Source organism: Ruegeria profundi (assembly GCF_049800715.1).
In the GTDB taxonomy this organism is placed as follows: domain Bacteria; phylum Pseudomonadota; class Alphaproteobacteria; order Rhodobacterales; family Rhodobacteraceae; genus Ruegeria; species Ruegeria profundi_A.
The window spans coordinates 171,066-226,492 of the sequence record NZ_JBNAFO010000009.1; the positions used below are offsets into that span (position 1 = coordinate 171,066).

At 59.8% G+C, this 55,427-nt stretch carries 57 protein-coding genes (2 of these 57 cut by a window edge); 32 read left to right on the top strand and 25 right to left on the bottom strand.

The genetic code is table 11. The features are described from left to right. Positions 1-1,104: the 5' portion of an FAD-dependent oxidoreductase gene (locus ACP15L_RS15495; RefSeq protein ID WP_425084868.1), read on the bottom strand. Its footprint begins 924 nt before the window's first position; only the first 1,104 of its 2,028 coding nucleotides appear in the window; the start codon lies at positions 1,102-1,104; its stop codon lies beyond the left edge, outside the window. A gap of 137 nt (positions 1,105-1,241) precedes the next feature. Here ACP15L_RS15495 and ACP15L_RS15500 point away from each other — a divergent pair, with 137 nt between their 5' ends. The 4 genes from ACP15L_RS15500 to ACP15L_RS15515 all read left to right on the top strand — a co-directional run bounded on the left by ACP15L_RS15500 (position 1,242) and on the right by ACP15L_RS15515 (position 5,065). After that, on the top strand, positions 1,242-1,724 hold the full coding sequence (locus tag ACP15L_RS15500) for an RNA pyrophosphohydrolase (protein ID WP_425084869.1): 483 nt from the start codon (positions 1,242-1,244) through the stop codon (positions 1,722-1,724). Positions 1,725-1,814: 90 nt separating this feature from the next. After that, positions 1,815-2,765 carry a glycosyltransferase family 2 protein gene (locus tag ACP15L_RS15505; protein WP_425084870.1) on the top strand — a complete coding sequence of 317 codons (951 nt, stop codon included), beginning with the start codon at positions 1,815-1,817 and terminating at the stop codon, positions 2,763-2,765. Positions 2,766-2,855: 90 nt separating this feature from the next. After that, entirely contained in the window at positions 2,856-4,229 is a 1,374-nt protein-coding gene (locus ACP15L_RS15510; protein WP_425084871.1) for a radical SAM protein, read from the top strand. Further along, positions 4,226-5,065 (top strand): DUF547 domain-containing protein, encoded by an 840-nt coding sequence (locus ACP15L_RS15515; RefSeq protein WP_425084872.1) that lies wholly within the window; start codon positions 4,226-4,228, stop codon positions 5,063-5,065. The genes ACP15L_RS15510 and ACP15L_RS15515 overlap by 4 nt, the downstream gene beginning before the upstream one ends. Before the next feature lie 35 nt (positions 5,066-5,100). On the opposite strand, the gene ACP15L_RS15520 is transcribed toward ACP15L_RS15515, so the two are convergent. Both ACP15L_RS15520 and nth read right to left on the bottom strand, forming a co-directional pair. Beyond that, the gene (locus tag ACP15L_RS15520) at positions 5,101-6,090 is read right to left on the bottom strand and encodes an adenosine kinase (RefSeq protein WP_170667384.1); all 990 of its coding nucleotides are present in this window, start codon (positions 6,088-6,090) and stop codon (positions 5,101-5,103) included. Continuing rightward, entirely contained in the window at positions 6,087-6,731 is a 645-nt protein-coding gene (gene nth, locus ACP15L_RS15525) for an endonuclease III (RefSeq protein ID WP_425084873.1), read from the bottom strand. Before nth ends, ACP15L_RS15520 begins: the two co-directional genes overlap by 4 nt. A gap of 118 nt (positions 6,732-6,849) precedes the next feature. Between nth and ACP15L_RS15530 the strand changes: the two genes are divergently transcribed. Beyond that, entirely contained in the window at positions 6,850-7,692 is an 843-nt protein-coding gene (locus ACP15L_RS15530) for a bifunctional helix-turn-helix domain-containing protein/methylated-DNA--[protein]-cysteine S-methyltransferase (RefSeq protein ID WP_425084874.1), read from the top strand. A gap of 177 nt (positions 7,693-7,869) precedes the next feature. Next, positions 7,870-8,304, top strand: a complete 435-nt coding sequence (locus ACP15L_RS15535) for a glyoxalase superfamily protein (RefSeq protein WP_170643663.1) — start codon at positions 7,870-7,872, stop codon at positions 8,302-8,304. A 55-nt stretch (positions 8,305-8,359) separates the two neighbouring features. Here the strand turns inward: ACP15L_RS15535 and ACP15L_RS15540 are convergent, their stop codons facing one another. Next, positions 8,360-9,799, bottom strand: a complete 1,440-nt coding sequence (locus tag ACP15L_RS15540; RefSeq protein WP_425084875.1) for an aldehyde dehydrogenase family protein — start codon at positions 9,797-9,799, stop codon at positions 8,360-8,362. A 203-nt stretch (positions 9,800-10,002) separates the two neighbouring features. Here ACP15L_RS15540 and ACP15L_RS15545 point away from each other — a divergent pair, with 203 nt between their 5' ends. After that, complete coding sequence (locus ACP15L_RS15545; protein WP_170459651.1) at positions 10,003-10,653, top strand: peroxiredoxin; 651 nt, start codon at positions 10,003-10,005, stop codon at positions 10,651-10,653. A gap of 68 nt (positions 10,654-10,721) precedes the next feature. Here ACP15L_RS15545 and ACP15L_RS15550 read toward each other — a convergent pair whose 3' ends face one another. Continuing rightward, positions 10,722-11,516: a glycosyltransferase family 25 protein gene (locus ACP15L_RS15550; protein WP_425084876.1), complete on the bottom strand. Its 795-nt coding sequence runs from the start codon at positions 11,514-11,516 to the stop codon at positions 10,722-10,724. A 136-nt stretch (positions 11,517-11,652) separates the two neighbouring features. On the opposite strand from ACP15L_RS15550, the gene ACP15L_RS15555 reads away from it, so the two are divergent. Continuing rightward, a complete protein-coding gene (locus tag ACP15L_RS15555; RefSeq protein ID WP_425084877.1) occupies positions 11,653-12,288 on the top strand; it encodes a DUF1326 domain-containing protein in 636 nt (211 codons plus the stop codon). A gap of 3 nt (positions 12,289-12,291) precedes the next feature. Here the strand turns inward: ACP15L_RS15555 and ACP15L_RS15560 are convergent, their stop codons facing one another. Together ACP15L_RS15560 and pnp are read right to left on the bottom strand one after the other, a co-directional pair. Then, on the bottom strand, positions 12,292-12,681 hold the full coding sequence (locus tag ACP15L_RS15560) for a nuclear transport factor 2 family protein (protein WP_425084878.1): 390 nt from the start codon (positions 12,679-12,681) through the stop codon (positions 12,292-12,294). Positions 12,682-12,768: 87 nt separating this feature from the next. Continuing rightward, positions 12,769-14,916, bottom strand: coding sequence for a polyribonucleotide nucleotidyltransferase (gene pnp / locus ACP15L_RS15565; protein ID WP_425084879.1), 2,148 nt, complete (start codon positions 14,914-14,916; stop codon positions 12,769-12,771). 427 nt (positions 14,917-15,343) lie between these two features. On the opposite strand from pnp, the gene ACP15L_RS15570 reads away from it, so the two are divergent. Beyond that, positions 15,344-16,945: a BCCT family transporter gene (locus ACP15L_RS15570; protein ID WP_170473108.1), complete on the top strand. Its 1,602-nt coding sequence runs from the start codon at positions 15,344-15,346 to the stop codon at positions 16,943-16,945. Between the two features lie 241 nt (positions 16,946-17,186). Continuing rightward, entirely contained in the window at positions 17,187-18,200 is a 1,014-nt protein-coding gene (locus ACP15L_RS15575) for an ATP-grasp fold amidoligase family protein (protein ID WP_425084880.1), read from the top strand. A gap of 184 nt (positions 18,201-18,384) precedes the next feature. Here the strand turns inward: ACP15L_RS15575 and rpsO are convergent, their stop codons facing one another. From rpsO to rbfA, 6 genes are all read right to left on the bottom strand, one after another. Beyond that, complete coding sequence (rpsO, locus tag ACP15L_RS15580) at positions 18,385-18,654, bottom strand: 30S ribosomal protein S15 (RefSeq protein WP_170379357.1); 270 nt, start codon at positions 18,652-18,654, stop codon at positions 18,385-18,387. A gap of 143 nt (positions 18,655-18,797) precedes the next feature. Next, positions 18,798-19,805: a calcium-binding protein gene (locus tag ACP15L_RS15585; RefSeq protein WP_425084881.1), complete on the bottom strand. Its 1,008-nt coding sequence runs from the start codon at positions 19,803-19,805 to the stop codon at positions 18,798-18,800. A 97-nt stretch (positions 19,806-19,902) separates the two neighbouring features. Beyond that, complete coding sequence (locus ACP15L_RS15590; protein WP_425084882.1) at positions 19,903-20,406, bottom strand: DUF1643 domain-containing protein; 504 nt, start codon at positions 20,404-20,406, stop codon at positions 19,903-19,905. A gap of 21 nt (positions 20,407-20,427) precedes the next feature. Beyond that, positions 20,428-21,333 carry a tRNA pseudouridine(55) synthase TruB gene (gene truB / locus ACP15L_RS15595; RefSeq protein WP_425084883.1) on the bottom strand — a complete coding sequence of 302 codons (906 nt, stop codon included), beginning with the start codon at positions 21,331-21,333 and terminating at the stop codon, positions 20,428-20,430. Positions 21,334-21,393: 60 nt separating this feature from the next. Continuing rightward, positions 21,394-22,128, bottom strand: coding sequence for a phosphodiester glycosidase family protein (locus ACP15L_RS15600; RefSeq protein WP_425084884.1), 735 nt, complete (start codon positions 22,126-22,128; stop codon positions 21,394-21,396). Then, entirely contained in the window at positions 22,125-22,520 is a 396-nt protein-coding gene (rbfA, locus tag ACP15L_RS15605) for a 30S ribosome-binding factor RbfA (protein ID WP_170379347.1), read from the bottom strand. Before rbfA ends, ACP15L_RS15600 begins: the two co-directional genes overlap by 4 nt. 91 nt (positions 22,521-22,611) lie before the next feature. Between rbfA and dapB the strand changes: the two genes are divergently transcribed. Then, complete coding sequence (gene dapB / locus ACP15L_RS15610) at positions 22,612-23,421, top strand: 4-hydroxy-tetrahydrodipicolinate reductase (protein WP_425084885.1); 810 nt, start codon at positions 22,612-22,614, stop codon at positions 23,419-23,421. Between the two features lie 94 nt (positions 23,422-23,515). Next, the gene (locus tag ACP15L_RS15615; protein WP_425084886.1) at positions 23,516-24,625 is read left to right on the top strand and encodes an NADase-type glycan-binding domain-containing protein; all 1,110 of its coding nucleotides are present in this window, start codon (positions 23,516-23,518) and stop codon (positions 24,623-24,625) included. A 3-nt stretch (positions 24,626-24,628) separates the two neighbouring features. Here the strand turns inward: ACP15L_RS15615 and ACP15L_RS15620 are convergent, their stop codons facing one another. Genes ACP15L_RS15620 through tmpA form a run of 3 tightly spaced genes read right to left on the bottom strand, consistent with a single transcriptional unit; the run spans position 24,629 to position 27,017 of the window. After that, on the bottom strand, positions 24,629-25,297 hold the full coding sequence (locus ACP15L_RS15620; protein WP_425084887.1) for an ureidoglycolate lyase: 669 nt from the start codon (positions 25,295-25,297) through the stop codon (positions 24,629-24,631). Further along, the gene (gene tmpB, locus ACP15L_RS15625) at positions 25,294-25,884 is read right to left on the bottom strand and encodes a (R)-1-hydroxy-2-trimethylaminoethylphosphonate oxygenase (RefSeq protein ID WP_425084888.1); all 591 of its coding nucleotides are present in this window, start codon (positions 25,882-25,884) and stop codon (positions 25,294-25,296) included. Before tmpB ends, ACP15L_RS15620 begins: the two co-directional genes overlap by 4 nt. Continuing rightward, a complete protein-coding gene (gene tmpA / locus ACP15L_RS15630) occupies positions 25,881-27,017 on the bottom strand; it encodes a 2-trimethylaminoethylphosphonate dioxygenase (protein WP_425084889.1) in 1,137 nt (378 codons plus the stop codon). The genes tmpB and tmpA overlap by 4 nt, the downstream gene beginning before the upstream one ends. A gap of 100 nt (positions 27,018-27,117) precedes the next feature. Between tmpA and ACP15L_RS15635 the strand changes: the two genes are divergently transcribed. Next, entirely contained in the window at positions 27,118-27,972 is an 855-nt protein-coding gene (locus ACP15L_RS15635) for a LysR family transcriptional regulator (RefSeq protein WP_425084890.1), read from the top strand. Positions 27,973-27,976: 4 nt separating this feature from the next. Here the strand turns inward: ACP15L_RS15635 and ACP15L_RS15640 are convergent, their stop codons facing one another. Further along, positions 27,977-28,159, bottom strand: coding sequence for a DUF1674 domain-containing protein (locus ACP15L_RS15640; protein WP_170661960.1), 183 nt, complete (start codon positions 28,157-28,159; stop codon positions 27,977-27,979). Positions 28,160-28,249: 90 nt separating this feature from the next. Between ACP15L_RS15640 and ACP15L_RS15645 the strand changes: the two genes are divergently transcribed. The 8 genes from ACP15L_RS15645 to ACP15L_RS15680 all read left to right on the top strand — a co-directional run bounded on the left by ACP15L_RS15645 (position 28,250) and on the right by ACP15L_RS15680 (position 37,082). Then, positions 28,250-29,506, top strand: a complete 1,257-nt coding sequence (locus ACP15L_RS15645) for an RsmB/NOP family class I SAM-dependent RNA methyltransferase (RefSeq protein ID WP_425084891.1) — start codon at positions 28,250-28,252, stop codon at positions 29,504-29,506. A gap of 90 nt (positions 29,507-29,596) precedes the next feature. Further along, entirely contained in the window at positions 29,597-31,336 is a 1,740-nt protein-coding gene (locus ACP15L_RS15650; RefSeq protein ID WP_425084892.1) for a heparinase II/III family protein, read from the top strand. A 22-nt stretch (positions 31,337-31,358) separates the two neighbouring features. Further along, positions 31,359-32,948, top strand: a complete 1,590-nt coding sequence (purH, locus tag ACP15L_RS15655; RefSeq protein WP_425084893.1) for a bifunctional phosphoribosylaminoimidazolecarboxamide formyltransferase/IMP cyclohydrolase — start codon at positions 31,359-31,361, stop codon at positions 32,946-32,948. Continuing rightward, positions 32,948-33,418 (top strand): signal peptidase II, encoded by a 471-nt coding sequence (gene lspA, locus ACP15L_RS15660; RefSeq protein WP_170701020.1) that lies wholly within the window; start codon positions 32,948-32,950, stop codon positions 33,416-33,418. The genes purH and lspA overlap by 1 nt, the downstream gene beginning before the upstream one ends. Before the next feature lie 50 nt (positions 33,419-33,468). Next, positions 33,469-33,984: a DUF3035 domain-containing protein gene (locus tag ACP15L_RS15665; RefSeq protein WP_425084894.1), complete on the top strand. Its 516-nt coding sequence runs from the start codon at positions 33,469-33,471 to the stop codon at positions 33,982-33,984. Positions 33,985-34,066: 82 nt separating this feature from the next. Next, entirely contained in the window at positions 34,067-35,407 is a 1,341-nt protein-coding gene (locus tag ACP15L_RS15670; RefSeq protein ID WP_425084895.1) for a M16 family metallopeptidase, read from the top strand. Continuing rightward, positions 35,404-36,708 carry a M16 family metallopeptidase gene (locus ACP15L_RS15675; RefSeq protein WP_425084896.1) on the top strand — a complete coding sequence of 435 codons (1,305 nt, stop codon included), beginning with the start codon at positions 35,404-35,406 and terminating at the stop codon, positions 36,706-36,708. Before ACP15L_RS15670 ends, ACP15L_RS15675 begins: the two co-directional genes overlap by 4 nt. A 209-nt stretch (positions 36,709-36,917) precedes the next feature. After that, positions 36,918-37,082, top strand: coding sequence for a hypothetical protein (locus tag ACP15L_RS15680; protein WP_170379318.1), 165 nt, complete (start codon positions 36,918-36,920; stop codon positions 37,080-37,082). Between the two features lie 52 nt (positions 37,083-37,134). Here ACP15L_RS15680 and ACP15L_RS15685 read toward each other — a convergent pair whose 3' ends face one another. The 3 genes from ACP15L_RS15685 to deoC are packed head-to-tail and all read right to left on the bottom strand — an operon-like array spanning position 37,135 to position 41,313. After that, complete coding sequence (locus tag ACP15L_RS15685; protein ID WP_425084897.1) at positions 37,135-37,944, bottom strand: SDR family oxidoreductase; 810 nt, start codon at positions 37,942-37,944, stop codon at positions 37,135-37,137. A 25-nt stretch (positions 37,945-37,969) separates the two neighbouring features. Beyond that, positions 37,970-40,303 carry an aldehyde dehydrogenase family protein gene (locus ACP15L_RS15690; protein ID WP_425084898.1) on the bottom strand — a complete coding sequence of 778 codons (2,334 nt, stop codon included), beginning with the start codon at positions 40,301-40,303 and terminating at the stop codon, positions 37,970-37,972. 11 nt (positions 40,304-40,314) lie between these two features. After that, a complete protein-coding gene (deoC, locus tag ACP15L_RS15695; RefSeq protein ID WP_170459705.1) occupies positions 40,315-41,313 on the bottom strand; it encodes a deoxyribose-phosphate aldolase in 999 nt (332 codons plus the stop codon). Between the two features lie 202 nt (positions 41,314-41,515). Here deoC and ACP15L_RS15700 point away from each other — a divergent pair, with 202 nt between their 5' ends. The 7 genes from ACP15L_RS15700 to ACP15L_RS15730 all read left to right on the top strand — a co-directional run bounded on the left by ACP15L_RS15700 (position 41,516) and on the right by ACP15L_RS15730 (position 50,204). Then, a complete protein-coding gene (locus ACP15L_RS15700) occupies positions 41,516-42,469 on the top strand; it encodes a metal ABC transporter solute-binding protein, Zn/Mn family (RefSeq protein ID WP_425084899.1) in 954 nt (317 codons plus the stop codon). Between the two features lie 3 nt (positions 42,470-42,472). Beyond that, positions 42,473-43,276, top strand: coding sequence for a metal ABC transporter ATP-binding protein (locus ACP15L_RS15705; RefSeq protein WP_170528763.1), 804 nt, complete (start codon positions 42,473-42,475; stop codon positions 43,274-43,276). 3 nt (positions 43,277-43,279) lie between these two features. Further along, on the top strand, positions 43,280-44,485 hold the full coding sequence (locus ACP15L_RS15710) for a metal ABC transporter permease (protein WP_425084900.1): 1,206 nt from the start codon (positions 43,280-43,282) through the stop codon (positions 44,483-44,485). Then, positions 44,482-45,411 (top strand): metal ABC transporter permease, encoded by a 930-nt coding sequence (locus tag ACP15L_RS15715; protein WP_425084901.1) that lies wholly within the window; start codon positions 44,482-44,484, stop codon positions 45,409-45,411. The genes ACP15L_RS15710 and ACP15L_RS15715 overlap by 4 nt, the downstream gene beginning before the upstream one ends. 288 nt (positions 45,412-45,699) lie before the next feature. Beyond that, positions 45,700-47,562, top strand: a complete 1,863-nt coding sequence (gene mutL / locus ACP15L_RS15720) for a DNA mismatch repair endonuclease MutL (protein ID WP_425084902.1) — start codon at positions 45,700-45,702, stop codon at positions 47,560-47,562. 58 nt (positions 47,563-47,620) lie between these two features. Then, a complete protein-coding gene (locus tag ACP15L_RS15725) occupies positions 47,621-48,850 on the top strand; it encodes a DNA recombination protein RmuC (protein WP_425084903.1) in 1,230 nt (409 codons plus the stop codon). Between the two features lie 28 nt (positions 48,851-48,878). Continuing rightward, a complete protein-coding gene (locus ACP15L_RS15730) occupies positions 48,879-50,204 on the top strand; it encodes an adenylate/guanylate cyclase domain-containing protein (protein ID WP_425084904.1) in 1,326 nt (441 codons plus the stop codon). A gap of 4 nt (positions 50,205-50,208) precedes the next feature. On the opposite strand, the gene ACP15L_RS15735 is transcribed toward ACP15L_RS15730, so the two are convergent. The 3 genes from ACP15L_RS15735 to ACP15L_RS15745 are packed head-to-tail and all read right to left on the bottom strand — an operon-like array spanning position 50,209 to position 51,835. Beyond that, positions 50,209-50,613 carry a hypothetical protein gene (locus ACP15L_RS15735; protein ID WP_425084905.1) on the bottom strand — a complete coding sequence of 135 codons (405 nt, stop codon included), beginning with the start codon at positions 50,611-50,613 and terminating at the stop codon, positions 50,209-50,211. A gap of 45 nt (positions 50,614-50,658) precedes the next feature. Continuing rightward, a complete protein-coding gene (locus tag ACP15L_RS15740; RefSeq protein ID WP_425084906.1) occupies positions 50,659-51,309 on the bottom strand; it encodes a ChrR family anti-sigma-E factor in 651 nt (216 codons plus the stop codon). Between the two features lie 10 nt (positions 51,310-51,319). Further along, positions 51,320-51,835: a sigma-70 family RNA polymerase sigma factor gene (locus ACP15L_RS15745; RefSeq protein ID WP_425084919.1), complete on the bottom strand. Its 516-nt coding sequence runs from the start codon at positions 51,833-51,835 to the stop codon at positions 51,320-51,322. 291 nt (positions 51,836-52,126) lie between these two features. Here ACP15L_RS15745 and ACP15L_RS15750 point away from each other — a divergent pair, with 291 nt between their 5' ends. The 4 genes from ACP15L_RS15750 to ACP15L_RS15765 all read left to right on the top strand — a co-directional run bounded on the left by ACP15L_RS15750 (position 52,127) and on the right by ACP15L_RS15765 (position 53,929). Next, positions 52,127-52,897: a DUF1365 domain-containing protein gene (locus ACP15L_RS15750; protein WP_425084907.1), complete on the top strand. Its 771-nt coding sequence runs from the start codon at positions 52,127-52,129 to the stop codon at positions 52,895-52,897. A gap of 87 nt (positions 52,898-52,984) precedes the next feature. Continuing rightward, positions 52,985-53,302 (top strand): DUF3775 domain-containing protein, encoded by a 318-nt coding sequence (locus ACP15L_RS15755; RefSeq protein ID WP_170473213.1) that lies wholly within the window; start codon positions 52,985-52,987, stop codon positions 53,300-53,302. 139 nt (positions 53,303-53,441) lie between these two features. Further along, positions 53,442-53,669: a DUF1127 domain-containing protein gene (locus tag ACP15L_RS15760; protein ID WP_170473216.1), complete on the top strand. Its 228-nt coding sequence runs from the start codon at positions 53,442-53,444 to the stop codon at positions 53,667-53,669. A gap of 56 nt (positions 53,670-53,725) precedes the next feature. Continuing rightward, the gene (locus ACP15L_RS15765) at positions 53,726-53,929 is read left to right on the top strand and encodes a DUF1127 domain-containing protein (protein ID WP_170473219.1); all 204 of its coding nucleotides are present in this window, start codon (positions 53,726-53,728) and stop codon (positions 53,927-53,929) included. Positions 53,930-54,032: 103 nt separating this feature from the next. Here the strand turns inward: ACP15L_RS15765 and ACP15L_RS15770 are convergent, their stop codons facing one another. Together ACP15L_RS15770 and ACP15L_RS15775 are read right to left on the bottom strand one after the other, a co-directional pair. Further along, positions 54,033-55,175, bottom strand: a complete 1,143-nt coding sequence (locus tag ACP15L_RS15770; protein WP_425084908.1) for a saccharopine dehydrogenase family protein — start codon at positions 55,173-55,175, stop codon at positions 54,033-54,035. 3 nt (positions 55,176-55,178) lie between these two features. Then, positions 55,179-55,427: the 3' end of a saccharopine dehydrogenase gene (locus ACP15L_RS15775; protein ID WP_425084909.1), read on the bottom strand. It continues 807 nt past the right edge of the window; 249 of the gene's 1,056 nt are visible here — the last part of the coding sequence; its start codon lies off the right edge, out of view; it ends in the stop codon at positions 55,179-55,181.

Here is a 55,427-nt window from a genome sequence, read left to right on the forward strand (position 1 = left end):
AATGACAAGTTCGGTCTCATGGCAGGCACGGGGATTGACCAGGCAAGAGGTCAGCTTTCCGCCGAACGTGTGGTCCAGGCAGGCCTGGTTGCAGGCGATACACGGCGCGATCTGCGCGGACTGACCAGCAATCGCCTTGTTGACAAAATCCGCATCCGCCAGCATCGGACGCGCCAGCGAAACCATGTCGGCGCAGCCGGTCGACAGAACCTCTTCTGCGACCTCGGGCGTATTGATCCGGTTCGAGGTGATCACCGGGATGCCAACCTTACCCATCAGCTTTTTGGTCACCCAGGCAAAGGCGGCACGCGGAACGCTGGTTGCGATGGTGGGAATCCGCGCCTCATGCCAGCCGATGCCGGTATTGATGATCGTGGCGCCGGCTTGTTCGATCCGCTGAGCAAGCTCGACCACCTCTTCGTGGGTCGAGCCATTCGGGACCAGATCGATCATCGACAGGCGATAGATGATGATGAAATCAGTGCCCACAGCCTCACGCGTGCGCCGCACAACCTCGATCGGCAGGCGCATCCGGTTTTCATAGGAGCCGCCCCAGCGATCTTCACGTTTGTTGGTGTGGGTCACGAGGAACTGGTTTAGGAAATACCCCTCGGACCCCATGATCTCGACCCCGTCATATCCCGCCTTCTGGGCGAGAACAGCCGCGTTCACAATGTCGCTGATCTGCTTCTCGATCCCGTCTTCGTCCAGTTCACTGGGCGGGAACGGAGAAATCGGGGATTTCACCGGGCTTGGCGCTACGCATTTGGGACCATAGGCATAACGTCCGGCGTGCAGAATCTGCATCGCGATCTTGCCGCCCGCCTCATGCACGCGGTCGGTCACGACCGAGTGGTTCGCCACGTCCTTGTCGGTGGTCATCATCGCCGCGCCCGGCAGGACAGACCCTTCGAGGTTCGGGCCGATCCCGCCCGTCACCATCAGCGCCACGCCCCCGCGGGCACGATCCGCATAGAACTCAGCCACGCGGTTCCAGTCGCCGGTCTCTTCCAACCCGGTATGCATCGAGCCCATCAGCACGCGGTTCTTCAACGTGGTAAAGCCCAGGTCCAGCGGGGCCAGCATGTTTGGGTACGCAGTCATGGCGAACTCTCCCTTCCGAAGTTGAGAAATAGATTGACGTTCGCGTAAACATTGTCACGCGAAACCTAACGTCATCCCCTTTGCGCCTGCCGCGCGGCTTGATAGAGAGGTCGCAAAGCATGTCCAAGAGGCCTCGCATGACCCCGGAAGAGATCGCCAAACTGCCCTATCGCCCCTGTGTCGGGCTGATGCTGATGAATGCCGAGGGCAAGATCTTTGTCGGCCAGCGCAATGACCGCCACAAGGATGCGTGGCAGATGCCTCAGGGCGGGGTGGACAAGGGCGAGGACCCGCGTGACGCTGCGCTGCGCGAATTGTGGGAAGAAACCGGCGTGACGGCTGATCTGGTCGAGGTGGTGGCCGAGACTGATGGCTGGCTGCCCTATGATCTGCCCCACGATATCGTTCCGAAAATCTGGAAAGGCCGCTATCGCGGGCAAGAGCAGAAGTGGTTTCTGTTGCGCTTCACCGGCCATGACGACCAGATCAATATTGCAACGGACCATCCGGAATTCACCAGCTGGAAATGGCAGGCCCCGGATCAACTGGTCAAAGAAATCGTGCCGTTCAAGCGCGCGGTCTACGAACTTGTTGTTGCCGAATTCCAGCCGCATCTTTGAGCACATCGCCAGAACTGGATTGGTAAACCTGACGGAAAGGTGCAGGGTGTTACTGACCCTTTAGATGGCCTAAGAGTAGGAGTGCACAAATTGAGAGTTGCCGTCGCCTCGTGTATGAAGAACGAAGGGCCGTTTGTTCTTGAATGGGTTGCTTATCACAAAGCCATAGGCTTCGATGAGGTCTACGTGGTCACCAATGACTGTACCGACGGCACAGATCTGATTTTGCAGCATCTGCACAACGAAGGTATCGTGCACCATCACAATCAAACTCTGGAGCCTGGTGAAAGTCCCCAATTAAAGGGGATGAAGACTGTCATGACCATGCCGCAGATGGAGGAAACAGATTGGTTGTTGCATATTGACGCGGATGAGTTTCTTCGGGTGTCCGTCGGGGCGGGACAAGTTCAGGACCTGCTTGAAGTGTGCGGACATGCCGACAATATTGCCCTGATGTGGCGCCCGTTTGGAGACGCCGGTCACTGGTTTTGGAGAGGTGGTAGCGTTCTGCGCAGCTTTTTACGCTGTCAAGGCCGTCCGCGCACAACGAATGCGGGCCACAAATCTATGTTTCGCCCTAGCAAGTTTACCTACGCAACTGACCATATGCCGAAACTCCCCTTGGCCTCCGGAACGGTAAGTGTCAATTCCGCAGGCACACAGATCAAGGGCTCTGCAGTGAGATTCCCAAAACGAGCTCGTTACCGGCTTCTACCCGAACATCTAACTTGGGATGTCGCATGTATTCACCATTATGCAATCCGGTCTCTGGATGTTTTCTTGATGAAAAATGATCGTGGCGACGGAATGGCTCGGGGACATAGTAAATACCTCCTCAACTCAAAATTCTACCGACGTCAAAGCGGTAATTCGATGACTGATACCGGGATTTTGGAGCACGTGGACAAGGTGGACGCTCTGCTATCTGAGTGGCTTAAGGACCCAGAACTGCGTCGGCTGGAGCAAAACGCGCTTCGTGCGTTTCAGGATAGGCGTGACCAGTTTCTAACGCCGCAGCGGATCGAAGAATTCACCTTGTAGTCCAAGCTAGCCTGTCGCAGGCACTCACCGCTCAGCACGTTGCCGTGAGGGGGCGTAGTTCGGGTCGGGGCGTGCCTCTAGCTTGGAGGCATGAAAGACACCGTGCCAGACCCGATCACCATCAAGCCCGCCGGACGGCGAATTCAGGGCTTGGACCGGCGCGCGCCTCTGCGTGAGGGATTGCGCGGGTGCGGAGAGTTCGGCCCGTCTCAGACAGCAGGGCGGTTCTACCCGATGGCCTGCGTCGCGCTTGAGGTGACGCAGCGCTGCAATCTGGACTGCACGCTCTGCTACCTCTCTGACCGGGCCGAGATGACCTACGATCCCCCGCTTTCGGTCCTGTTTGCGCGCATTGCCACGATCCGTAGCCACTATGGTCGGGGTGTTTCCGTTCAATTGACCGGCGGCGATCCGACCCTGCGCAAGGTTGACGATCTTGAGGCGCTCTGTCGCGAGATCAGGCGGCTGGGTATGCGCTCGTGCCTGATGACCAACGGCATCCGCGCCAGCCGGGCGATGCTGACGCGATTGGCGGCAGCGGGGCTGGATGACGTGGCCTTTCACGTGGACATGACGCAAGAGCGCAACGGGTTCGCCTCCGAAATGGAGCTCAACCGCGTACGCAAAGCCTATATCGACCGGGCGCGCGGTTTGGGGCTGCGTATTCTATTCAATACGACCGTTTTTGACGGCAACTTTGCTGAAATCCCGGCTTTGGCCCGGTTCCTGCGGGACCAGCCCGAGGTTGGTTTTGTCTCGTTCCAGATGCAGGCCGATACCGGGCGAGGCGTGTTGCGAGCACGACCCGATGCAATCACGCAAGACAGTGTCATCCGCGCGGTTGAGCAGGGTTATGGCACGTCGTTGCATTTCGACTCGGCGGCCGTCGGGCATTCCAGTTGCAACCGGTATGGCAGCGTTGTTTCTGCGCGGGGCAAGGCCGTGTCGTTACTGTCGAACCGGCGCCTGGTGCAGCGGGTGATTGCGGCGCTTGAGGAGGTGGATACAGGCCAAGACGCTCATATCCGCATCCGCCCCAGCGTGGGACGCCTGATCCGCCGCCATCCGCTCCTGGCCCTTTGGGCGCTTAGCCATCTGGCCGGGTGTCTTCTGCGGCTGGGGACCGGCGTATTGCGCGGACCGGTGCGGCGGCAGGCCGTGTTTATCCACAATTTCATGGCTGCGGATGCGTTAGAGGAAGACCGCTGCGCCTCTTGCGTGTTCATGGTTGCGACGGCCAACGGACCGCTCTCCATGTGCGTTCACAACGCGCAGCGCGATCAGCATTTGGCCGCGCCAGATCGGGTGGACAGTCCGATGGGTACCTTTTGGTGGAACGCGGCGACGCGCGGCCTGTCGGCTCGCCCGGACTTGCCCGCTCTAAAAGACCCTGAGGTGGCTCCGCTGAAACGCCTCAAAGGGCAGTTGCGCGCTGCTCGTCAAAGCCGAAAGGACGCTTCATGAGACAGGTTTTGATCCTGATGCTGCTGCCGCTTCTGACCGCCTGTGCCAGTGTGGAGAGGCTGGCCTTGCCCGCCGCGACGCCCTTGCCCGACACGGCCCTGACCCGCGCCGCGCCCCCTCCGGGTGAGAAGGTAGATCATGGCGATTGGACCCGTTTTCTGACCCGCTATGTGGCCCCCGATGCGCGCGGCGTGAACCGGGCGGCCTATGGGCAGGTGAGCGCGGCTGACAGCGCGCTTCTGGATGATTATCTAACCGAGCTGCAGGCCGTTGATCCGGCCGATCTGACCCGCGATCAACAATTGGCCTATTGGATCAACCTCTACAACGCGCTGACGGTGGATGTGGTGCTTGAGGCCTACCCGGTCGCCTCGATCCGCGACATCAAGGATGGGCCGTTGTCGATCGGCCCATGGGGTCGCCCCTTGGCTGTGGTCTCTGGCCAGATCTTGACCCTGAACGACATCGAACACCGCATCATCCGACCGACTTTCGATGAGCCGCGCATTCACTACGCGCTGAATTGTGCAGCGGTCGGGTGCCCGAACCTGATGGCCCGCGCCTGGGAGGCCAAGACATTGGAACGCGACCTCGCCGCAGCCGAGCACGCCTATGTCAACGACCCGCGTGGGGTGCGGTTCGATGATGAGGGGCGGCTGATCCTGTCGAAGATTTACATCTGGTTCCGCGAGGATTTCGGGCCAAATGAGCAGGCCGTGATTGCCTATCTCGAAACAGCAGCCGACCCGGGGTTGCAACAGCGCCTAAATCAAGCCCAACGTGTGAGTGCCTATGAGTATGATTGGGCGTTGAACGACGCAGCCGCCGGATCCTGAAGGCCGGCGCGTGGGCGCCGACCCGGATCAATGTCTTACAGCAGGCCTTCTTCCCGCAGCAATTCTTGCAAGTTGGCTTCGGGGCGCGGGCCGATATGGCTGATCACTTCGCGCGCGCAGACATTACCGATCTTGGCGCAGGTCTCATAGTCGCGGCCAGTGGCCATGCCGTACAGGAAACCGGCCGCGAACTGATCGCCTGCGCCGGTCGCATCCACGGGCACTACTTTTTCGACCGCAACATCGTGACGGGTGTCGCCGTTCAGAACCGTCACGCCGTCGCCCGAACGGGTGCAGACGACCAGAGGGCAAATTGCGGCGGTTTTGGCCAGTGCGTCCTCAAGATCCTCGGTTTCGAACAGCGATTTGATCTCAGCTTCATTGCCGATCACGAAGTCCAGTTCGTTCTCGATCAGCAGCAGGAAATCGACCCGGTGGCGCTCGACGCAGAAAGGATCGGAAATGGCGATACCGGCCTTGCCACCACCCTTGTGACAGGCACGCGCGGCCTCAAGAAACGCGGCTTTGCCCTTTTCCTTGTCGAACAGATACCCCTCGAGGAACATGATCTGGCTGTTTCCGGCAACCTCGTCCGAGACGTCCTGAGACGACAGTTCCGAGGAAATCCCCAGATAGGTGTTCATGGACCGCTCGCCATCAGGCGAGACGAAGATCATCGAGCGTGAGGTCGGCAGCTCGCCGCCCGGCACAGGTGGGTTCACGAAATCCACGCCGTCTTCGTTCATCGCATCGGCATAGAAGCGGCCCAACGCGTCATCATGTACACGGCCAATAAAAGCAGCATCAAGACCCAGCGCACCCGCGCCCGCAATGGTGTTTGCGACAGACCCACCCGGCGTCTGCACCCGACCTTCCATCGAGGCATAGAGCACTTCGCCGCGCTCCTGCTCGATCAGTTGCATGATGCCTTTCTCGATGCCCATCAGTTCAAGGAAGCTGTCATCAGCCTGGGAAATCACGTCCACAACGGCATTTCCGATGCCAGTGAGCTGGTAGGTTTTCATAGATTCTTGTCCTCGAATTGGCAGAGATCGCGGATGATGCAGGTTCCGCACATCGGTTTGCGTGCTTTACAGTGATAACGCCCGTGCAGGATCAGCCAGTGATGTGCATGGAGTTGAAAGTCGGCTGGAATATTGTCCTCGATGGCGCGTTCGACGGCGTCTACGTCCTTGCCGGGGCAAATACCAGTGCGGTTGCCGACACGGAAAATATGCGTGTCCACTGCTTGCGCTGGTTGCCGCCACCACATGTTCAGAACCACATTGGCCGTCTTGCGCCCGACACCGGGCAGAGATTGCAGCGCCGCGCGGGAATTGGGAACCTCACCATCGTAGTCTTCGACCAGTATACGGCTGAGCTTAATGACGTTCTTCGCCTTCTGGCGGAACAAGCCAATGGTTTTAATATGCTCGATCAGGCCCTCTTCGCCGAGATCCAGCATCTTTTGCGGAGTATCTGCGATCTTGAACAGCTCGCGCGTGGCTTTGTTGACGCCCGCATCGGTCGCCTGCGCCGAAAGCGCTACTGCCACGACCAGAGTGTAGACGTTCACATGCTCCAGCTCGCCCTTGGGTTCCGGGTCGGCCTCTTGAAAGCGCGTAAAGATCTCGCGGATCGTGTGATAGTCGAGTTGCTTTGCCATCCGAGCCTTAATGCCGCCCAAGGGCCAATGACACAAGCCCAAAGCCAATGCGCAAGTTCCGGGTCGCGGGAGCGTGAGCTGCGCGTTATGGTTTGGATCAACAGATGAGGTGAAAGCCATGAACGTCCAGACACCCGAAAGCGGATACCACTACAACGTCATGCGCCGCGCGATCGAGTTGATTGATCAGGGTGGCGAAACCCTCAGCCTTGAAGAACTGGCCAGCCAGATGGGCATGAGTCCCGCCCATTTCCAGCGCCTGTTCTCGCGCTGGACCGGGGTGTCGCCGAAACGGTACCAGCAATACCTGACGCTGGGTCATGCCAAGGCGCTGCTGCGGGAACGCTTCACCACGTTGGAGACCGCCCATAATGTCGGCCTGTCCGGCAGCGGCCGCCTGCACGACCTGTTCCTGAAATGGGAATCCATGAGCCCAGGTGAGTACGCCCGCAAAGGCGCGGGGCTGACGGTCTACTGGGGGTGGTTCGATTGTCCTTTCGGGCAAGCGTTGGTCATGGGGACCGACAAGGGCATCTGCGGCATAGCGTTTGGTGCCGAAACCGGCGAGGCCGCCGCGATGGAGGACATGACCGCGCGCTGGCCCAAGGCCAATTTCGTCGAGGATACCGAAAAGCTGCGTCCTTGGGTCGAGGCCTCCTTTGGCGCGAACCGGTCCGAGACGCCACTGCACCTGATCGGCTCACCGCTGCAGATCAAGGTGTGGGAGGCGCTGATGCATATCCCTTCGGGTCAGGTCACGACCTATTCGGAAATCGCGCAGCGGGTGGGGTCGCCTCAGGCGGTGCGCGCGGTGGGGACAGCGGTTGGGCGCAATCCGGTGAGCTGGCTGATCCCCTGTCACCGGGCCTTGCGCAAGTCGGGCGGTCTGGGCGGATACCACTGGGGTCTGCCGGTGAAGCGCGCGATGCTGGCCTATGAGGCTGCGCAGGCGGATGCCTGATTGACTCTGCAACCAAGCAGTGCCAAAGGACTAGCAAGGTTTGGGTCCCCTGCCGTTCGCGGCCTTTGGCTTCGGTGAAACCCTGAATACGAACATCTGTTGCCACTTTCACGGCGCGCGGATGGCAATGCGAACCCCGTCCAGATTTCGCGCCCGTTCAAGGAAACGAGGCACATGATGACGATACAAAGAACAATCCCACCGATAGACGAGTTGAAAGCGCAGGCCAAGCGCTTGCGTGAAGACCTACGCGCCAAAGATGTGACCCTTTCACATAGCGAGGCGTTGGAGATGCTCGCCCATCAATATGGCGTTCGGGATTGGAATACACTGCACGCCAAAGCTGGAAACCGCATGCACTTGCGTGTCGGAGATCGGGTTGAAGGGCGATATCTGGGGCAGCCGTTCTCAGCCGAAATACGCGGCATGACCCTGTTGGGTGACGGATCCAACCGCAGGGTTACCCTGCATTTTGAAACGCCAGTTGATGTGGTGCAGTTCGAGAGCTTTTCCTCGTACCGCCAACGTGTAACCGGGGTGATCGGTTGGGATGGACGCTCAACACAAAGGACGTCTGATGGGCAACCCCAGCTGGTTGTGCGTCCAGCCTAGAAAAGGGTGAGGCTCTGCCCGAGCCTCACCAATCGTCCTAGATCAGGCCACATGCCTATTCTGCTGCCCAACCGCCGACGGCTTTGATCTCAAGAAAATCCTCAAGGCCGAAGACGCCGCCTTCGCGGCCGTTGCCGGATTGCTTCATCCCGCCGAACGGAGATCCCGCGCTGCGCGACTGACCGTTCATCTCAACCATCCCGGACCGCAACACCCGCGCCATGCGGTTGGCGCGCGCGCCGTCCTGTGTCTGGACATAGTTGGTCAGGCCATAGGGCGTGTCATTGGCGATCTCGACGGCTTCTTCCTCGGTGTCGAAGGGGATCATGGTCAGGACCGGGCCGAAGATCTCCTGCCGCGCAATGGTCATCTGGTTGTTGGCATCGGCAAACACCGTCGGGCGCACATAGTAGCCCTTGTTCAGCCCCTCGGGCCGTCCGGTGCCACCTGCGACCAGCCGCGCGCCTTCATCTATACCGGCTTGGATCAGATCCTGAATCTTGGTCCACTGAAGCTCATTCACAACGGGGCCGATATGGCGGCCTTCCTCTGTGGCCGGGCCGACCGTGACAGCATTGGCCACTTCGGCTGCGGTCTCAACGGCCTTGTCATAAATCGGGCGCTGCACCAGCATCCGGCTTGGAGCGTTACAGCTTTGGCCGGTGTTGTTCATCATGTGCAGAACGCCGCGTTTCACGGCCTTCTCATCCGCATCCTCAAAGATTACGTTGGCGCCTTTGCCGCCCAGTTCCAGATGCACCTTCTTCAGTGTATCGGCAGCACTTTTCGAGATCGCAGTGCCCGCGCGGGTCGAGCCGGTGAAGCTGATCATGTCCACATCCGGATGCGCAGAGAGTTGCGAACCGACACCCACGCCATCGCCGTTCACCAGATTGAATACTCCGGGTGGGAAACCGGCCTCGTCCATCAGTTCAGCAAAGATCATCGCATTCAGGGGGCTCTGCTCCGACGGTTTCAGAACCATCGTACAGCCCGCAATCGCCGCCGCGCCGACCTTGAGGGTGATCTGGTTCATCGGCCAGTTCCACGGAGTGATTAGACCGGCGACGCCGACGGCTTCATAGATGATGCGATCATTGGCGGCGTGATCGCCCAGAGGGCGCTCGAATTCAAACTCCTTGGCGGCGCGGATGAAGTTCTTCAGGTGATAAATCCCGGCACCGGATTGAGCCGTGCGCGACATGTCGATCGGCGCGCCCATCTCAAGCGACATGGCCTGCGCCAGGTCCTCGGACCGGGTCATGTAGAGGTCGGTCAGCTTTTCGACCAGGGCGATACGCTCTTGGACCGGAGTGGCCATCCAGCCAGGCAAGGCCGCTTTGGCCGCGGCAACGGCGGCGTCAGTGTCGGCCTGAGCGCCGAGGGAGATCACCGCGCAGGGTTCCTCGGTCGAGGGGTTGATTACCTCGAAATCATTCGCCTCAGATGGAGCAACCCATTGACCGTTAATGTAGAAATCGCGTTTTTCGATCATGGCGTATCCTCCGGGCCGTGATGTCAAAGACTGGTTTTGCCGCACAGTCTGTCATTCGCTCTGAGGCGCGGCAAGGGGGTAATTTGATCAAATTTGTTTGGCGACCTCCCGGAAAAAGACTTTTGCGGAAGGTTTAACTCTGGCGCAAAGTGGTTAGGTTCACTGCATTCGACTCGGTCAGTAACCAAAGAAGGAGTTGCACCATGGGTTTGCGTATCAACGACACGGTCCCGAATTTCACCGCAGAGACGGATCAGGGCACCATTCAGTTTCACGATTGGATTGGTGACAGCTGGGCGATCCTGTTCTCGCATCCCAAGGACTTCACCCCGGTCTGCACCACCGAATTTTCGGCTGTGGCCCAGCTGAACGACGAATGGGCGGCGCGCAATACCAAGGTGATCGGTGTTTCGGTCGACGGTGTCGAGGACCACAAGAAGTGGAAGAAAGACATCGAAGCCTATGGCAAGGCCAACCCCGGTTTCCCGATCATTGCAGATGACGGGCTGGCGGTGTCCAAGGCCTTTGACATGCTGCCCGCCGAGGCCTACCTGCCCGACGGCCGCACCCCTGCGGATAGCGCCACCGTGCGTTCGGTTTTCATTATCGGACCGGACAAGCAGTTGAAGCTGTCGATGACCTATCCGATGACTGTTGGCCGGAACTTTGCTGAGATCCTGCGGGCGCTGGACGGATTGCAGATGTCGTCCAAGGGTGTTGCGACACCTGCGAACTGGGTGCCGGGTGAGGATGTAATCATCCCGCCGACCGTTTCGAACGAAGATGCCAAAGCGAAGTTTGGTGAGTTCGAGACGATCTTCCCCTATCTGCGCAAGACCAAGGCTCCGTCCTGATTTGGACCGAGTCAGGGGGGCTGTCTGCCCCCCATCGCGCCTGAGGCGCAATTCCCCCGAAGATATTTTCAGCCAGATGAAGCAGGCGGGCGCTGCGGGTGCAGGTGGAGCTGTGCCCGGTAGGCAGCGCGTTTGACTTCGCGGGTCAGTTTGTCTGAGAAGGGTGGTTTCGTCTGGATGGTCGAGCCGCCGATATCGCGGGCCACTTCGCGGTTGCCGCTGCCCAGAAGGGCATGGATTGGCTGACCGGTGATCCAGTGCATTTGCAGGAATGTATCCACTGGGCGGTCGATTTGATCGGTCGCCTTTAGGAGCCGTTTGGCGGCGTTGCGGCCGACCATCTGGCAGACGCATTGCAGGCCGATCACTTTGGGCAGGATCAGGCTTAGGCCGTCTTGCTCGGCCAGTGTGTGGGCCGCGACTTCGCGTTGTTTGACGGGGATGCGGATATAGTGATCCGGGGTGGCGACGGCGTGCAGCATATTGATTGCTTGGGCCATTTTGTCAGGATCGACGCGCAGGTCATCCTCGGTGATGATAGCCAGGTCAATCTCTTTATCCACCAGTTTTTGCCAGAGGCGCCTGTGGCTTTGGAACACGCCGATTTCTGCGGGGCGCAGGTCGAACGGGTAGTGTGGTTTGTGCAGGGTGCCGGGGTGCAGGCGGACATCTGCGATCTGGTCCTGGTCGCGCCCATTGGTCGCCTCGAACAGTTCGGCATTCGGCAGGTCGTTGCACAGCTGGTCTGCATTGGCGCGGCGGGCCGTGCTGGAAGACATATGGATGACAAAGGATCGCATGATGCGTGCATAGAACACGGGCGCGCGTGGGGAAAGAGCAACGCGAGAGAAATGGGCGCTCATTTTTGCAAGCCGAACCAGTGCGAGCGGTGTTTGCGACCGGTTCTTGAAAGGAGAGAAATATGCTAGGCTGCGATAGGCAGACGAACCAGGCATCCGCACCATCGGGCGATCACACTGTGAAACACAGGAGAAGACGATGGCTTTTACAGATTGGTATGTTGAAGGTGATGCTTTTGGGAACTGTAATTGCGGTTACGCGTGCCCTTGCCAGTTCGAGGAACTTCCAACACAGGGCAATTGCCGTGGGTTCGAAGTGCTTGAAGTCTCGAAAGGCCATTTTGGAGATACCGACTTAGCGGGTGCCAAGGCCGCTTTGATCTATGCCTGGCCGGGTCCGATCTTTGAGGGCGGCGGCGAGATGCAGGTGATCATCGATCCAAGCGCCTCAGATGCTCAGAGGGCCGCACTAGAAAAGGTCTTCCACGGGGAAGAGACCGAAGAGATGGCGACCCATTGGTTCGTCTTCCGTGCGATGTGCAAAACCGTGCATGAGACCCTGTTTCTGCCGATAGATTTCGAGATGGATATGGAGGAGCGTACGGCCAAGGTGTCCATCGGCGACGTGCTGAACTCGAACGGCCGTCCCATTGAAGCGCCGCATGGTGGTGGCCCACATCGCGTGCGGATCGACATTCCCGGCGGGATTGAATTCACTTTGGCCGAGATCGGCAGTGCCTCGACCAAGGCCGACGCGGCGATCAAGCTGGACCTGAACGACAGTTACGGGCAGTGGCATCTTATGAAGCACGGGCCGTCGGGGGTGGCGCACTAAGGATCAGGCTTCTCCAAAATCCACAAGAACCGGTGCGGTGTCGTAGATGATCCGCACCGATTGGAATCGGGTTTGATCCTCGGTCAGTTCAAACAGGTCTACGCATTCAATCGTTTCAGGGTGCCCGTTTCGGATGGTGCGGGTGTAGTTGAAATGAACCGCCATCTGCGGCGCACCGGATGTATCGGCAAAGGTGTTCTTGTGAAGGGTGGACCGGTCGCTCGTGATGTTCATAACGTTGGTATAGAAGTCACGCGCCGGTTGCTTGCCCGATATCGGAGAGGTTGCCGTCGCGTCCTCGGCAAACAGGTTCAGAATCGCGGGCAGGTCGCCGCTTTCGATGGCTTGTAGGTAAAGCCGCGCCAGTTCATCCATCTGGTCCTTGTTAGACATCGCCAACCCTCCTGCTGGTCGGCACTGTAGCACAAAAAAAGCCCCGGTGGTTTCACCGGGGCCCTAATCATTTGAAAGAGGAACAGATTACTCTGCGTCTTCTTTCTTTTCTTTCTTCTCGGGAACGATCTCTTCGCCGGTTTCCTGATCGACCACTTTCATCGACAGGCGGACCTTGCCGCGATCGTCAAAGCCCAGCAGTTTGACCTTTACTTCCTGACCTTCCTTCAGAACGTCCGACGGATGGTTCAGGCGGCGGTTTTCGATCTGGGACACGTGGACCAGGCCGTCGCGCTTGCCAAAGAAGTTCACGAAGGCACCGAAGTCGACGATCTTGACCACTTTACCGGTGTAGATCTGACCTTCTTCCGGCTCGGCCACGATCGAATAGATCATGTCATAGGCCTTCTGGATCGACTCACCATCCGGCGAGGCGATCTTGATGACGCCGTCGTCGTTGATGTCGACCTTGGCACCCGAAACCTCGACGATCTCACGGATGACCTTACCACCCGAGCCGATCACTTCGCGGATCTTGTCAGTCGGGATGTTCATGGTCTCGATGCGCGGAGCGTGGACCGAGAATTCGTTGGTCTCGGACAGGGCTTTGCCCATCTCGCTCAGGATGTGCATACGGCCATCTTTGGCCTGTGCCAGAGCGGTCTCCATGATCTCGGGCGTGATGCCCGCAACCTTGATGTCCATCTGCAGCGAGGTGATGCCGTTTTCGGTCCCCGCCACCTTGAAGTCCATGTCGCCCAGGTGGTCTTCGTCACCCAGAATGTCGGTCAGAACAGCGTAGTCACCGTCATCTTCCAGGATCAGACCCATGGCCACACCGGCAACCGGTGCTTTAAGCGGAACACCCGCGTCCATCATCGACAGCGAACCGCCGCAGACGGAAGCCATCGAGGACGAGCCGTTGGATTCAGTGATCTCCGACACCACGCGAACGGTGTAGGGGAAGTCGGTCGGCGCAGGCAGAACCGCCTGCAGCGCGCGCCATGCCAGCTTGCCGTGACCGATCTCACGACGGCCGGGCGAGCCAACGCGGCCCACTTCACCAACCGAATAGGGGGGGAAGTTATAGTGCAGCAGGAAGTTCGATTTGAAGTTGCCGTGCAGTGCGTCGATGAACTGCTCATCGTCACCGGTGCCCAGCGTGGTTACGGCCAGCGCCTGTGTCTCACCACGGGTGAACAGCGCAGAACCGTGGGTCCGCGGCAGCAGCGAGGTTTCGGCTTCGATGGCACGAACATCGGTGGTCGAACGACCGTCGATGCGCTTGCCGCCTTTGACGACGTCACCGCGCAGGATGCCAGCTTCCAGCTTTTTCATTGCCGAGCCGAGGTTCGCGTCTTCCAGCTGTTCCTCGGTCAGCGCTTCTTTGATCGCTTCACGGGCCGCGGCAACAGCGGCGGTGCGCTCTTGCTTGTCGGTGATCGCGAATGCGGCGCGCATCTGCTCTTCACCGGCTGCGGAGACAGCGGCGTACAGCTCTGAATAGTCGGGGGCGATGAACTCAAACGGCTCTTTCGCGGTTTCTTCGGCCAGATCAATGATCAGGTCGAGAACCGGCTGAATCTGCTCATGCGCAAAGTTTACCGCGCCCAGCATTTCGGCCTCGGACAGTTCGTAGGCTTCCGATTCCACCATCATCACGGCGTTTTTGGTACCGGCCACAACCAGATCCAGACGCTGTTCGGGGTTCAGGCGCAGGTCCTGCATGTCGTCCACGGTCGGGTTCAGGACGTATTCGCCATCCACGAAACCAACGCGGGCACCGGCGATCGGGCCCATGAACGGCGCGCCGGAAATGGTCAGGGCAGCGGAGGCCGCGATCATCGCAACTATGTCGGGGTCGTTGACCAGATCGTGGCTCAGCACGGTGCACATCACCAGAACTTCGTTTTTGAAGCCGTCAACGAATAGCGGGCGGATCGGACGGTCGATCAGACGCGCGGTCAGCGTCTCTTTCTCGGTCGGGCGCGCCTCGCGCTTGAAGAAGCCACCCGGAACCTTACCGGCGGCATAGTATTTCTCTTGGTAATGGACGGTCAGCGGGAAAAAGTCCTGACCGGGTTTTTGTTGCTTGGCAAAGGTCACGTTGGCCATGACGCTGGTTTCGCCCAGCGTGGCAATCACGGTGCCGTCCGCCTGACGGGCAACCTTGCCGGTTTCCAGTGTGAGCGTCTCTTCGCCCCACTGCATAGATTTCTTAGTTACATCAAACATATGCGTATCCTAGAACGGAGCACTCCCGCCCCTGCGGGTCTCCGGTTTGCATGGCGGCCCCATTGCCGCCGACCCCACTTTATCTTCCATTCGAGTGCCGGGGTCAGGGCACAACGTCTCAGATACCCGCGCGCATACATGAGAATGCGTTGAAAGGAAAGGGGAACCGCTGCGATTGGCAGAAACGTGCAGACTGGTATTTTAGGACTCTGCGGAGCGCCATTTGCGAGGCTGTGAAACGTCAGTTCCAAAGGGGTGAAAAGATTCAAAAAAATGAATGAGTTTTGAAAAAACTGTATGCAGTGTAGACTGTTACCACTGAACCCACGGTCGAAGAGACGGGAATACGCCAAGGGGGTAACATACTCATAACCGTCAGCCGGCCGACTACCTTGGCGTTTGCAGCTTGCGAGCAAAGGGGCAAAGTATGGCTCAAACCAAGAAAATGCTGGATCCGGATCCGCGGATCTACGATTTCGAAACCGAGTATGAACTAGGTCAGGACAATGTCCGGCCATTCGGTTTGGATATCCACAACCCGGTCTTCCTGATCTCGAGTATTTTGATCTTTGCGTTCGTCTTGATCGCATTGGCCAATCAAGAGGCTGCTGCCGCCTTTTTTGGCTGGCTCAGACCATGGCTCACCAGCACGTTTGACTGGTTCCTCGTCCTGTCAGTTAACGCCATCACCCTGTTCTGTCTGGTTCTGATCGTTCTGCCTGTAGGCAAAGTCAGGATCGGCGGCAAAGACGCCAAGCCTGACTATTCCTATGCCGGATGGATCGCGATGATGTTCGCCGCCGGTATTGGTATCGGTCTGCTGTTTTTCGGCGTGATGGAGCCGGTTTACTACAACTTTGCCGAAGGTGGCAACGCCCGGCCCCTGGGTATCGACATCGCAGTGCCCGGCAATGAGTATATTGGTATCGTTGGCACGATCCACCATTGGGGTCTTGAAGGCTGGGCGGTATATGCCGCCGTTGGTCTGAGCCTTGCGATCTTTGCCTACAACCTTGACCTGCCTCTGACTTTGCGCTCGGCCTTCTATCCGCTTCTGGGTGAGCGTGTTTGGGGCTGGTGGGGTCATCTCATCGACACGCTGGCGGTGTTTGCCACGCTGTTCGGTCTTACCACCTCTCTGGGTCTTGGGGCGCAGCAAGTTGCTGCTGGGTTGAATGAGGTGTTCGGCATCGAACCCAGTCCAACCGTCACCGTCCTACTGATCATCGGCATCACGCTGATCGCGCTGGGCTCGGTCCTGCTGGGTATGGATGCGGGCGTGAAACGGCTGAGTGAGATCAACATGATTATGGCCGTTGGTCTGTTCCTTTTCGTCATCATTGTCACCGGAGTGGGTACAGCCATTTCGCGGTATTTCAACGTGATGGTGGATTACGTGACCCATCTACCGGCACTCTCCAATCCATTTGGGCGAGAAGACACCAGCTATTTCCATGGCTGGACGACCTTCTACTGGGCCTGGTGGATCGCGTGGTCGCCCTTTGTGGGCATGTTCATCGCCCGCATTTCCAAGGGCCGCACGGTGCGTGAGTTCATCCTCTGTGCGCTTCTGGCCCCTACGGCGGTCTGCGCCCTGTGGATGTCGACCTTCGGCGGCGCCGCTATCGACATGCTGAACGCAGGCGGAGCCGAAGGCGTACGCGCCACTGTGATCGACAGCTATGCCCCCGAGGGCGCCCTGTTTGGGTTCCTAAAGGAACTGCCGCTCTATGGCATCATCGCGCCGATCGCCCTGATTTTGATTGTTGTGTTCTTTGTGACCTCATCGGATTCAGGTTCGTTGGTGATTGATACCATTACCGCCGGAGGCAAGATGGATGCGCCGGTGATCCAACGGGTGTTCTGGTGTACGCTCGAGGGTCTAGTGGCGATTGCTCTGCTCTTGGGCGGCGGTCTTGCGGCTCTGCAAGGCGCGGCAGTGTCGACAGGCATCCCTTTCACACTGGTGGTTCTGATGATGTGCTATTGCCTGTGGCTGGCGCTTAAATCGGAAAAAGCCAAGATGTAAGCCTCAAACCAAAGACATATTAGACGCCCGCCAAATGGCGGGCGTTTTTGCTTTGTCCGAGAGTTGTGTATTTTGCATGACTTGTGTGCCAGACTGCCTATTGGCGCCTGAAAACACACGTTGCCAAAGGTGGTCTCGGCGCTACCCGTTGTCGATTTTCTGGCAGATTCTTGTAGACTGCCTTCGCAAGAATACTCAGAAAAGCACACATCGACAGTGACACGAGATCCAGGGGAAGAGATTGGCCGCAAGAAGCAAAAGCTCAGTAGAATTGTATCAACCAAGCAGCTTCGAGCTTCGGCAAGTCGCAAAGACCAGTGTAAAAGAGATCTTCGATCGCGGGTTGTTTGGAACAAACACTGCCGCTCCGCACGGAACCCTGCGCGGAATTGATGTTCTGCCAAGACAAGTCTGCGTTCAAAAACTGTCGCGCGCGGTAAAAATCTATTTTGGCAAATATGGAAAGGTGCCAAATTTCCTAAATCCGGACGGATTCTACGAAAAACTCAGTCTTGCAAAACTATTCGCTCCGATCCCCATGCCATCAGCTGCTGACAAATTGGCCGTAGATCATTATATTCCCGAAGCGTTGGAAGCAAAGGTCAAGCCTATTCCAACCGTTTGGAGTTCACGTTTCCCAATTTCCGATGAGGCTCTCGGTGCAGCGAACCTTCCTGAAGGCAGGTACTATGCAAAGCTGAACTCTGGTGCCGGGTCCGTCAAAAAAGTCACACTTCCAATGGCAAAGGAGGATGCTACAGAACTTGAAAAACAAAGCGCAGGTTGGCTGGAGCATTCCCACGGCACCAAAGCAGGCGAGTGGTGGTATTCCCTTATCGGCAACCGGGTTTTTCTGGAGCATGATTTAAGTGATGAAGACGAGTCTCTTACGGATTGGAAGTTTCATGTCGGCGGCGGCAGGATACTCGCAATTCAATTGGATTTGGACAGACAGAGCAGACACAGACAGCTTGTTTTTGACAGGAACTTCAATTTCATAGACGAGGAGCTCTTCTTCCGTAGCGGTAGTCCGATTTCCCGGCCAACTTTCATCGGCGACATGATTGAAGTCGCGGAAGGTATCGGAAGACAGTTCGAGTTTGCGCGCGTGGATCTCTACCACAAGAATCGTCAGATATACCTTGGCGAGATTACACTTTGCCCCATGGGTGGGCTAAAGGCACCCAACTCCTTCGAGTTAAATACTTTGATGGGGCAAGCGTGGCAGTCAGCTTTCTTTGGGTCCGGACGCTAGAGCATTGGCGTCCTGCTTGGAAACCATCAAGCCAATCTGATGTCATTTGAATGGGTGGGGCAACGAGCGGTGCCGGAGCGCAAGCTCCTGCCTGGCCTTCAAATCGAAAAACGCCCGCCAAATAGCGAGCGTTTTATCTGTACGAGTTGTACGTTTTGGTTCTTGCAGTCTGTACAAAAAGCGCTTAGCGGCGGATGCCCAGCTTTTTGATCAGGTCCTGATAGCGTGCTTCTTCCTTACCCTTCAGGTAGTCCAGCAGCTTACGGCGCTGGGCGACCATTTTCAGCAGACCGCGACGACCGTGGTTGTCTTTCTTGTGGGTCTTGAAGTGCTCGGTCAGGGTGGTGATGCGCGAGGTCAGGATGGCAACCTGGACTTCAGGCGAACCGGTGTCGCCCTCTTTGGTGCCGAATTCTTTCATGACGCGTGCTTTTTCAGCGGCAGTAATCGACATCGGGGTCTCCTTCAAAGGTTAGAGTTAATGGCGCAGGCCGGGATGTCGTCCAGCACAGGCCCATGGAGAAAACCGCACTGATTCCGATGCGGATGGGCGCGTATAGGCGCTTTTGGCGCGAATGGCAAAGGGATTCTGACGGCTCAGCCAGCGGGTAGGTATTCCGCCAACTCGGCCTCGGTCAGTAACTGGATATCGTCCACCGTCAACCCGTCGGCCCCGAACAGATGCGCGACCTCGTGGCCGTTGAGGCTGACGCGGGTCAGGTTCTCATTCTCGGGGTCCTGTTCGATTTCGATCTCGGGTGGGTCCTGATCTTCCCAGGTGATCAGCAGGCGGTCCTCACCGGGTTGAAAGCCCATCACGGTGACTTCGGATTTCTCCGTGTCGGCGATGATTTCATCCGCGCCTGCGCCTCCGGTCGCGACATCGCCGTCTTTGGCCAGGATCGTGTCCTCTCCCGCGCCGCCGTTCAGATAATCCGTCTCGCCCTTATCCTCATCACCCAGCAACAGGTCGTCGCCATCGCCGCCGAAGAGTGTATCCTCTCCCGCGCCGCCGGTCAGTGTGTCATCACCATAGCCGCCATGCAGGGCATCATTGCCTTCTCCGCCGTTCAGATCATCTTCACCCTGACCGCCATACAGCGCGTCGTTGCCTTCTCCACCCTGCAAATGGTCCTCGCCGAAATGACCATATAGCCTGTCATCGCCCTCGTCCCCGAACAGGGTGTCATCGTCTGCCTCGCCACGCAGTAGGTCATCGCCTTGACCGCCGTACAGTGTGTCCTCACCTTCGGCTCCGTGCATCACGTCGTCGCCATCGCCACCCATGATGTGGTCATCACCGCCATAGCCGTTGATCTGGTCCGTGCCGTCCTGCCCGGTTATGACATCGGCGTTGTCGCTTCCGGCGATCACCAGATCGCCTTCATGTTCCGAGATCACCGTGCCGCCGGTGTTGGTGTCGTCGCTGAGCTGCAGAGCGTCGACGCTTTCGCCCACGTCAAGGAACTCACCTTCGCTGATTTCGGTCTGGCTTTCGTCCTCCGCACCCTCGTCCTGCTCATCTTCGTCTTCGATGAACGCATCGCCAATGGCGTATGCCGCGCCGCCGACGGCAGCCAATCCGATCAAACCGGCCAGAAACATATCGAACCCTCCGAAAGAAATGAGACGCCTTAGAGGCACTGTCCCATCCGAACGGTTCATCGGTCAAAGCATAGCTGACCGAGTGGTTAACCCTTTGTCACCAGGGTTCAGGCTGCTGGGTATAGGCGATGTAAAGCGGATGTTTGGGGTGCCCCTCTTTGGACAGGCCCAGATGAAACAGAGGCTGCCCGGTGCCGCGCAGCAGCGCCTCAACCGCTGGGCCGCGGTCCAGATGCGCGCCGTGGGTGCCCCAGGCGGCAATGATCTGATCGGCCCATTGAGCGCCATCCAGAATCGCCGTGTCGTTTGCCGGACCGACCGGATCAGCGGCGGCGCGCATCTTGCGCGGATCGGTGTCGCGCCAGGCAAAGATGTTGGTGACCTGAAACGCCCCGAACCCCAGCGCCCGTGCGCGGCGTTCGCAACGCTCGACCGTCGGGTCGTTCTGCACCTCGGTCGCGGTTGACGGGTTCAGCATCACAAACAGCGCTTTATGCCCTGCCGGATCCCAAACACGGGTCAGGCTATAGCGGTACTTCTCGCAATCCGAGTAGACGGCAGTCGAGGGCGCATCGCCCTTGGTATGCGTTCGGGTAATCATGCCCTTCGCCTAACACGGAGTTCAGGTGACGAACACCCGGCTTGGGTGCAGCTCGCCGGATTTGTAGATGCCCACCGCCACGGCCTTACCGTCGAGCGAGGCCCATGCCTCATCGCCATATTCCACGTCCGAGGCCAGTACCATGCCCGGATTGCCGTTGCGCAGACGAGTGGCGCCTTCGGGTGTACACTTCAGTTCGGGCAGGTCCGACAATCCGGTTTCCAGCGGATGCAGGTAGTCGTCCAGCGCGGTGGTCTTGGCCATCTCATCGATCTGTTCGACGGACAACCCATCCTCGGCCTCAAACGGACCGGACCAGATGCGGCGGAGTTCCTTGACGTGGCCGTGGCATCCCAAAGCCTCACCCAGATCACGCGCGATCGAGCGGACATATCCGCCTTTGCCACAGGTCATCTCCAGCACCACATGGTCTTCGTCAGGGCGGTCAACAAGGATCAGTTCTTCGACCCAGAGGGGGCGGGCGGACAGTTCTATCTCTTCGCCATCGCGGGCCAGCTTATAGGCGCGTTGCCCGTCGATCTTCACGGCCGAAAACTTGGGCGGCACCTGCATGATATCTCCCAAAAACAGGGCGAGTGCCTGTTTGATATCGTCATCCGAAGGACGCGCATCGCTTTGCGCAATCACTTCGCCCTCGGCATCGTCCGTGTTGGTCGCATGACCCAAACGCACGGTGAAAGTGTAGGCTTTCAGCGCATCGGTAATGTAGGGAACGGTCTTGGTCGCCTCACCCAAAGCCACGGCCAGAACACCGGTTGCTTCGGGGTCCAGAGTACCCGCATGGCCCGCTTTCTTGGCGTCCATTGCCCAACGCACCTTGTTGACCACTGCGGTCGAGGTCATGCCCGCAGGCTTGTCCACCACCAGCCAACCGGAAATGTCGCGGCCCTTGCGTTTGCGTCCCATATTGCACCTTGCCTTTTGCTAAGGCGCGCGGGTTAGCGGATCGTTTTGCCGCTGTCAAACTCAGGGCGCGTCTTCGACGACGCCTACGATTGGCCCCAGTGAGAACCCGATATCCGACCGGTTGCTGGCGCGTTCATACATGCGCGAGATATTTCCATCGAGGAACAGCGCATTCGGCGTTTCCAGCACGTCGCGGAACAGCCTGCCGAACTCATGGAAGGTCACGTAATCATCAGAGATCGCAAAGACCGTGCGCGTGCCATCAGCACTTGTGCCCACACCGTTGCGAATGTAGCGCGAGGTCGAATCGGGCAGGAATCGGGGGTGCAGTTCGCCGTCGATCACCAGCATTGGGCCGGATTGGGTTGCAAAACGGCACTGTGGGGCCTGATCCACGAAAGTGAGCGTTTCGAACACGTCAGCGCGGCCCTCGCGAATGCAGAACACCCCGTTGGGCAACAATCCGAAATTGCCCGGCCCGGCATTCGGGATCACTCGCATCTTCTCTTGCCCGTTTTCGACATAGTGGCCGACGGGCGAACGGTCGTCGTGATACATGCCCGCATTCATCGCAAAGACAAGCCGTTTGCCTTCGGGCGCGAGCGTATCGTTTACCGATGAGAAATGCCCAAGCAAATCGCCTTCGGCATCGTTCAGAAACAGGCGCAGGTCTTCCGAGGCATCGACCTCGCAGACCGTGTACCGCTTGTCCTCATGGGTCAGCTTTTCACAGGTGACCGCATGGGCCTGCGCGGCCCAGAGAACCGCGCCAAGTGTTGCGAGTGCCCGGATCACTCGTCCAGATCGCGGCGTACCGCGTCCTGTTCGAACATGCGGCGGGTGTCGTCCAGCCGGTCGAACGTGTCATCCAGACGGAACCGCAGGTCGGGTGAGAATTTCAGGTTCAGCTTTTTGCCGATCATGCGCCGCAGCTCACCCTTGTTGCGGGCGAGCAGGTCGATCACATCCTCTTGGCCTTTGCCGCCCAGCGGCAGCACATAGGCGGTGGCGATCTTGAGATCGGGCGAGGTGCGGACCTCACCCACGGTGATCGACATACGGTTCAGGTCGGGGTCGTGGACATCTCCGCGCGCCAGAACTTCGGACAGGGTGCGGCGGATCAGTTCGCCGACACGCAGTTGCCGTTGGGACGGGCCGGGGCCATCGTGGAATTTGTTCTTTGCCATACCGACGATCTAAGCCCTAACCGAGCCTTTGCCAAGCGGGCGCGAACCGGGTAGGAGGCTTTGAGCCGACTATATCTAGGGGAAGAAAGCAATGACCCATATTCCGGGGATCGTCATCACAGGGGCTTCGGGCCGTATGGGGCAGATGCTGATCAAGACCGTGACTGACAGCGATCAGGCCCGTCTTGTGGGTGTGGTCGAACGCGCGGGCCACGATTGGATCGGTCAGGACGTGGGCACCGCGATGGGCGGGCAGGCGCTGGGCGTGACTGTGACAGACGGTCCGCTGGAGGCGTTCGCACAGGCGCAGGCCGTGATCGACTTCACCGCGCCCGAAGCGACGCTGGAGTTTGCTGCTTTGGCTGCGCAGGCGCGGTGTGTGCATGTGATCGGCACCACCGGTATGACGGACGAGCAAATCGCGGCACTGGAACCGGCCTCCCGCCACGCGGTGATTGTGCGGGCGGGGAATATGAGCCTTGGGGTCAATCTGCTGGTGCAACTGACCAAAAAGGTCGCCGCTGCGCTGGATGAGGATTTCGACATCGAGGTTATCGAAGGTCATCACCATCACAAGGTCGACGCGCCCTCGGGCACTGCCCTGATGCTGGGCGAAGCCGCCGCTGAAGGGCGTGGCGTTAAACTGTCGGATGTGGCCGACCGGGGCCGCGATGGTATCACCGGCGCGCGAAAGCGCGGCGACATAGGTTTCCACGCCATTCGCGGCGGAGACATCGTGGGAGAGCACGACGTCCTGTTCGCCGCACCGGGAGAGCGCATCGTCCTTCGCCATCTGGCCACCGACCGCGCCATATTTGCCCGCGGCGCGCTGAAGGCGGCGCTTTGGGGGCAGGGCAAGGCACCGGGTCAGTATGACATGGTGGATGTGCTGGGGCTCTAAACCAACACAACCAATGAGATTTTTTGAACATGGGCTTTACCTGACGCTGGGACTCGATCCATGCTTGCCTTGTAAGGCAAAGGGGAAGAGTGCTTTGGTCAAGTCTGTTGCAGGGGCGTTTCTGCTTGCGCTGGCTGCTGGTAGCGTTTTGGCCGAGGACCAGCAGGTGGTTTGCACGGTCGAGGGCTGCAAGGAAGTCACGCTGCAAAAGCCCCGCTTCAGCGAGTCCAGTGCGTTTTCGGTGCAGCAGGTTTGGGGTGTGGTGGACAGCATCCTGGCCGTGTCTGGCCTGTTGCCGAATTTCGAGGTGCTTGAAACTACTGAGGTCGACAACGCAGCTGCTGTAATCTTTGAAGAACAGCGGTACCTCGCGTTCAACCCCGACTGGCTGTCGCAGTACGAGTCGGACCCGAACGCCTATTGGCAGCTTTATGGTGTGATCGCTCATGAGGTCGGTCATCATCTTCAGGGACATACGATTGTCGAAGGAGGGTCGCGCCCGCCCACCGAGTTGGAGGCGGATGAATACGCCGGATTCGTTCTTGCCACACTTGGGGCCAACCTGACGCAGGCTCAGTCCCTGTGGGAGACGTTGCCCGCACAAGGCTCAGCGACCCATCCGCCCCGCCATCAGCGCCTTGCAGCGGTTGAGCGCGGATGGCTGCGACGCAATGGGCAGGCACCATCCACTGCGACACCAACGGCTGAGCCTCCTGCACCCGAAGTGCCCCCGCCACCGGGTTGGCTTATGAACAGCTGCACCGGTATTTCTGTTGCCGGGCAGTGGGCGGATTTGTGTTTCAGTTCAGTTTTGAAGGCGCAAGGCAGCAACAACTATGGCCCTCGAAATGTGACGGACCAAGACCACCGCACCGCTTGGGTGGAAGGTGTGTCTGGCCATGGATACGGTGAAGCATTCGTTCTGGCTTTTGATTCACCCACGCGGATCAAGCGCTGGGCAATTCGGAACGGCTATGCCAAATCGGAACGGACCTTCATCCGCAACAGTCGTGTGCGCGAGCTGAAGTTGAGCTTTTCGAATGGTTCCACGACATCTTTCACCATTGACGACACATCTGACTGGCAAGAGACCAGTGCTTTGGCCAACTATGGTGCCATATCCTGGGTCGCGTTCGAGATCACCGATGTCTACCCCGGCACGCATTATCAGGACACGGCGATTACCGAGCTTGTCTTCGAGTGATCGTCAAAGATCCTTAACCTTGTCCGCGCGCAGCGGGCAGGCGAGATAGACGCCGAATTCTTTGCCGATATCTGCGCTGACGCGGGCGTGAACCGCGCCTTGCCGGTCGAGAAAGCGCTGGTTGTCTTCGACCGGGAAAATCCCCTCATGCCAAATGCCGGGATGGATATAGAGGCCGCGAGACCCATCGCACCAGAACGCCACCACTTTGTCTGGCGTCAGATTATCGCCGGGCAAGGCGGCGGGGATGATGAAGGGCTTGTTGTCCAGCGGCCAGAACATCTGTCCACCGTCTGGGTGATAGTTCATGTGCCACAAAAGGACTTGATCGCGCGGTGCGCTCTGCCGCTCGACCTGTGCCTGCTGAGGATCAGTTGACCAACCCAGTACATAGTGGCCGCCCACCGCCTCATTACGGCCGTAGAGGACATCGCCTTTCCACTGCCCATGGAACGTGCCTTCGACCCAGCCGGCTTCATCTCCGGTGCCTTCGTCGATGGGCCGCCAGCCTTGCTGCGGCCAGCGGTTGATCTCGATCTCGAACCCTTCGGGGTCATCGACCAGACAGCCATAGCCTTTGACCGAAGCGTCCGTGGCGCGGATCAGAGGAACCTCGTGCCACGGCAGCGAGGGTTTGGTGCTGGCTTCAAAGATATACTCCGGGGCGTTCATGGCGTACCCATATGCTTGTCGACCATACGCTGCACCATCGGGGCGAAATGTGCAAAGTCAGGGGTTTCCATATCCGCGCGCTTTCCGGCCTCATCGAGATATCGCACCTGAATGATCTCTTTAAGGTTCGGGTTGGCCTCGAACGCGGTCACTTCCTCGGCGCTCATCGGGCCGCCTTGCAGCTCCAGCGTGTGGACCGAGGCGGTGGACAGCCGGTTGAAATACTCTGGCTTTGTGGCGCAGAGATACCGCTTGGCCGCCACATGGTAGCGGCAGCAATCGGTGATGACGGAAGGGAAGAACTGCTCCAGCACTTCGGCACCTGCGTCTTCGTGATGGCGGTCCTCGGTGTCATCAGGGTGATATGTCCCGAATTCCGAAGTGAAGTGGCCGATGTCATGCAAAAGGGCACCCACAATGATCTCTTCGGGCATACCGTTCTGTTCGGCGATGGTGGCCCCTTGCAGCATGTGCTCGGCCATGGTCACGGGCTCGCCCAGATATTCCTCGCCACCACGGCGGTCGAAGATATCGCCGATGAAGGCCACGATGTTGTCGCGGTTCAGGGTCGTGAAATCGGGTTTCATTCCGCCGCCTCCGGCTGCGCCATGTCCATAGCGGCCAGAGTGGACAGCAACCCGTCCTTGTCTGCGTAGCAGCCCTGCAACCACCGCGACCCCGCGCCCGAGTAGCCAAGTCGCGCATGCAGCACGCGGGTGTTGTCGACGATGAAGCTCTCGCCCGGTTCAAGCTTGAACGACACGCCCATCGCAGGGTCGTCGATGATGCTCCCCAGCTGGCGGTAGGCGGCGTAATAAGCCTCCATCTTGTCGAAGGGCACATCCACAAAGGGCGCGGAGGAGCGGTTGTTGAACCGGATGCCGATGATTTCGCCATCCGGAGACAGCTCGATCATCGGACGGCGTGCGCGCAGGCAAACCCCGTCCGAGCCTCTGTATTCGAACCGCGCCGGATAACCTGCCAGCAGGGCAAAGCCCTCGGGATTCTGGTCGCGCAGCTTCTCGGCGGCGCGGAACCCGTCAACCACGATCGAGTCGCCGCCCTCGGCGCTGTTTTCAAGACAGTAGAGGATTTGTAGCGTCGGCACCGGATCGCGATAGGGATTGTCGGTATGGGCCTGCAACCCCAGTCCGGTATAGGCGAGGTTGGTCGGGTTCACTTCGGTCCGAACCTCAAAATAGGGGCCGTAGTTGGTCTCACGCACATAGCCAAACAGGTCGGCCACCTTCAGCAGCGATTCGGGCTCGGTCGGGCCACTGGTCAGTTTGGCAAAACCGTATTCGGCCACAGCCGCCAGCCAATTGCGTTTGGCGCTGGGGTCGGCGTGAACCGCGTTCCAGTCGCCGCTGGGGGTTGCGATGCCGCTTTCCCATGTGGTGATGCCGGGGGCGATGCGCCCGAACGGGGCGCTTTGATCGCGATCGTAAACATGATCGGCCAGCCATTCGGCGGGGAAGGTGACGGTTTTACCCTCTGGCTGGAAGGTGACGCTCAGATCGCCGTCGATCACTTCGGCCGCGCTGACTGAGGTGTTTTCGGGGATGTCGCCAATGGTGATCAGGCGCTGCCCGTTGCCTGGCGCGCGGGTGTCCGGGTCAAGTGCGTTGTCGCGCAACCAGATGGCATGAAATCGGGCCGAGGTTCCGTCGGTGAATTCAACAGTCACAACCGAAGGGGCAAAGGTGGCGGTGCGCAGCATGGGGTCTCTCCTGTTCAGCGCGGGCTTTGCTTGAAGGGGATACGCTCCTCGTGTCATTATCACAATTAATGCTTATTTCGTCTGAGAGTTGGTTTTTCTAATGGCTAAGGAAAAGATCGGTTTGCCACCATTGGACTGGCTGCGAGTGTTCGAGGCGGCTGGTCGACTGGGCGGTTTCTCGGCCGCTGCGCGTGAGTTCGGTTTGACGCAGGCCGCCGTCAGCCAGCGGATTGGCAACCTTGAGGCTTGGCTTGGGCGAACGCTTTTTGTGCGCGAGGCGCGGGGCGTGTCGCTGACCATCGAAGGGGAAAGCTATCTGCCGCTGGTGCAAGACAGCCTACAGGCGCTGGAACGTAACACAGAAGACCTGTTCGGCAAGTCGCCACGAGAGCTGCGGGTCGCGGGGCTTTCTTCCCATATCCATGCGCTGGTTCTGCCGGCCTTGCCAGCCTTTCTGACCATGCGGCCCAAGGTGCGGGTGATGACAGATTCGGTGACGCGCAGAACGTCGCTAGAGGAGGAGCGGACATGGCTGCAAATCCGCTACGGTCGCGGTGTCTGGCCGGGGCGCAAGGCCAAGCTGATCGCGCCCGAGGTGCTGGCCCCGATGGCTACGACCGATGTGTCCTGGGGCGCGCCGGTGATTGATCTGCGAGGCGAGCGGCCCGGCTGGCAGGACTGGGCGCAGGGCGCGGGGATCAAGGATCTGCCGCCGGGCCGGATCAGCTTTGATTCCGTCGGGCATGCGATGAAGGCGGCGCGGCAGGGATTGGGGGTTGTTCTGGGATCAGTGCCCCTCGCTGCAGAAAGCCTACAGTCGGGGCGTTTGCGCAGGCTCGACCTGCCAGAGCTGAAGACCAAGGATGGCTATTGGCTGACATGGCCTGAGGAGCGGGCCAAATCGAAAAAGCAGCGCGCGTTGTTGGATGATTTCCTGCAAGCGCTGCGGGGATGAGCCATCAAAAATCGATGGCGATGCCCTTCTTCTCCCAATCGCCATAACGCGCCGGGTCTGGTCCTTCACGTCCGCCCAGCTCTTTCGGCATGTCTTTTGCATCGGCTTCGGCCTTGCGTCGACGCTCGGCGGCCTCGGCCAGAGCGCGCTGGGCTGCGGGTGGTAGATCTTTGGTGTTGTCACTCATGACATCGGGTTCCTTTCCGGTCACGGTCTTGATATACGCCACCGTCCGCCAAAGGCAATGCGGACCACAAGCACATCAAAAGGCGGTTCCATGTCCGACAATGCAACAGCGGCGCGACGCAGCGCGATCTATCTGCTGGATCAGATTTTGGGCGAAGGGCGGCTTTTGTCCGAATGTCTGGCCGCAGGCGCGCTGGACCGTCTGGCCCCGGAAGACCGGGCGCGGGCGCAACGCCTGACGCTGGAAACCTTGCGCGGTCTCGAGCGCGCTGATCGGCTGCTCGACAATCACCTCAATCGAACCCCCTCGCTGACCGTCCACAACGCGTTGCGTCTGGGCGCGGTTGAGCTGTGCCACGGCGAGGCCGCTCATGGTGTGGTGAATTCCATGGTCGAAATTGTTGCCCGCTCACGTAAGCATGGGCGTCTCAAGGGGTTGGTGAATGCGGTGCTGCGCAAGGTGGCCGCCGAAGGGCCAGGCGCTTGGCCCAAGATGCGCGTGCCGCGTCTGCCGGACTGGCTGCGTGATCCGCTGGTCATGGCCTGGGGGGCAGAGGCCGTTGCTGGTATGGAGCAGGCGCATTTCGCGGCTGCCCCACTGGATCTGACGGTCAAACCGGGGGCGGATGCGCCGGGTCAGGCCCTGCCGACCGGGTCAATGCGGGTGCTGGATGCGGGGCAGGTTTCGGCCTTGTCGGGCTACAACTCGGGCGATTGGTGGGTGCAGGATGCGGCGGCGGCGATGCCGGTGCGTGTGCTGGCCCCACAGGCCGGTGAGAGAATCCTCGACCTTTGCGCCGCACCGGGGGGCAAGACGCTGCAACTGGCCGCTGCTGGCGCCGAGGTGACGGCACTGGATATATCGGAGCAGCGGTTAGAGCGGGTGCGCGAAAACCTCACGCGCACCAGCTTGGAGGCAACTGTTATCGCGGGCGACGCACTGGAACATCAGGGTCAGTATGATGCGATCCTGCTGGATGCGCCCTGTTCGGCAACCGGTACGATCCGCCGCCACCCCGATCTGCCCTTTGCCAAAGATGGCTCGGAATTCGGCGGTTTGATCGAGCTGCAGACGCAGATGCTGGCCCATGCCTGGAGCCTGCTCAAGCCGGGCGGGCGGTTGGTCTATTGCACCTGCTCTTTGCTGCCTGACGAGGGCGAGGTACAGGTCGAAGAGGCGTTGGACATGTATCCGGACATGTCTGTGGATCGCGACGCGCTGAGCATCGACGGGGTTGAACCGGACTGGATCACCAAGGAAGGCGGCCTGCGTCTGCGCCCCGATTATTGGCCGGACCGCGGCGGGATGGATGGATTCTACATCGCCTGTCTGAACAAATCCGCCTGAGCGCATGCTTTTCGATGACTTGACGATCGGCGCGGTCTATCGTTGGGTCTCAAGCGCCAGCAGAGCGCAAGAGGCAGAGTAACGAGCGTCATGTCAGATACGGACACCATGACCAGCCGGTGGATGCGGTTCCAGAACCGTCTCTATGCGCGCCTGAGCCAGCGGCAAAAGGCGGTCACGGGGTTTGTCACGCAGCCTGAACCGCGCACCGTCGGGTCTTTTGCCCGTGGTCGTCAGCTGGTGGCGGGCAATCTGCTGTTCTCCGGATATCTCGTCGAGGCGCAGGATACTGGCCTGTGGGAGGTCACGGCCCCCAGTCTGGGCTTTGAAGATGAGAGGCACGGCTTTGCCTGGCTGGATGATCTGGCGGCTGTCGGTGATATGCGGGCGCGAGACAAGGCGCAGCGCTGGGTCTGGGGCTGGATCGAGGCGCATGGACGAGGGCAGGGGCCCGGGTGGGTGCCCGATCTGACCGGGCGGCGCGTCATGCGCTGGATAAACCATGCGTCCTTCTTATTGCGCGGCGCAGATGAGGCGCAGACCAAACTGTTTTTCCGGTCTCTCGCGCAACAAACATGGTTTCTGTCGAAACGGGCCCATGCCGCAACGCCGGGTTTGCCAAGGTTCGAGGCACTTGCCGGTCTGGTTCAGGCCGGACTGGCTATGCAAGGGCTGGAGGGGATGGCCGACCCTGCGCTGCGTGCGCTGGCGCGCGAATGCGAACGGCAAGTCGACAAACAGGGTGGCATCCCGACGCGCAACCCCGAAGAGCTGCTCGAAGTGTTTACGCTGCTCGGCTGGACCTCCGCCGCCCTCAGTGATCTTGGGCGCGGTACGCCGGTAGCGCAGGCCGCAGCGATCAAGCGGATCGCGCCTACATTGCGCAGTTTGCGCCATGCGGATGGCGCTCTGGCCCGGTTCCATGGTGGCGGGCGCGGGGTTGAAGGCCGGTTGGAACAGGCGTTGGCCCAAAGCGGGGTCAAACACAAGGCGGCAACGGAATTGCCCATGGGTTTTGCCCGGCTGTCTGCCGCCCGCACGACCGTGATCGTTGATGCCAGCCCTCCGCCTGTTGGCGCGGCCTCGTTGAACGCGCATGCCTCGACCACGGCGTTCGAGCTGACCTCGGGCCGTCGTCCGCTGATCGTCAATTGTGGCTCTGGGGCCAGTTTCGGTCTGGATTGGCGTCGGGCGGGACGGGCCACGCCGTCTCATTCCACGCTCTGTCTGGATGGATATTCCAGCGCGCGTCTCTCCAAACCTGTGACGGGTAGCGAGCGGCAGGCGCTGGTGGATGCGCCGCGAGACGTTCCCGTGGATTTCGAGGACGCGTTCGAGGGCATCCGCTTCATGGTTGGCAACGATGGCTATACCAAGGTTTTCGGCCTGACCCACGCGCGCACGTTCGAGCTGCGCTTTGACGGGCGTGAGCTGACGGGCGAGGATATCCTGCTGACAACAAGCGACAAATCCAAGCGGCAGTTTGACAAGGCGATGGATGCCTCGGGTCTTTCAGGTGTCGGGTTTGATATCCGGTTTCATCTGCACCCGGATGTGGATGCGGCCGTGGATTTGGGCGGCTCCGCAGTGTCGATGGCCCTCAAAAGTGGTGAGATCTGGGTTTTCCGCCATGATGGCGTGGGAAAATTGTCCGTCGAGCCAAGCGTTTACCTTGAAAAAGGGCGTTTAAAGCCGCGCGCGACAAAACAGATCGTTCTATCTGGCCGCGCAATGGAGTATGCGACGCGCATCCAGTGGACGTTGAGCAAGGCGCAGGATACAGCCTATGCCGTGCGCGACTTGCACCGGGACGAACCCGAATTCGACTGACGCCAAAAGGACCTTTGGACCCATGACCGACTTTCACCCCGTGCGCCGCGCGTTGCTTTCCGTTTCCGACAAGACCGGGCTGATCGAGCTGGGAAAGGCGCTGGCTGAGCGTGGAATTGAGTTGCTGTCCACTGGTGGAACCGCCAAGGCACTGCGTGATGCGGGGCTTGAGGTTCGGGACGTCAGCGAGATCACCGGCTTCCCCGAGATGATGAATGGCCGTGTGAAAACGCTGCACCCGATGGTGCATGGCGGCCTTCTCGCGCTGCGCGACAATGACAGTCACGTCGCGGCCATGGATAAACATGGCATTGGTGCGATCGACCTGCTGATCGTGAACCTCTATCCGTTCGAGGCGACCGTGGCCAAAGGGGCCGACTATGACACCTGCATCGAGAATATTGATATCGGCGGTCCGGCGATGATCCGCGCGGCGTCCAAGAACCATGCATTTGTGAACGTGGTTGTGGATGTCGAAGATTATTCATCGCTGCTGGACCAGTTGGAAGAGAACTATGGCAAGACGTCCTATGGCTTCCGCCAATGGTTGGCTCAAAAGGCCTATGCCCGCACAGCGGCCTATGACACAGCTGTTTCGAACTGGATGGCTGATGCCCTACAGCTGGAGGCCCCCAAGCGCCGTGCCTTTGCCGGTGAGCTGAAACAGACCCTGCGCTATGGCGAGAACAGCCACCAGCAGGCGGCGTTTTATACCGATGGCACCAACCGCCCCGGCGTGGCGACCGCCTTTCAGCATCAGGGCAAGGAACTGAGCTACAACAACATCAACGACACCGACGCAGCCTTTGAGCTGGTTGCCGAGTTCAACCCTGCCGACACTGCCGCCTGCGCGATTATCAAACACGCCAACCCCTGCGGTGTCGCGACCGGAGCGAGTTTGCTGGACGCGTATAAATCGGCTTTCGATTGCGACCGGACCTCGGCCTTTGGCGGGATTGTTGCGCTCAACCAGCCTCTGGACGCGGAGACAGCGCAGGAAATCACCGGCATCTTCACCGAGGTCGTCATTGCCCCCGGTGCCTCGGATGAGGCGAAGGAGATCTTTGCCGCCAAGAAGAACCTGCGCCTGTTGACGACCGAGAGTCTGCCGGACGTGACCGCCGGTGGGAAAACCGTGCGTCAGGTGGCCGGTGGTCTTCTGGTCCAAGACAAGGATAACGGCTTTGTCGGCATGGATGACCTGAGAGTGGTCACCAAGAAGGCGCCGACCGACGAACAGATGCGAGACCTTCTGTTTGCGTGGAAAGTCGCCAAACACGTCAAATCCAACGCTATCGTCTACGTCAAGGACGGGGCGACCGTCGGGGTTGGCGCAGGCCAGATGAGCCGCGTCGACTCGGCGCTGATTGCGGCAAAGAAAGCCGAGCGTATGGCTGATGTGCTGGGATTGCCGCAGCCGCTGACCATCGGCTCAGCCGTGGCCTCGGATGCGTTCTTCCCCTTCCCAGACGGTCTGATGGAAGCGGCTGAGGCAGGTGCGACCTGCGTGATTCAGCCCGGCGGTTCAATGCGCGACGACGAAGTGATCGCTGCGGCAGACGAGGCTGGTCTGGCCATGGTCTTCACCGGCATGCGCCACTTCCGCCACTGATGCGCAGCCGTCTTTTGCTCTGGGCCGCACTCACGGCATTTCTGATCGACCAGATCAGCAAATATCTGGTCGTTCACGTGATGCGCGTGGCTGAGGGCAATATCGAGGTGCTGCCGCCGCTGCTTGTTTTCAAATACGGCGAGAATCGCGGGATCAACTTTGGCCTTTTCCAAGGCAACTCAGACGCTGCGCGGTGGGTTCTGATTGGCATTTCCGTGGCCGTCTGTATCGCGGTTGCGATCTGGCTGTGGCGGTCGGCCCCGACCAAGGTGATGCTGCTGAGTGGCGGACTGCTGATCGGTGGCGCGCTGGGCAATGTGGTTGATCGGGTGCTGTATGGCTATGTTCTGGATTTCTTGAACATGTCCTGTTGCGGCATCAACAATCCCTTCGTGTTCAATCTGGCGGATGTGTTCATCTTTGCCGGTGCCATCGGGCTGGTGTTGTTCGACAGTAAAAAGGCCTCGTGACGCGCCCGAAGAGATGCGTTAAAAGCACCTGAAACAGGTTGGAGACTCTGATGCGGTTGTCGCGCGCCCTAATTGCCATGATCCTTGGTGCAGCCGTTGCGGGCTGCAACAACCCCGGCCTGCGCGATCTTGACCCTCCGGGGGAAGGGCCGGATGAGTTCTCCGTGCTGCCGGTCAAACCCCTGACCCAGCCGAAGGACTATGCGTTTCTGCCGGCCCCTACACCGGGCGGTGGCAACCTGACGGATCCGAATCCGAACGCAGACGCCGTGGTGGCCCTTGGGGGCAACGCATCGGCGCTGAACCCGAATGCGGCGATCCCATCCTCGGATGCCGCGCTTGTAACAGCCTCAAGCCGTTATGGCGTTCCGGCGAACGCGCGCGCCGTGGTCGAGGCTGATGATGAAGCCTTCCGCAAGCGCCGTGGCCGTTGGACCGGTCTGCGCCTGTTCCCGGTCGACCGCTACCAGCAGGTTTACGAACGTCAGTCGATCGATCCCTTTGTCGAAACCGATGCAGCCCGTCGCATTGGGGTAGAGACACCGTCTTCACCTCCGAATGAATAATTCTTTAACTTTCTGTCATCTCCCTTGATCCCGACGGGCTCCACCGTAGTTTGAAGTCTAGAAACGAAACGGAGGATGCCCCATGGTTCGGGCTTTGGCACTATCTGCCGCCCTGATGGCAGCCACCCCGGTCCTGGCCGAGGACGGGAAAGAGGCGGTCACAACCTTCACTTTGGACAACGGCATGGATGTCGTCGTGGTCGAGGATCACCGCGCGCCAGTTGTGCAGCACATGGTCTGGTATCGCGCCGGATCGGCAGATGAGCCGATCGGGTCGTCCGGCGTGGCGCATTTCCTCGAACACTTGCTGTTCAAGGGCACCGATACTCTGGCACCGGGCGAATTCTCGGCCACGGTTGCGGCCAATGGGGGTAATGACAACGCCTTTACCTCCTATGACTACACAGCCTATTTCCAGCGCGTCGCGGCCGACCGGCTGGAGCTGATGATGCAGATGGAATCGGATCGGATGCGCAATATTCGCCTGTCTGAAGACGATATTGCCACCGAACGCGACGTGATTCTGGAAGAGCGGAACCAGCGCACTGACAACAACCCGCGCGCGCTGTTTGGCGAGCAGATGAACGCAGCGCAGTACCTCAACCACCGCTACGGCGTCCCGATCATCGGCTGGCGGCATGAGATGGAGACGCTGGACATGGAGGACGCGCTCTCCTTCTACCAGACGCACTACGCCCCCAATAACGCCATCCTTGTCGTGACCGGAGATGTCGACCCGGACGACGTGCGCAGCCTTGCGGATCAGTATTACGGCGTGATCCCGGCTAACCCGGACCTGCCGGAACGCATCCGCTCGCAGGAGCCTCCGCAAACGGCGGAACGTCGCCTGACCTACAAAGACCCACGTGTGTCGCAGCCCTATGTGCAGCGCAGCTACCTCGCCCCGGAACGCGATCCGGGTGCGCAGGAGAAAGCGGCCGCCCTGTTTCTATTGGCTGAACTGCTCGGGGGCGGAACGACCTCATATCTGAACGAGAAACTGCAATTCGAAGATCAGGTCGTTACCTATGCAGGCGCGTTCTACCGGGGGGTCTCACTGGATGACACCACCTTTGACCTTTTGGTTGTTCCGGCCGAAGGTGTCTCGCTGCAAGAGGCCGAGGATGCCATGGATCGGGTCGTGGCAGAGTTCATCGCCGAGGGCGTGAACGAAGAAGATCTTGACCGGATCAAGATGCAGCTGCGCGCCTCGCAGACCTACGCCCGAGACAATGTGGACGGCATCGGCAACCGCTATGGCCGTGCTCTGACCAGCGGCTTGACGGTTGAGGATGTACAGGCCTGGCCCGACGTCCTGCAGGCCGTGACCGGGGATGAAATCATCGCCGCCGCCCGCGAGGTTCTGCAACTGGAAAGCTCGGTCACCGGCTGGCTGATGAAGGATGATGAGGTGACCCAATGAAACGCATCTTCGCAACCTTGATCGCCTTTGTCATCGCGCTGCCCGCATGGGCCGAGATCGAGATTGAGGAGGTCACCTCGCCCGGTGGCATCACAGCGTGGCTGGTTGAGGATCATTCGATCCCGTTTGCAGCGCTAGAGCTACGCTTTCGCGGCGGCACCTCGCTGGATGACCCGGACAAGCGCGGTGCGGTCTACCTGATGAGCGGCCTGATTGAAGAGGGTGCGGGTGATATGGATGCCCGCACCTATGCGCGCGAGCTGGAGTCGCTGGCCGCCTCATTCAACTATAATGCCGGGGACGACTCGGTTTCGATCTCGGCCCGTTTCCTGACCGAAAACCGGGGCGAGGTGATTGATCTGCTGCGCACAACCTTGCTTGAGCCGCGCTTTGATGAAGACGCGGTGGAACGTGTGAAGGCGCAGATCCTGTCCGGCCTGCGCTCGGACCAGACCGATCCGAACGATATAGCCGGTCGCAGCTTTGCCGCTATGGCCTATGGCGATCATCCCTACGGGTCCGAGGGCAAAGGCACACTTGAAACCGTGGCAGCCTTGACGCGCGACGATGTAGTCACCGCTTATGAGAGCGTATTTGCTAAGGATCGCCTCTATGTGGGCGCTGTCGGCGACATTACCGCCGAAGAGCTGGGCGTACTTCTGGATACCTTGCTGCTGGACCTGCCCGAGACTGGCAAACCGATCCCGGAAAGGGCCGAGGTTCAGATTGAGGGCGGCGTAAGCGTGGTCGAATTCGACACGCCACAATCCGTGGCGCTGTTCTCGCAGAAAGGGATCGACCGTGACGATCCTGATTTCTTCGCGGCCTTTGTGCTGAATCACATCCTTGGCGGCGGCGGATTCGAAAGTCGCCTGATGCAAGAGGTGCGCGAAAAGCGCGGCCTGACCTACGGCGTCTATTCCTATCTTGCGCCCAAGGATCTTGCCTCGGTCTATCTGGGTTCGGTGTCGTCCTCCAACGATCGCATCGCCGAAGCCGTCGAGGTGATCCGCGACGAATGGGCCCGAGCGGCGTCCGAGGGTGTGACCCAGAAGGAGTTGGACGACGCCAAGACCTATCTGACCGGCGCCTATCCGCTTCGGTTTGATGGCAACGGCCGTATTGCCGGGATCATGGTCGGGATGCAAATGCAGGGTCTGCCAATCGACTATATCGCGACCCGCAACGACAAGGTGAATGCGGTGACGCTGGATGAGATCAACCGCGTGGCGTCCGAACTGCTGGACCCGGAGGGCCTGCACTTCACCATCGTCGGAAAACCCGAAGGTGTGGACGGCTGACGCCGTCCCTCCACGCTGAGGGCAGGGTACCTATTGATAACGAGCGATGCGCCGCTTACCGGATCGGCAACTCTCCGCCTTAACTAACCGTTAACGCGTCTTGGCCATACTTTAGCCAGAAATGTCGAGAATTCTGTGATAATCGGAATATGAGATGGGATTCCCTTGGTCCTCATCTCTTGTCACAGCTTGGGATGGATAGTGACGCTATGGTAGTTGCGATTATGGGATTGGGCACAGTTGCAGGGTTGCTGACCTTTGCGGCAGCTTTGATTCTTGGCCAGTCCCTGCTCAGCGCATTTGCACTTTACGTGGTGGCTGGCGTCCTGACCTCGCTGCTGGTCGCCGCAGGGATCTATTTCAGAAGCTCTTGAGCTAGCTGTAGTCGAAACAAAGCCCTACGGCTAAACATTCAGCCTTCAAGCGTTAGCCCTCTTTCGCCGCCCGCAGCATCTGACCCATCATCTGGCCAAACTTACCCGAGCCGCGCTGATACAAGGCTCCATCAACCGCCATGATTGTGCCGCTGATATAGCTGGCCGTATCTGAGCTGAGGAAGAGGCAAGCGTTGGCCACGTCCTGCGGTTGGCCCCAACGGCCCAATGGAACGTCCTTACGCAGCGCTTCGCCCGCATCGGGTGTTGGCGCAAGGCGTTTGGCCCCTTCGGTGCCCTCGATGAAACCAGGCACGACCGAGTTCACACGGATGCCTTCGACGCCCCATTCCATGGACAGGGTTCGGGTGATCTGATCAACGCCCGCCTTTGCCGCGCAGACATGAGCCTGCCCTTCGTACGGCAGATAGGATTGCGGGGCCGAGATGTTGATGATGCTGCCACCGGGACGTTTGAGGTAGGGATAAGCCCCTTTCAGAACATGAACGGTACCCATCAGATCGATGTCGACTACGGTCTTGAACGCATTGACCGACATCTCGGACATCAGCGCCGGGAAATTCCCCGCCGCACCTGACACCAGCACGTCGAAATCGCCAAACGCATCATGGAACTGTTTCAACCCCGCCGCCACGGCGTCCGGATCGCGCACGTCAAACGCCGCACCGATGGCCTCTGCCGCGCCTGCCGCTTTCAGCGCAGCGACCGTGTCATCCACTTTCTCTTGTGAACGGCTGGCAACCGCCAACCTCGCGCCCGAGGCCGCAAAGGCCTCGGCAATGCCCCGGTTAATACCGCTGGTGCCGCCAATGACGATGACGGTTTTGTTTTCAAAGTCCATGTGGGCCTCCCGTGATGCGGGAGCCCTACTCGCCGTAGGGCACCCAGATGTTTTTCACTTCGGTCGCAGCCTGAAGGAAGCGGCGGGAATGGTCCATGCTCCAATCAAATGCCGTCGCGTTATTGACCCAGGTCCGTTTCAGGTTCCCGGCTGAGACTGCTTCGATGTCCTTGGACAGATCGGTGGACGAGAAGGACCAGACCGCGTCGACGTTCAGGTGCGAGGCCAGCGGTTTTGCCAATTCCGCATGGCTGCCGGTCAGGATATTGACTACACCTGCGGGCACGTCCGAGGTTTCGAGGATCTGATAGAAATCCGTCGCCGCCAGCGGATACGGCTCCGACGCCGCCAACACCACCCGGTTCCCCATCGAAATCGCAGGGGCCATCGCCGAGACCAGACCCAGCAGCGGCGCCTCATCCGCGCAGAGCGCACCGATCACGCCGACGGGTTCTTTCATGGCAATTGCTACGCCACGGATCGGAACGCCATGCACCTGACCGTCAAATTTGTCGGCCCAGGCCGCTGCGGTGAACAGGCGCTGGATCGAGGCCTCGACCTCTTTCGCACCGTCTTTTTTGCCGGTCATGGCGTCGATACGGGCGGCGAATTCACCCGCGCGGGCCGAGAGGTTCTCGCCAATATAGTAAAGGATCTGTGCCCGCAGATGACCGGTGGTCTTGGACCAGCCTTTCGCGTCCGCCGCGGCCTCGACCGCGTTGCGAACGTCCTTGCGGTTCGCCAAACCCACATGGCCTAGCAGGCCGGATTTGCCCCAGATGGGCTTGGAATACCCGCCGTCGGGCCGCGCCTGCTTGCCGCCGATATACATCTTGGCGGTGCGGTCGATGGGGTCCACCGAGGCACCTTCGCCCATGGTCGCCTCGACCTTCGCCAGAGGCTTGGCTTTGCCCTTGGGCTTCGTGTAGGCCGTCAGCCCCTCCCATCCGCCTTCGCGGCCAAAACCGCTTTCGCGTACTCCGCCGAACCCGGCGGCGGCGTCGAACAGGTTGGTCGCGTTGACCCAGACCACGCCCGCAACCAGCTTGGGCGCGATATCCAGTGCGAGGTTCACATTCTCGGTCCAGACCGTTGCGGCCAGGCCGTAGCGGGTGTTGTTCGCCAGCTCGACAGCCTCAGCCGGGGTGCGGAAGGTCGAGGAGACCAGAACCGGGCCAAAAATCTCCTCCTGCATCAGCGGGTCCGAGGTCTCGAGCCCCGAGATCAGCGTCGGAGGGTAGTAGCAGCCGTTTTCCGGCAGCTCACAGGCTGCGTGGTAGACATGGCCTGCGGTGTTGCTGTCGATCAAGGATTTGATGGTCTGCAGCTGAACCGGGTCCACAACCGCGCCGACGTCGATGCATTTGTCCAGCGGATCACCGATGCGCAAGCCGTCCATCCGGGCGCGCAGCTTGTCGTGAAAGCGGTCGGTAACGCCCTCTTGCACCAGCAGACGGGACCCTGCACAGCAAACCTGCCCCTGATTGAACCAGATCGCATCTACCAGCCCCTCGATCGCACTGTCGATGTCAGCGTCGTCGAAGACGATATAGGCGGACTTGCCGCCCAGCTCCAAGGTCAGCTCCTTACCCGAGCCCGCAGTCGCCTCGCGGATACGCCGCCCCACAACGGTCGAGCCGGTAAACGCGATCTTGTCCACGTCCGCGTTCACGATCATCTCACCCACCGCGCCGTCTCCGGTCACGATATTGACGACGCCTTTGGGTAGCCCGGCCTGTGAGCAGATATCAGCGAACAGCAGCGCGGTCAGCGAGGTATATTCGGCCGGTTTCAACACCACCGTATTCCCCATCGCAAGCGCGGGCGCGATCTTCCAGGCCAGCATCAACAAAGGGAAGTTCCACGGGATGATCTGCCCGCACACGCCCAAGGCCTCAGCATCGGGCAACTCGCTCTCCATCAGTTGCGCCATACCGGCGTGGTAGTAGAAGTGTCGCTGCGCCAGAGGGATGTCGATGTCACGCGATTCACGGATCGGCTTGCCGTTATCCATGCTCTCCAGCACGGCAAAAAGGCGCGAATGTTTCTGCAACAGCCGCGCAATGGCATAGAGATACCGCGCCCGGCCTGCGCCGCCCAGTTTCTCCCACTTGGGTTGCGCCTTGCGGGCCGCAGCGACGGCCGCGTCCACATCCGCCTGCTTGGCCTGGGTCAGCTTGGCCAGAACCTCTCCGGTCGCGGGATTGCTGCTTTCGAACCCTTTGCCCGGTTTGGTGAAACTCCCGTCGATATAGTGACCGAACGCATCGCCCTGATCGACCAGCCAGGCCAATGCCTCAGCTGCGCTTTCGGGGGCGGGGCCATAGTCCATGGTCTCGAAGATTTCTTTGACTGTCATTGTTCTTTTCCTCAGCCCATGGAGTGACGATAACCGGCGGAATACGCGCCCGTCACATAATGTTCCAACTGCCGTTCGATATCGCCCAGAAGTGACGAGGCGCCAAAGCGGAAAAGGTCCGGCTCCAGCCAGCGGTCGCCCAGCTCATCCTTGATCAGCGACAGATAAACCAAGGCATCCTTGGCCTTGGAGATACCGCCCGCAGGCTTGTACCCCACGCGATACCCGGTGCGGTCATAGTAGTCGCGGATCGCGCGGATCATCACCAGCGAGACGGGCAGGGTGGCGTTGACGCTTTCCTTACCGGTCGAGGTCTTGATGAAATCCGCCCCGGCCATCATGCACACCAGTGAGGCGCGGGCGACGTTGCGCAGGCTGCCCAGCTCTCCGGTCGCCAGAATGGCTTTGACATGGGCATCGCCGCAGGCAGCGCGGAAGGCCTTCATCTCATCATACAAAGCCTGCCAATCGCCCGACAGCACATGGCGGCGCGAGATGACGATGTCGATCTCTTCAGCTCCGGCTTTCACGCTTTCTTCGATTTCCGCCACGCGCAAATGGAACGGCGACAGGCCAGCCGGAAACCCGGTGGAGACCGCAGCAACCGGTATCCCAGTGCCTTTCAAAGCGGCAACGGCAGTCTCGATCATGTCGTGATAGACGCAGACGGCCCCGGTTGTGATCGCAGGCATATCCAGCGCTTGCAAAGTTGCTGGCGCAACCGGCTGGCGCGCTTTAGCGCACAAACGGCGCACGCGCCCCACCGTGTCGTCACCTGACAGGGTGGTGAGGTCGATCATCGTGACCGCCTTCAGCAGCCACGCGGCCTGATAGTCCTTCTTCACCGACCGCCGACCGGGCAGGGTTGCTGCCCGGCGCTCGATCGCTGAGGTATTGGCCTGAACGGCCCTTACCCAATCCAGATCAAGGTCCATTCCAGGGTTTCTGGGTTCAGTGACTTGCGGCAGATGCGCGGTGCGCACGGGGCTGTCTGAGCGCTGCGGTTCCATTCTCACATCCTTTGGGAGGTTTGCGCCAAAATCGCACGGCTTGGCGGTAAATGGAAGGCAGCAGAGCGGTTTCGAGGGAGTTTTTTGACCATTTGGACAAATAAATTGGGATTTTGTTGCGACTAATTCGCAATAGCATTGACTTAGTTGCGAGTCGTTCTCATATTTAATCGCAACAGGGTCCGAATTCCGGAGATCAACCATGATTCGTCGCAGTTTCCTTGCTGCTCTCGCTATCGCCGCGGCCATGCCGCTTGCTGCATGGGCGCAGGCGCCGCTGAAGGTCGTGGCGACGACCGGCATGATTGCCGACGCCGTTCGACAGGTCGGCGGCGATCAGGTTGAAGTAAAGGGCCTCATGGGTCCCGGCGTTGATCCGCATGCCTATCGCCAGACCCGCAGCGATATCGTCGCCATGACCCGCGCGGATCTGGTGCTGTGGCACGGTCTCTACCTTGAGGCGCAGATGGAAGATTTCTTTGAAGACCTCGGCCGCAAGCAGACCGTGGTTGCCGTGGCCGAAAGCGTTGATAACTCGAAGCTGCGCGCGCATGATGACTATGCCGACAAATATGACCCGCATATCTGGATGAGCCCGGCCCTTTGGGCTGATGTGGTCACCAAGGTCCAAGAGACACTAACCGAGGCCCGACCCGAGGCTGCCGAGATTTTTGCCGCAAACGCACAGGTGCATCTGTCCGAGCTGGACGCTCTGACAGCCTATGCAGAACAGGCCCTGACCGCAGTGCCCGAAGACAGCCGCGTTCTACTGACCGCACATGACGCCTTTGGCTATTTCGGTGCGGCCTATGGCTATGAAGTAATGGGCGTGCAAGGCATCTCGACCCAGTCCGAGGCCGGTCTGAATCGGATCGGAGAGCTGGTCGATACTCTGGTCGACCGCCAGTTGACCGCCGTATTCGTGGAAAGCTCGGTCTCGGATCGCTCGATGCGCGCGCTGATCGAAGGGGCTGCGGCCAAGGGGCACAAAGTCTCGGTCGGTGGGGAGCTGTATTCCGATGCCATGGGCGAGCCAGGTACCTATGAGGGCACCTATGTCGGCATGCTGGATCACAATATCACCGTGATCGCAGGGGCCTTGGGGGCGGATGTTCCAGATCAGGGTCTGAACGGCAAACTGTCTGCGGGGTTTTGAGTGATGCTAGAGCTTGCAGCGGTTCAGGGTGTTTCCGTCGAAGACCAAGGGATTGAGGCCAGCCCGCTGGCGGTGCGGGGTCTAACAGTCTCATACGGTCAGAAGCCTGCCGTATTCTCCGTGGATATGACGGTTCAGCCGGGGGCGATGACCGCGATTATCGGCCCAAATGGGGCAGGGAAATCGACACTCCTGAAAGCGGCGCTTGGGATCGTGACGCCCTTGTCAGGGCAGGTGACTGTATTTGGTCAACCGCTCGAGGCACAGCGTGCCCGGATCGCCTATGTCCCGCAGCGCGCCAGTGTTGACTGGGATTTTCCGACCCGCGTGATTGATGTGGTTCTCATGGGCCTGTCGCGTCAACTGGGCCTGTTGGGCCGTGTTCGCGCGCGGCACAAAGCGGCAGCGATGGATTGCCTGAACCGCGTTGGCATGCGCGACTTTGCGGATCGTCAGATCGGTCAGCTTTCAGGTGGCCAGCAACAGCGCGTGTTTCTGGCACGTGCCTTGGCGCAGGACGCCGATCTGTATCTCTTGGACGAGCCCTTCGCTGGTGTCGATGCGGCCACCGAAAAAGCCATCATCGCGGTGCTGAAATCGCTGAAAGAGGCGGGCAAGACCGTTGTGGTCGTGCATCACGACCTGGCCACGGTCTCGGACTACTTTGATCATGTCTTCCTGATCAACACGCGCAAGATCGCCGAAGGCTCGGTGGCGCAGGCCTTTACCGCCGAAACCCTGCAATCCGCATACGGAGGCCGCTTGGCCACCGCCCAAATCGACCAGATTTCGCGCGCGCTGGGGTAGGGAATGCTCTGGGATGCGCTCAGCCTGCAGCTTGGCTACAACGCCACGCTGGTCGCTATTGGTGCAAGCTTGCTGGGAGTCTCAGCCGGCGTGACTGGCACCTTTCTATTTTTGCGCAAACGCGCGCTGGTCAGCGACGCGATCAGCCATGCGACTTTACCGGGGGTCTGCCTGGCCTTCATGTTGCTGGTCGCCCTTGGTGAAGACGGGCGCAACCTGCTGGGTCTGCTGGCGGGATCGGCTGTGTCAGCCTGGGTTGGTCTGCTATGCCTGAACTGGTTAACCCGCCACACGCGACTGGCCGAAGATGCCGCCATCGGCGCGGTTTTGTCGGTGTTCTTTGGTTTTGGCATCGTCCTGTTGACCGTCATTCAGACTATGGGCGTTGGTCGGCAAGCGGGGTTGGAGGGCTTCCTTCTCGGATCAACCGCCGGGATGCTGTGGGCGGATGCCTTGATCATCGCGATCGGAGGTGCGGCGACTCTGGTGCTTGTGATGATCCTGCGCCGCCCGATGACTTTGGTGGCGTTTGATCCCGAATATGCCGCGGCCCGGGGCTTGCCCGTGCATCGCATTGACCTCGCGATGATGGGGTTTGTGATGGCGGTCACTGTGGTCGGCCTGAAAATCGTCGGCCTGATCCTGATCGTGGCTTTGCTGATCATCCCTCCGGTCACCGCGCGGTTCTGGTCCGAGCGGTCGGATCGCGTTGTCTTGTTGGCCGGTCTCGCGGGCGGTTTTGCAGGCTATATCGGCGCCGCCCTGTCGGCCACTGCGCCGAACTTGCCGACCGGGCCAATCATCGTTCTGGTCAGCTTCGCCTTCTTTGTCCTGTCCCTGTTCCTCGCCCCGGTCCGAGGGATTCTGGCCGCCGTTCTGCGCCATCTGAGGTTCCAACGTCGGGTGCATATCCGGCAAGGGCTGTTGGCTTTGGCGCAAGGCCAGAAAATCTACGAGCCTTTGACCCTGCGCCTGTTGCGCCGGGCTGACCTTGTACGCGCCGATGGCGTGGCGACCGAGGCTGGCAAAGCCCGCGCTGCAAAAGCGTTGCGCGATGAAAAGCGGTGGGAGGTCGTGCGCGCGGATCAGGCGCATGAGGCGACTGCCGCGCTATACGATGGCCTGCGTGACATCGAAACCGTACTGACCAAGGATCAGATCGCGGAAATAGACCACCGCATCGGCGGACCACAGGGGGTTCCGACATGAGTGGTGCGGAATTCGTACCCCTGTCGTTGACGCCGCTGCTGATCGGCACCTTTGCGGCGATCGCCTGCGCCTTGCCCGGCAACTTCCTCGTGCTGCGCAAACAGGCCCTGATCGGGGATGCGATCAGCCATGTGGTGCTGCCCGGTATCGTTGTGGCCTTTCTGCTGACCGGAGCGATCTCGACCTGGCCCATGATGCTGGGCGCGGCGGGGGCGGCGATCGTTGCCGTTGTTCTGATCGAGGCGATCCGGAGGCTGGGTCAAATCGAACCGGGCGCGGCGATGGGCGTGGTCTTTACCACCATGTTCGCGGGAGGCGTGCTGCTGTTGGAGCAGACGGATACCTCAACCGTGCATCTGGATGTGGAACATGCGCTTTACGGCAATCTGGAAAGCCTGATCTGGCTGGATGCGACGGGCTGGTCCTCACTTTGGGACTTGCAGGCCTTGGCCGGGCTGCCGCCTGAACTGCCTCGGATCGCGGTGACGATGCTGGGTGTTCTGCTGTTCACATGGCTCTTCTGGCGGCCGCTGAAAATCTCGACCTTCGATGAGGGGTTCGCGCGCACCATGGGCATCCGCACGGGCGCGCTTGGGCTGGCGTTGGTCATCGTCGCCGCGATCGCCGCTGTTGCCGCCTTTGATGCGGTCGGCTCGATCATCGTGATCGCCATGTTCATCTGCCCCCCGGCTGCGGCACGCATGATGACCAACCGGCTGGAGACGCAAATCGCCTGGAGCGTGGGTTTCGCCATCCTCTCAGCCGTGTCGGGCTATGTTCTGGCCGGGTATGGCCCGCTTTGGCTGGGCGCGGCGGATGCGGTCAGCGCGGCCGGGATGATCGCCACCATGTCCGGCGTGATCCTGGCCCTGACCGCCATTTTCGGCCCGTGCCGCACCCGAGTGGGTGCGCACACACCTGCGTGAAGCGGCACTTTCCTGCCACTGGTTCCCGCAGGTCATCGGCTGAACTTTGCCCAGAGTAAATAAAGATGACTCTTAATAAGCAATTTAACTAATTGCATGTTACGTCAATTACATTACCGGCTAACAACTACCACTCACTTCGGTAAGTCCGGGCAGGGTTCGGTGAGGGCGGCACAGCCAGCCCCCGAACACTGTCCGGCCCCCCTCCTCTCTTATTCAGAAAGATCGGCCGTTACTACGGTTCAATCCGGTGGCAGAATCGGGCTGTGATGTGCTAGGTCTGGTGGTATGGCGCAGACGACCCCCAATATCAGCGAAACACGACCCGTTATCCGGCAGCTCGACGATGCTGCGATCAACCGCATCGCGGCGGGTGAGGTTGTCGAGCGCCCGGCCTCGGCCGTCAAGGAACTGGTTGAAAATGCCATCGACGCCGGAGCCACCCGCATTGCCATAGATATCGCGGATGGGGGCAAGACCTTGATTCGTGTCACCGATGATGGCTGTGGTATCGCGCCCGAGGATTTGCCGCTGGCCATGTCGCGCCATGCGACCTCGAAAATCGACGGATCCGATCTGTTGAACATTCACACATTCGGCTTTCGGGGTGAGGCTTTGCCCTCGCTCGGCGCGGTGGGTCGTTTGTCGATCACCAGCCGTGTTCCAGGGGCGGATACGGCGTCAATTGCGGTTTCGGGCGGCAAGATGGAGGCGGTGAAGCCCGCCGCCCTTCGCGCAGGAACAGTGGTCGAGCTGCGCGATCTGTTCTTCGCCACGCCGGCGCGGCTCAAGTTCATGCGCACCGACCGGGCCGAGGCGCAGGCCATTGGCGATACGGTCAAACGCCTCGCTATGGCTGAGCCTGCCGTCACGTTCACCTTGCGCGATGTTTCGGGCGGAGGTGAGGGCCGCGTGACCTTCCGCGCCGACCGCGAGAATGGCGATCTTTTCGATGCCCTTCACGCCCGTCTGGCCCGCGTGATCGGGCGCGAGTTCGCCGAAAACGCCTTGCAGATTGACGCGACCCGCGAAGGTATTCGGTTGTACGGGTACGCTGCCCTTCCGACCTATTCGCGCGGGGCTGCGGTTGCGCAATATCTGTTCGTCAATGGCCGTCCAGTCCGTGACAAGATGCTGACTGGCGCGCTTCGGGCCGCGTATTTTGATTTCCTCAGCCGCGACCGACACCCGGCTGCGGCGCTTTTCATCGACTGCGATCCGACGCTGGTAGACGTCAATGTGCACCCAGCCAAGTCAGAGGTTCGGTTCCGCGATCCGGGCGTTGCGCGCGGTTTGATCGTTTCCTCCCTACGTCACGCGCTGGCCGAAGCCGGGCATCGGGCGTCCTCGACCGTTGCCAACGCGACTTTGGGCGCGATGCGGCCCGAGGCGCCGCAGCCTACCCCTGCGCGGGTCTACCAGATGGACCGGCCGTCGCAGGCGGCCCGGCAAGCCGCGTATCGGGCGCAATCCCCCGGCTTTGCTGAATTGGCAAGGGACTATAGCGGCAGCATTGTCGAGCCCGCCCCGGTTGTGACCCCGGTGACCGCTGAAGAACCTGTGCCGCAGGACCTGCCCTTGGGGGCCGCACGCGGGCAGGTGCATGAGAATTATATCATAGCCCAAACCGCCGACGGGATGGTCATCGTCGACCAGCACGCCGCGCATGAGCGGTTGGTCTATGAAAAACTCAAAACGCAGATGGCCGAGAACGGTATCGCCGCGCAGGCTTTGCTGATCCCCGAGATCGTCGAGCTGTCCGAAGGCGATTGCGCACGGTTGATGGCGGTGGCCGATGACCTCTCACGCCTTGGCCTGACGCTGGAGCCTTTTGGCGGCGGTGCCATTGCCGTGCGCGAAACCCCTGCCATTCTGGGCGAGGTCGATGCCCGGGCGATGATCCTGGATATCCTCGATGAGCTTGCCGATCAGGGCGACAGTCAGATGGTGCAGGCGCGGATTGAGGCGATCCTCAGCCGCGTTGCCTGCCATGGTTCGATCCGCTCTGGCCGCCGGATGCGGGCCGAGGAAATGAACGCCCTGCTGCGCGAGATGGAGGCCACCCCGCATTCCGGCCAATGCAACCACGGGCGACCCACTTATGTTGAACTGAAACTCAGCGATATCGAGCGCCTGTTCGGGCGCAGTTGATCCGGTCACGCAAAGCGTCTAAAAAAGATAGAAACAAAACGAGAACATACAGGTTTATATGATCGAGCTTGCAGGCACCCAATATGCACTGAATGACCCCGTAATCCTCGTTGCGGGTGGCGTTCTGGCGCTGATCCTTTTGTTGCTGTTCCTGTCGCTACGGGCGTCGCAGCGTTCCGCGCGGATGGCAGAACCTCTGGCGCGTCAGATGGCACATCTGGGGCAACATGTGCAGGCCTTGGGGCAGGGGCAGGAGCAATTGCGCGGCGGGTTGCAGAATGTCTCGGACACGCAGGCCAATGCGCAGGTGCAGGTGATCCAAACGGTCGAAGCCCGCTTGTCCTCGGTACAGCAGCAGATGAATGACCGGCTGGCCGACAATGCCATGAAATCAGCCCGCGCGCTGGCTGAGATGCAGGAGCGGATGAAGGAATCTCTGCACGGGTCCTCTAAGCAGACCGCGACCTCGCTGACTCAGCTGCAGGAGCGGTTGGCCGCCATCGACAAGGCTCAGGACAACATCACCAAGCTGTCCGGCGATGTGTTGTCGCTGCAGGATATTCTGTCGAACAAACAGACTCGGGGCGCGTTTGGTGAGATTCAGCTGAATGACATCGTCTCTAAGGCGTTGCCGCATGACAGTTTCCAGCTGCAGGAGACTCTCTCGAACGGACGCAGGGCGGATTGTCTGATCCATCTGCCGAACCCTCCGGGGCCGATTGTGATCGACAGCAAATTCCCGTTGGAGGCCTATGAGGCGCTGATTGGCTCGACCAATGACGCCGAGCTGAAGGCGGCGGTTCAGATGTTCCGCAGCACGGTGCGCAAACACATCAACGATATTGCCGAGAAATACATTCTGGATGGCGAAACCGCCGATGGCGCGCTGATGTTCCTGCCCTCCGAGGCGGTCTATGCCGAGTTGCACGCCAAGTTCCCCGAATTGGTGCAGGAGAGTTTTACCAAACGCGTCTGGATCGTGTCGCCGACCACCTGTATGGCGACGCTGAACACGATGCGCGCGATCCTAAAAGACGCACGGATGCGGGAACAAGCAGGCGCCATCCGCAAAGAACTTGGGATGCTACACAAGGATGTCGAGCGTCTGGGCGACCGCGTTGCCAATTTGGATCGCCATTTCGGGCAGGCGGCCAAGGACATTTCGGACATCAAGATCAGTGCGGAAAAAGCTGGCCGCAGGGCGCAACGGCTTGATAACTTTGATTTTGAGGAATTGGCGCCAGAGGCCCCGTCGGAGGTCGTCCCTTTAACGCGGCACGAGGGCTGAGTGCGCATCCTGACAGACAGGTTGCTGAATGAAAAATGCGGCGCACCCGCCAGAAATTGACCAACTGCTGAGAACGGCCGAGCAGAACGCGGAGCAGATCGTTGGCCTGTTGCGAATGGGGGTGGCAGCGGGCCTGGGCGTCTTTTTCCTTGTCACGATCCAACCGGTTTCGAACAGCGGACATGCGGTTCTTGAGCGCCAATGGGCGTTCGCGTTCGGAACCCTCTTTGCCTATTTCCTGCTTGGCTTCGTCACATGGGCAGCGGCCCGCAGGGGGCGCTTTTCGGGTTGGATGGCATGGCCTGTGTCGGGTGCGGATTCTATTTTCCTGATTGTCTCGGTTTGGTTGGGCTTGCTCAATACCGGCCTTGTCGGGGACGAGGTCTTCGTTTTGCCTGCCGTATGGCTGGTCCCTGTGGTTCTGGCTTTCGGAGTATTGCGCGGCAACCCCAAGGTCATGTTGATGCAGGTTGTCTTGCTGTCGCTTGGATTCGCGTTCCTGATCGGGATAGATGCGGGATCCGCGCGGGGTCATACAGACAGTCCTATCTGGCTGTTTCTGGCACCCCCACCCAACCTGATCCGTGTCTTCATGATCGCCCTGGCCGGGGTGGTTCTGATCGTCGCCGCAAGGCGGGTTCACAAGTTGCTGTTCCAATCCATAACCGAGGCGCAGCGTCGCGCGAACCTGACGCGCTACCTGCCCTCGCAGGTCGTTCAAGACCTCGGCGACAGCGGATTGGCAGCTTTGAAAAACGGACGCCGCCAAAAGGCCGGTTTGATTTTCATCGATCTACGCGGATTCACGACACTGTCGCAACAGCTGGAACCGGATGAGGTCTCTGAACTGGTCTCAGACTACAGGCGTCGGGTCTCAACCGTCGTGCGTCGGGAAAACGGTATCATCGACAAGTTCATCGGAGACGCCGTCATGATCGTGTTTGACGGCGAGCAGGCCGCAAAACGCTGCCTGAACTGCGGCGCAGGACTGTTGGACGAAATGGCCCGCTGGACTGCCGAGCGCAAATCGGCGGGCCTTCCGTCACTTGGCACCGGAATCGGCTTGCATTGGGGTGAGGTTTTTCTCGGCGTGATAGGCGATCAGGACAGGCTGGAGTTTTCGGTTTTTGGAGACGCGGTGAACATAGCCGCACGACTTGAAAGCCTGACCCGCGATCTGGAAATGGACTTGATCGTCTCGAACGACCTTGTGACAGCGGCTGGAGGGCCAGGCCTCTTGGACGGGCTGGTCAGCATCCCCCCGATCGAGGTCAAGGGCCGCAGCGGCGCGCTAGAGCTGTTGGGGATTCCCTTAAAGTCTGAAAACGCCGACGATCATATCGGGGCCATGTAGCACCTTACTGGATCGACAGATCCAGATTGTAGCCAACGGTTTTGCCCGTATCCCGGTCATTGCCCATCAGGTACACGCGGATCGTATAGTCCCCGTCCTCGGGCAGATCGATGCGGGCAGTGTTGCCGTCAATCGAGCCGTTATAGATCGCGACGCCATCGCTACCGGGGGGCAGGATGTTGAAATAGACCACACCATTGCCATTGGTGTCGCTGACCTTGAGATCGGCAAACATCTCTTGCCCGGCTTTCGCGCCGAGAGAGTAGTCAAAATACTCATCTCCGGTCACGGTACCGTTGACCATTGTGCCAAAGTTGCCTGGCTCGAACTTCACATCAGCCTTCATCTGGGCAGACGCAATCGTGGCAAAGCACGCAAAGCCAAGCGCGATCAAACATGTTCGGGTCATGAATTATCTCCTGTCAGAGGCAGTTCTGATCCGAAATATACATGATCAGATCCGCAGGAAGGGCTGGAAAAGGCGCGGCATCAGTTTGCTAAACTTCAGCGGTGCGTCCGTAACGGCCAGACAGATGCAATCCTCGGTGATGTCGGCCGTCGGCGTGTGATGCAGATCTTCATCTGCAATCTCGACATCGCCGCGTGCGAAGCGATCAACCTCATCCGAAAAGGCGCCCTGAAGAACCATTGTCAGTTCCGTGCCGTTGTGGCTGTGATCCGGGACGGCGACACCTGCGGGAATGAACAGCAAGCGGGCGGTGGCCTCTTTGCTGGTCGGCAGGATCGCCTGTTTCACGCCCATGCCAATCGGTTTCCACTGAATGTCATCAACTGTCCCACCGACGTAGTCTTGCAGGGGGGTCGGCAGGATGGCGCAGCCCGGACGAGCGGGCTTGGGGGTCGGTGCGCCTTGAGAAATCAGGGCCATCGTCGCGGCAAGGGATGTGTCACTCATACTGATGGCGTCTGGTTGTTCATCCAGAACATGTCCGCCCACGGCCTCATAGCTTTCGGCGCGCGCACGGCAGTGGTCGCAAAGCGACAGATGGGTTGCGACCATCAGGTCGAACGCCTCGGGCAGCGAGCCGGCGGCATAGGCCATCAGCAGCTCATCTGTCAGGTGATGTTTAATCGACTGGCTCATCTTGCTCATCTCAGTTCATCGCGTGGCGCAAGCGGTCCAGCGCCAACCTAATACGTGATTTGATCGTTCCCAGGGGCAACCCGGTCTGAGACGCAATCTCGCGGTGACTCAAATCACCGAAATACGCCTTCTCGATCAGTTCTCTCTGCGCTTCGGGCAACGCCAGCATGGCGGTGCGCAGCTGCGCGGTTTCCTGTTGCAGCGCAAGGACATCGTCTTGGTCCGGCTCAGCCTCGGGGCCCCATCCCAGTTCCTCGGGTTCAGGGCGACGTTGCTTGCGCAGTACGTCAATGCGCTTGTTCCGAGCGATGGTGAACACCCAAGTGGCCACCGTGGCCCGCGACGGATCGAACAGATGGGCCTTGTGCCACAAGGTCGCCATCACCTCTTGCGCGCACTCTTCGGCCAGCGCAGCGTCTGATCCTGACTTCATCAGGAACGCCTTGATACGCGGCGCGAAATGCTGGAACAGCTCGGCAAAAGCCGCCTGGTCCTGCGCGTCTCGGATGCGCCTGACATGTTCCACCCACTCGGTCCTGGTGTCGCAACTGCCGTTCGTTCCGTTCACCTGTCTACCCTTGATGCGTTTCTTTGCGCGCCAAGGCTGAGGGGCGGCCTGTTCAGCCGCAGGTTCGTCCAAGGTCACGGTATTGATCTCGGTAAACATAACCGGATTACGCGGGGGGCACCAAGGCGGATCACTTTCATGCGACAAAAAAAGTCCAAACCGGGGTGGATTCCGTATTTCAAATAACGTCTCTTTTCTGAAAAGGGCGCAAGTCGAACAATTTACGGGCAAAGCAGGACGCGCGGCGGAATGAAAAATATCGACCACATAGCAGGTTACACCTATCACGGTCGCAAAGGGGCGATTGAAAACGCCTTTCGCTATTCGGTCGATTACATCCTGCTGGACCCCGAGGCCGATCTGTCCACGCCGCTGCTTTTTTCGGTCGACCGCGTGAACATCACCAATTGGCGCAGCTCGGATCACGGTGGTGAACCGGGGCAGGGGATCGGAGCCCCATGGCTGCGCGCCCGGTTTGAGGAATTGGAGGTGCCCCAGCCTGCGCAGATCATGCTACTGACTCAGCCGAGAGTTTTGGGCCATGTTTTCAACCCGGTCAGTTTCTGGTTCTGTTTCGATCGGGATCGGCAGCTTTATGCTGTGGTTGCCGAGGTCACGAACACTTACGGGACACGCCACAGCTATGTCTGCCACAAGCCGGGTTTCGCGGTCATCGACCCCTCGGACCGGGTGGTGGCGGACAAGCTGATGCATGTGTCGCCCTTCCAAAAGATTGAGGGTAATTACACGTTCCGCTTCGACTATCGTCCCGACCGTGTTGGGGTTTGGATCGACTATGGGCGTGAAGGAGGCGGGCTGATCGCCACGCTGACGGGTCCGCGCCAGCCGCTGACCAACCGCTCTATTCTGTGGTCTTTGCTGCGCCGTCCGTTTGGTGCACGGCGCACCTTCGTGCTGATCGTGTGGCAGGCAATCAAGCTGTGGATCAAAAAAGCCCGGTTTCGTCCGTTCCGCACGGCCCCTGTACCGGATCAGCCGGTGTCGCGGGTTCGGCGATAGTTGCCCCTCTGTTTGCGTAAGATCAAAGACTCAGGGCGCGTGTCGAGGTCTGATGTGTCGAAACCGCGAACAAGAGGAGCTGAAGGCATGTTGGAAATTTCGGCAAGGAAAGTGGCTCAGGTTGCCATGATGGGGCGTGAACTGGGACGGGCCGAAGGTGAGCTACGCGCCTTTGTCGACCGGATGAGCGAGGATGAGCAGGCCGAGCTGGTCGCCATCATGTGGATCGGACGCGAAAGCTTCTTCGCCGAGGATCTTGCCGAGGCCGTTGCCACCGCCAAATCCGAGGCCTCAACCCCATGCGCCGACTATCTGATCGGCACACCGCATCTGTCGGACCACCTTGAGAACGGGTTGGATGCGTTGGGCATATCGGCTGAGGATATCGAGAACGATCTGATGTAGCCGAAGGCTTAGGGTAGCGCGCGCCATCGCGCTCCATCTTCCTAAAGAAACTTTAATGGAACTCTGCTTTTTGGTTAACGCAGCGTCCCTTTATTTGATGTCAGTACTGCACTGAAAATCAAATTTAGGAGGAAAAGAAATGGCACATACACATACTGCAGAAGCCCGGACTGGCCTCTTTGGCGGTTTGTTCTCGAACTACGCGGACGCAAAGGTCGAGTTTTTTCGGAGACGCATTTTCTCGAACACGGTGCGTAATCTGGAGAGACTTTCGGATCACCAACTCGCGGATATCGGGATTGATCGGAGCGAGATCAAACAGCGCGCCTATGAGAGCGTTTTCAACGGCGCCCCGCTTCGACATTGAAACAGGGCCCACGACCGTTCGCAAACGCTGTTTTCTTAATGAGTGAGGTAAAGAATATGTTTGATGTCATCCCGCCCGTATATCAGCCAACGCCATCTGCTACAGCTCTGCTGTTGTTTGATCGCGCCATGCGTATCAAGGCCATAAGTCCGGAAATTGTGCGTGCCGCGCAGTATCTGGATGGCTTGAGCGACAATCAGTTGGCCGAGTTGGGCATAAACCGCAGCGATATCGAGGACACGATCAATCGATATATCTGACGCTCGGGCGTCGTAAGGAAAGCCAGGCTTCGAAATGGAAATAATACGAGATTGAAGGCCATTCCAGACATGCTGGGATGGCCTTTTTCTTTTTGCCGGCTGGTTAACTCAGGTGATCCACGATTTGCAGATGCTGCGCGAGCGTGTCGATTTCACCCATCCAGCCTTGCACCAGTTTCGGGTCGCTGGGCGCTGCGTGAACGCCAGCAGGGATGGCGCGGTTCAGGACGGCTTCAACCGCCAGTGAGACCGGTATCGACACCAGACGCGCCATCGCGGTGCCGCGTTCATCGCCCCAGGCGTCCATGACGTAGGTTTTGTTCCAGACCTCAACGCCGTCTTTCTCGGCTTTCAGGCCAACGCACAGAACCACGCGGTCGGGCTCGCCTTCGTCATAGGCGTTTTCGGCCCAGAACTGGTCCGACATCTCTTTCAGACGCGCGTCGCCTTCGGGGCCAGAGAGGGTCTCGATTTCGGTGAACACGTCGGCCCAGGCATCGGTCCAGCCGTTAAGGCGCAGGGTGCCGCGGACGAACTCTTTGACTGGCCAATGATCCTCGAACTGGTATTCGGCCATGAAGGGCAGCGAGTCGCGGTTCGGGTAGACCTCGAAGCTTTCGGGGTTTGGCAGCGGGGCGATGTAGCTGCTGATCGCGTCCCATGGGCGGGCGACGTCCAGCGGGGCATAGTCGCGGATCGATTTTGACGGTGAGCGAAGCGCCTTGAGGACGCCCAAAGGCGACCAGCTGAACTTGTAGCGGAACGGATTCGGGTTCTTGGGGATGCCGCCGCAATACGAGATGAAGCTCAGGTGGTTTTGCGCATCAAAAGCGTCCGAGGCGCGGTAGTCAGCCACCAAAGCATGCGCCATCAGATGGTCGATGCCCGGGTCCAGCCCGACCTCGTTGACCAAAGCCACACCAGCCTCACGCGCCTTTTCGTCCAGCGCGCGCATCTCGGGCGCGATATAGGAGGATGAGACGAAATTTGCCTCTTTCGAGATCGCCAGCTCGGCTAGTGGCACGTGCCAGTCGCCCGGCAGCATGGAAACGATCACGTCGCCTTTCTCCAGCACCGCGCCCAGAGCGTCGATGTCGAAGGCGCGGATGTCGTTGGTCAGGTCTCCGACCTCGGCTTTGGCCTTCTCAACGGTTCGGTTCCAGACGGTGACCTTGTGCCCGCCTTCGATCAGGCGGCGCAGGCCGGGGATGGCCGACAGGCCGGTGCCACACCAGTGAATCGTCATCGCTCAGAGTCCTTCGATATGAGTTTTGTAGGTTTCTTCTGCCCGACCCCAGACGCCGCTGTCCAGATCGGCGAGCGTCAGCAGAGACGGCAGTAGTTGCGCCGCATAGTCTTGCGAGCTTTCGACCGGCAGCATCGAGGGCAGGTTGTCGATGGCCATCACGTCCATCACCGGGTCGGTCGCAACGCGCAGGGCGGGGGCCTCCCACGTGGTGGCACGGTCATAGACCGGGACCGGGTTATAGTCGCTGTC

What these genes read in the sequence shown, in the direction of transcription:
- rpsO (WP_170379357.1), bottom strand. Translation starts at nt 18,654, where the DNA reads ATGTCGATTACTGCCGCTGAAAAAGCACGCGTCATGAAAGAATTCGGC.
- ACP15L_RS15545 (WP_170459651.1), top strand. Translation starts at nt 10,003, where the DNA reads ATGGGTTTGCGTATCAACGACACGGTCCCGAATTTCACCGCAGAGACG.
- ACP15L_RS15710 (WP_425084900.1), top strand. Translation starts at nt 43,280, where the DNA reads ATGCTCTGGGATGCGCTCAGCCTGCAGCTTGGCTACAACGCCACGCTG.
- ACP15L_RS15540 (WP_425084875.1), bottom strand. Translation starts at nt 9,799, where the DNA reads ATGATCGAAAAACGCGATTTCTACATTAACGGTCAATGGGTTGCTCCA.
- ACP15L_RS15730 (WP_425084904.1), top strand. Translation starts at nt 48,879, where the DNA reads ATGAAAAATGCGGCGCACCCGCCAGAAATTGACCAACTGCTGAGAACG.
- ACP15L_RS15735 (WP_425084905.1), bottom strand. Translation starts at nt 50,613, where the DNA reads ATGACCCGAACATGTTTGATCGCGCTTGGCTTTGCGTGCTTTGCCACG.
- truB (WP_425084883.1), bottom strand. Translation starts at nt 21,333, where the DNA reads ATGGGACGCAAACGCAAGGGCCGCGACATTTCCGGTTGGCTGGTGGTG.
- ACP15L_RS15765 (WP_170473219.1), top strand. Translation starts at nt 53,726, where the DNA reads ATGTTTGATGTCATCCCGCCCGTATATCAGCCAACGCCATCTGCTACA.
- rbfA (WP_170379347.1), bottom strand. Translation starts at nt 22,520, where the DNA reads ATGGCAAAGAACAAATTCCACGATGGCCCCGGCCCGTCCCAACGGCAA.
- ACP15L_RS15740 (WP_425084906.1), bottom strand. Translation starts at nt 51,309, where the DNA reads ATGAGCCAGTCGATTAAACATCACCTGACAGATGAGCTGCTGATGGCC.
- tmpB (WP_425084888.1), bottom strand. Translation starts at nt 25,884, where the DNA reads ATGAAACCCGATTTCACGACCCTGAACCGCGACAACATCGTGGCCTTC.
- ACP15L_RS15670 (WP_425084895.1), top strand. Translation starts at nt 34,067, where the DNA reads ATGGTTCGGGCTTTGGCACTATCTGCCGCCCTGATGGCAGCCACCCCG.
- ACP15L_RS15640 (WP_170661960.1), bottom strand. Translation starts at nt 28,159, where the DNA reads ATGAGTGACAACACCAAAGATCTACCACCCGCAGCCCAGCGCGCTCTG.
- ACP15L_RS15685 (WP_425084897.1), bottom strand. Translation starts at nt 37,944, where the DNA reads ATGGACTTTGAAAACAAAACCGTCATCGTCATTGGCGGCACCAGCGGT.
- ACP15L_RS15755 (WP_170473213.1), top strand. Translation starts at nt 52,985, where the DNA reads ATGTTGGAAATTTCGGCAAGGAAAGTGGCTCAGGTTGCCATGATGGGG.
- ACP15L_RS15530 (WP_425084874.1), top strand. Translation starts at nt 6,850, where the DNA reads ATGAACGTCCAGACACCCGAAAGCGGATACCACTACAACGTCATGCGC.
- ACP15L_RS15650 (WP_425084892.1), top strand. Translation starts at nt 29,597, where the DNA reads ATGTCAGATACGGACACCATGACCAGCCGGTGGATGCGGTTCCAGAAC.
- pnp (WP_425084879.1), bottom strand. Translation starts at nt 14,916, where the DNA reads ATGTTTGATGTAACTAAGAAATCTATGCAGTGGGGCGAAGAGACGCTC.
- nth (WP_425084873.1), bottom strand. Translation starts at nt 6,731, where the DNA reads ATGGCAAAGCAACTCGACTATCACACGATCCGCGAGATCTTTACGCGC.
- ACP15L_RS15680 (WP_170379318.1), top strand. Translation starts at nt 36,918, where the DNA reads ATGGTAGTTGCGATTATGGGATTGGGCACAGTTGCAGGGTTGCTGACC.
- ACP15L_RS15700 (WP_425084899.1), top strand. Translation starts at nt 41,516, where the DNA reads ATGATTCGTCGCAGTTTCCTTGCTGCTCTCGCTATCGCCGCGGCCATG.
- ACP15L_RS15570 (WP_170473108.1), top strand. Translation starts at nt 15,344, where the DNA reads ATGGCTCAAACCAAGAAAATGCTGGATCCGGATCCGCGGATCTACGAT.
- mutL (WP_425084902.1), top strand. Translation starts at nt 45,700, where the DNA reads ATGGCGCAGACGACCCCCAATATCAGCGAAACACGACCCGTTATCCGG.
- ACP15L_RS15500 (WP_425084869.1), top strand. Translation starts at nt 1,242, where the DNA reads ATGACCCCGGAAGAGATCGCCAAACTGCCCTATCGCCCCTGTGTCGGG.
- ACP15L_RS15535 (WP_170643663.1), top strand. Translation starts at nt 7,870, where the DNA reads ATGACGATACAAAGAACAATCCCACCGATAGACGAGTTGAAAGCGCAG.
- ACP15L_RS15705 (WP_170528763.1), top strand. Translation starts at nt 42,473, where the DNA reads ATGCTAGAGCTTGCAGCGGTTCAGGGTGTTTCCGTCGAAGACCAAGGG.
- ACP15L_RS15635 (WP_425084890.1), top strand. Translation starts at nt 27,118, where the DNA reads ATGGCTAAGGAAAAGATCGGTTTGCCACCATTGGACTGGCTGCGAGTG.
- ACP15L_RS15510 (WP_425084871.1), top strand. Translation starts at nt 2,856, where the DNA reads ATGAAAGACACCGTGCCAGACCCGATCACCATCAAGCCCGCCGGACGG.
- ACP15L_RS15550 (WP_425084876.1), bottom strand. Translation starts at nt 11,516, where the DNA reads ATGAGCGCCCATTTCTCTCGCGTTGCTCTTTCCCCACGCGCGCCCGTG.
- purH (WP_425084893.1), top strand. Translation starts at nt 31,359, where the DNA reads ATGACCGACTTTCACCCCGTGCGCCGCGCGTTGCTTTCCGTTTCCGAC.
- tmpA (WP_425084889.1), bottom strand. Translation starts at nt 27,017, where the DNA reads ATGCTGCGCACCGCCACCTTTGCCCCTTCGGTTGTGACTGTTGAATTC.
- ACP15L_RS15520 (WP_170667384.1), bottom strand. Translation starts at nt 6,090, where the DNA reads ATGAAAACCTACCAGCTCACTGGCATCGGAAATGCCGTTGTGGACGTG.
- ACP15L_RS15690 (WP_425084898.1), bottom strand. Translation starts at nt 40,303, where the DNA reads ATGACAGTCAAAGAAATCTTCGAGACCATGGACTATGGCCCCGCCCCC.
- lspA (WP_170701020.1), top strand. Translation starts at nt 32,948, where the DNA reads ATGCGCAGCCGTCTTTTGCTCTGGGCCGCACTCACGGCATTTCTGATC.
- ACP15L_RS15590 (WP_425084882.1), bottom strand. Translation starts at nt 20,406, where the DNA reads ATGATTACCCGAACGCATACCAAGGGCGATGCGCCCTCGACTGCCGTC.
- ACP15L_RS15770 (WP_425084908.1), bottom strand. Translation starts at nt 55,175, where the DNA reads ATGACGATTCACTGGTGTGGCACCGGCCTGTCGGCCATCCCCGGCCTG.
- ACP15L_RS15515 (WP_425084872.1), top strand. Translation starts at nt 4,226, where the DNA reads ATGAGACAGGTTTTGATCCTGATGCTGCTGCCGCTTCTGACCGCCTGT.
- ACP15L_RS15750 (WP_425084907.1), top strand. Translation starts at nt 52,127, where the DNA reads ATGAAAAATATCGACCACATAGCAGGTTACACCTATCACGGTCGCAAA.
- ACP15L_RS15715 (WP_425084901.1), top strand. Translation starts at nt 44,482, where the DNA reads ATGAGTGGTGCGGAATTCGTACCCCTGTCGTTGACGCCGCTGCTGATC.
- ACP15L_RS15560 (WP_425084878.1), bottom strand. Translation starts at nt 12,681, where the DNA reads ATGTCTAACAAGGACCAGATGGATGAACTGGCGCGGCTTTACCTACAA.
- dapB (WP_425084885.1), top strand. Translation starts at nt 22,612, where the DNA reads ATGACCCATATTCCGGGGATCGTCATCACAGGGGCTTCGGGCCGTATG.
- ACP15L_RS15585 (WP_425084881.1), bottom strand. Translation starts at nt 19,805, where the DNA reads ATGTTTCTGGCCGGTTTGATCGGATTGGCTGCCGTCGGCGGCGCGGCA.
- ACP15L_RS15725 (WP_425084903.1), top strand. Translation starts at nt 47,621, where the DNA reads ATGATCGAGCTTGCAGGCACCCAATATGCACTGAATGACCCCGTAATC.
- ACP15L_RS15675 (WP_425084896.1), top strand. Translation starts at nt 35,404, where the DNA reads ATGAAACGCATCTTCGCAACCTTGATCGCCTTTGTCATCGCGCTGCCC.
- deoC (WP_170459705.1), bottom strand. Translation starts at nt 41,313, where the DNA reads ATGGAACCGCAGCGCTCAGACAGCCCCGTGCGCACCGCGCATCTGCCG.
- ACP15L_RS15760 (WP_170473216.1), top strand. Translation starts at nt 53,442, where the DNA reads ATGGCACATACACATACTGCAGAAGCCCGGACTGGCCTCTTTGGCGGT.
- ACP15L_RS15620 (WP_425084887.1), bottom strand. Translation starts at nt 25,297, where the DNA reads ATGAACGCCCCGGAGTATATCTTTGAAGCCAGCACCAAACCCTCGCTG.
- ACP15L_RS15665 (WP_425084894.1), top strand. Translation starts at nt 33,469, where the DNA reads ATGCGGTTGTCGCGCGCCCTAATTGCCATGATCCTTGGTGCAGCCGTT.
- ACP15L_RS15645 (WP_425084891.1), top strand. Translation starts at nt 28,250, where the DNA reads ATGTCCGACAATGCAACAGCGGCGCGACGCAGCGCGATCTATCTGCTG.
- ACP15L_RS15555 (WP_425084877.1), top strand. Translation starts at nt 11,653, where the DNA reads ATGGCTTTTACAGATTGGTATGTTGAAGGTGATGCTTTTGGGAACTGT.